At 39.6% G+C, this 52398-nt stretch carries 44 protein-coding genes; 14 read left to right on the forward strand and 30 right to left on the reverse strand.

Annotated features, from left to right (window positions below):
* Positions 1–287 precede the first annotated feature (287 nt).
* Positions 288–1580, reverse strand: a complete 1293-nt coding sequence (locus H5183_RS16315; protein WP_182732197.1) for an NCS2 family permease — start codon at positions 1578–1580, stop codon at positions 288–290.
* 127 nt (positions 1581–1707) lie between these two features.
* Between H5183_RS16315 and H5183_RS16320 the strand changes: the two genes are divergently transcribed.
* The 4 genes from H5183_RS16320 (at position 1708) to H5183_RS16335 (ending at position 6189) form a co-directional block, all read left to right on the forward strand.
* The gene (locus H5183_RS16320) at positions 1708–2163 is read left to right on the forward strand and encodes a sel1 repeat family protein (RefSeq protein ID WP_145241053.1); all 456 of its coding nucleotides are present in this window, start codon (positions 1708–1710) and stop codon (positions 2161–2163) included.
* Positions 2164–2387: 224 nt separating this feature from the next.
* Positions 2388–2822: a SulA-like leucine-rich domain-containing protein gene (locus H5183_RS16325; RefSeq protein WP_145241055.1), complete on the forward strand. Its 435-nt coding sequence runs from the start codon at positions 2388–2390 to the stop codon at positions 2820–2822.
* Positions 2823–2862: 40 nt separating this feature from the next.
* Complete coding sequence (locus H5183_RS16330; RefSeq protein ID WP_182732198.1) at positions 2863–3342, forward strand: YchJ family protein; 480 nt, start codon at positions 2863–2865, stop codon at positions 3340–3342.
* Between the two features lie 876 nt (positions 3343–4218).
* The gene (locus H5183_RS16335; RefSeq protein ID WP_182732199.1) at positions 4219–6189 is read left to right on the forward strand and encodes an RICIN domain-containing protein; all 1971 of its coding nucleotides are present in this window, start codon (positions 4219–4221) and stop codon (positions 6187–6189) included.
* 40 nt (positions 6190–6229) lie between these two features.
* Here H5183_RS16335 and H5183_RS16340 read toward each other — a convergent pair whose 3' ends face one another.
* The 6 genes from H5183_RS16340 to H5183_RS16365 form a co-directional block, all read right to left on the reverse strand.
* The gene (locus H5183_RS16340) at positions 6230–6751 is read right to left on the reverse strand and encodes a YgjV family protein (RefSeq protein WP_182732200.1); all 522 of its coding nucleotides are present in this window, start codon (positions 6749–6751) and stop codon (positions 6230–6232) included.
* Between the two features lie 74 nt (positions 6752–6825).
* Complete coding sequence (locus H5183_RS16345) at positions 6826–7044, reverse strand: DUF6500 family protein (protein ID WP_145241061.1); 219 nt, start codon at positions 7042–7044, stop codon at positions 6826–6828.
* A 7-nt stretch (positions 7045–7051) separates the two neighbouring features.
* Positions 7052–7492 carry a GNAT family N-acetyltransferase gene (locus tag H5183_RS16350; protein ID WP_182732201.1) on the reverse strand — a complete coding sequence of 147 codons (441 nt, stop codon included), beginning with the start codon at positions 7490–7492 and terminating at the stop codon, positions 7052–7054.
* Between the two features lie 37 nt (positions 7493–7529).
* Positions 7530–7946 carry a tetratricopeptide repeat protein gene (locus tag H5183_RS16355; protein ID WP_182732224.1) on the reverse strand — a complete coding sequence of 139 codons (417 nt, stop codon included), beginning with the start codon at positions 7944–7946 and terminating at the stop codon, positions 7530–7532.
* 245 nt (positions 7947–8191) lie between these two features.
* A complete protein-coding gene (locus H5183_RS16360; protein WP_145241067.1) occupies positions 8192–8653 on the reverse strand; it encodes a DMT family transporter in 462 nt (153 codons plus the stop codon).
* A gap of 9 nt (positions 8654–8662) precedes the next feature.
* Positions 8663–9097 (reverse strand): DMT family transporter, encoded by a 435-nt coding sequence (locus tag H5183_RS16365; RefSeq protein ID WP_145241069.1) that lies wholly within the window; start codon positions 9095–9097, stop codon positions 8663–8665.
* 94 nt (positions 9098–9191) lie between these two features.
* Between H5183_RS16365 and H5183_RS16370 the strand changes: the two genes are divergently transcribed.
* Together H5183_RS16370 and H5183_RS16375 are read left to right on the forward strand one after the other, a co-directional pair.
* Positions 9192–10127 carry a LysR family transcriptional regulator gene (locus H5183_RS16370; RefSeq protein WP_182732202.1) on the forward strand — a complete coding sequence of 312 codons (936 nt, stop codon included), beginning with the start codon at positions 9192–9194 and terminating at the stop codon, positions 10125–10127.
* 197 nt (positions 10128–10324) lie between these two features.
* The gene (locus H5183_RS16375; RefSeq protein ID WP_182732203.1) at positions 10325–11161 is read left to right on the forward strand and encodes an AraC family transcriptional regulator; all 837 of its coding nucleotides are present in this window, start codon (positions 10325–10327) and stop codon (positions 11159–11161) included.
* 10 nt (positions 11162–11171) lie between these two features.
* Here H5183_RS16375 and H5183_RS16380 read toward each other — a convergent pair whose 3' ends face one another.
* Positions 11172–11762 (reverse strand): LysE family translocator, encoded by a 591-nt coding sequence (locus tag H5183_RS16380; RefSeq protein WP_182732204.1) that lies wholly within the window; start codon positions 11760–11762, stop codon positions 11172–11174.
* 184 nt (positions 11763–11946) lie between these two features.
* Between H5183_RS16380 and H5183_RS16385 the strand changes: the two genes are divergently transcribed.
* Together H5183_RS16385 and H5183_RS16390 are read left to right on the forward strand one after the other, a co-directional pair.
* On the forward strand, positions 11947–12351 hold the full coding sequence (locus tag H5183_RS16385) for a YkgJ family cysteine cluster protein (protein ID WP_145241077.1): 405 nt from the start codon (positions 11947–11949) through the stop codon (positions 12349–12351).
* 329 nt (positions 12352–12680) lie between these two features.
* The gene (locus H5183_RS16390; protein WP_145241079.1) at positions 12681–14198 is read left to right on the forward strand and encodes a DUF3360 family protein; all 1518 of its coding nucleotides are present in this window, start codon (positions 12681–12683) and stop codon (positions 14196–14198) included.
* A gap of 60 nt (positions 14199–14258) precedes the next feature.
* Here the strand turns inward: H5183_RS16390 and H5183_RS16395 are convergent, their stop codons facing one another.
* Both H5183_RS16395 and H5183_RS16400 read right to left on the reverse strand, forming a co-directional pair.
* Positions 14259–15131 (reverse strand): MYG1 family protein, encoded by an 873-nt coding sequence (locus tag H5183_RS16395; RefSeq protein ID WP_182732205.1) that lies wholly within the window; start codon positions 15129–15131, stop codon positions 14259–14261.
* A 334-nt stretch (positions 15132–15465) separates the two neighbouring features.
* On the reverse strand, positions 15466–16536 hold the full coding sequence (locus H5183_RS16400; protein WP_404936106.1) for a mechanosensitive ion channel family protein: 1071 nt from the start codon (positions 16534–16536) through the stop codon (positions 15466–15468).
* A gap of 154 nt (positions 16537–16690) precedes the next feature.
* Here H5183_RS16400 and H5183_RS16405 point away from each other — a divergent pair, with 154 nt between their 5' ends.
* The 3 genes from H5183_RS16405 to H5183_RS16415 all read left to right on the forward strand — a co-directional run bounded on the left by H5183_RS16405 (position 16691) and on the right by H5183_RS16415 (position 19578).
* A complete protein-coding gene (locus H5183_RS16405) occupies positions 16691–17671 on the forward strand; it encodes a YihY/virulence factor BrkB family protein (RefSeq protein WP_145241085.1) in 981 nt (326 codons plus the stop codon).
* A 71-nt stretch (positions 17672–17742) separates the two neighbouring features.
* Entirely contained in the window at positions 17743–18585 is an 843-nt protein-coding gene (locus H5183_RS16410) for a pirin family protein (RefSeq protein WP_182732207.1), read from the forward strand.
* A 21-nt stretch (positions 18586–18606) separates the two neighbouring features.
* A complete protein-coding gene (locus H5183_RS16415) occupies positions 18607–19578 on the forward strand; it encodes a glutathione S-transferase family protein (protein WP_182732208.1) in 972 nt (323 codons plus the stop codon).
* 90 nt (positions 19579–19668) lie between these two features.
* Here H5183_RS16415 and H5183_RS16420 read toward each other — a convergent pair whose 3' ends face one another.
* From H5183_RS16420 to H5183_RS21640, 10 genes are all read right to left on the reverse strand, one after another.
* Positions 19669–20244, reverse strand: a complete 576-nt coding sequence (locus H5183_RS16420; protein WP_182718958.1) for a hypothetical protein — start codon at positions 20242–20244, stop codon at positions 19669–19671.
* Positions 20245–20349: 105 nt separating this feature from the next.
* Complete coding sequence (locus tag H5183_RS16425; RefSeq protein WP_182732209.1) at positions 20350–21141, reverse strand: LytTR family DNA-binding domain-containing protein; 792 nt, start codon at positions 21139–21141, stop codon at positions 20350–20352.
* Positions 21138–22193: a sensor histidine kinase gene (locus H5183_RS16430; protein WP_246175609.1), complete on the reverse strand. Its 1056-nt coding sequence runs from the start codon at positions 22191–22193 to the stop codon at positions 21138–21140. The genes H5183_RS16425 and H5183_RS16430 overlap by 4 nt, the downstream gene beginning before the upstream one ends.
* A 60-nt stretch (positions 22194–22253) precedes the next feature.
* Positions 22254–24776, reverse strand: a complete 2523-nt coding sequence (locus tag H5183_RS16435) for a glycoside hydrolase family 3 protein (RefSeq protein ID WP_182732210.1) — start codon at positions 24774–24776, stop codon at positions 22254–22256.
* 49 nt (positions 24777–24825) lie between these two features.
* On the reverse strand, positions 24826–25602 hold the full coding sequence (locus H5183_RS16440) for a family 16 glycosylhydrolase (protein ID WP_182732211.1): 777 nt from the start codon (positions 25600–25602) through the stop codon (positions 24826–24828).
* Positions 25603–25678: 76 nt separating this feature from the next.
* Positions 25679–28381: a TonB-dependent receptor gene (locus tag H5183_RS16445; protein WP_182732212.1), complete on the reverse strand. Its 2703-nt coding sequence runs from the start codon at positions 28379–28381 to the stop codon at positions 25679–25681.
* Between the two features lie 697 nt (positions 28382–29078).
* Positions 29079–29366, reverse strand: coding sequence for a putative quinol monooxygenase (locus tag H5183_RS16450; RefSeq protein ID WP_149982864.1), 288 nt, complete (start codon positions 29364–29366; stop codon positions 29079–29081).
* A 55-nt stretch (positions 29367–29421) separates the two neighbouring features.
* The gene (dkgB, locus tag H5183_RS16455; RefSeq protein WP_145241103.1) at positions 29422–30249 is read right to left on the reverse strand and encodes a 2,5-didehydrogluconate reductase DkgB; all 828 of its coding nucleotides are present in this window, start codon (positions 30247–30249) and stop codon (positions 29422–29424) included.
* A 481-nt stretch (positions 30250–30730) separates the two neighbouring features.
* Positions 30731–31156: a hypothetical protein gene (locus tag H5183_RS16460; protein WP_182732213.1), complete on the reverse strand. Its 426-nt coding sequence runs from the start codon at positions 31154–31156 to the stop codon at positions 30731–30733.
* Positions 31153–31674: a BON domain-containing protein gene (locus H5183_RS21640; RefSeq protein ID WP_218939791.1), complete on the reverse strand. Its 522-nt coding sequence runs from the start codon at positions 31672–31674 to the stop codon at positions 31153–31155. The genes H5183_RS16460 and H5183_RS21640 overlap by 4 nt, the downstream gene beginning before the upstream one ends.
* A 169-nt stretch (positions 31675–31843) precedes the next feature.
* On the opposite strand from H5183_RS21640, the gene H5183_RS16470 reads away from it, so the two are divergent.
* On the forward strand, positions 31844–32671 hold the full coding sequence (locus H5183_RS16470) for a PRC-barrel domain-containing protein (protein WP_145242835.1): 828 nt from the start codon (positions 31844–31846) through the stop codon (positions 32669–32671).
* Between the two features lie 80 nt (positions 32672–32751).
* Here H5183_RS16470 and hflC read toward each other — a convergent pair whose 3' ends face one another.
* The 3 genes from hflC to H5183_RS21835 form a co-directional block, all read right to left on the reverse strand.
* Complete coding sequence (hflC, locus tag H5183_RS16475; protein WP_182732214.1) at positions 32752–33735, reverse strand: protease modulator HflC; 984 nt, start codon at positions 33733–33735, stop codon at positions 32752–32754.
* Between the two features lie 2 nt (positions 33736–33737).
* Positions 33738–34802, reverse strand: a complete 1065-nt coding sequence (gene hflK / locus H5183_RS16480) for an FtsH protease activity modulator HflK (protein WP_182732215.1) — start codon at positions 34800–34802, stop codon at positions 33738–33740.
* 191 nt (positions 34803–34993) lie between these two features.
* Positions 34994–35128 carry a hypothetical protein gene (locus H5183_RS21835; RefSeq protein ID WP_257326201.1) on the reverse strand — a complete coding sequence of 45 codons (135 nt, stop codon included), beginning with the start codon at positions 35126–35128 and terminating at the stop codon, positions 34994–34996.
* A 540-nt stretch (positions 35129–35668) separates the two neighbouring features.
* Here H5183_RS21835 and H5183_RS16485 point away from each other — a divergent pair.
* On the forward strand, positions 35669–36664 hold the full coding sequence (locus H5183_RS16485) for a LacI family DNA-binding transcriptional regulator (protein WP_182732216.1): 996 nt from the start codon (positions 35669–35671) through the stop codon (positions 36662–36664).
* Here H5183_RS16485 and H5183_RS16490 read toward each other — a convergent pair.
* The 6 genes from H5183_RS16490 to H5183_RS16515 form a co-directional block, all read right to left on the reverse strand.
* Entirely contained in the window at positions 36636–37850 is a 1215-nt protein-coding gene (locus tag H5183_RS16490) for an oligosaccharide MFS transporter (protein ID WP_145242828.1), read from the reverse strand. The two genes, H5183_RS16485 and H5183_RS16490, sit on opposite strands and share 29 nt — an antisense overlap.
* Before the next feature lie 61 nt (positions 37851–37911).
* Positions 37912–39924, reverse strand: a complete 2013-nt coding sequence (locus H5183_RS16495) for a glycoside hydrolase family 32 protein (RefSeq protein ID WP_182732217.1) — start codon at positions 39922–39924, stop codon at positions 37912–37914.
* On the reverse strand, positions 39911–41248 hold the full coding sequence (locus H5183_RS16500) for a sugar porter family MFS transporter (RefSeq protein WP_182732218.1): 1338 nt from the start codon (positions 41246–41248) through the stop codon (positions 39911–39913). Before H5183_RS16500 ends, H5183_RS16495 begins: the two co-directional genes overlap by 14 nt.
* Before the next feature lie 50 nt (positions 41249–41298).
* On the reverse strand, positions 41299–43008 hold the full coding sequence (locus H5183_RS16505; protein ID WP_182732219.1) for a RagB/SusD family nutrient uptake outer membrane protein: 1710 nt from the start codon (positions 43006–43008) through the stop codon (positions 41299–41301).
* A 33-nt stretch (positions 43009–43041) separates the two neighbouring features.
* Complete coding sequence (locus H5183_RS16510) at positions 43042–45981, reverse strand: SusC/RagA family TonB-linked outer membrane protein (RefSeq protein WP_182732220.1); 2940 nt, start codon at positions 45979–45981, stop codon at positions 43042–43044.
* A gap of 231 nt (positions 45982–46212) precedes the next feature.
* Positions 46213–47130 (reverse strand): carbohydrate kinase, encoded by a 918-nt coding sequence (locus H5183_RS16515; RefSeq protein WP_182732221.1) that lies wholly within the window; start codon positions 47128–47130, stop codon positions 46213–46215.
* 320 nt (positions 47131–47450) lie between these two features.
* Here H5183_RS16515 and H5183_RS16520 point away from each other — a divergent pair, with 320 nt between their 5' ends.
* Positions 47451–50903, forward strand: coding sequence for a hypothetical protein (locus tag H5183_RS16520; protein WP_182732222.1), 3453 nt, complete (start codon positions 47451–47453; stop codon positions 50901–50903).
* A 680-nt stretch (positions 50904–51583) separates the two neighbouring features.
* On the opposite strand, the gene H5183_RS16525 is transcribed toward H5183_RS16520, so the two are convergent.
* Positions 51584–52096 (reverse strand): DUF3859 domain-containing protein, encoded by a 513-nt coding sequence (locus H5183_RS16525; protein ID WP_182732223.1) that lies wholly within the window; start codon positions 52094–52096, stop codon positions 51584–51586.
* Positions 52097–52398: the final 302 nt, after the last annotated feature.

Here is a 52398-nt window from a genome sequence, read left to right on the forward strand (position 1 = left end):
TCATTTGAAGCTCTTTTCTTGATTCTGTGGTTTGTGTGGTAACAACCATTTGATCATGAATTGAGCTTCAACTCAATTTCTTAAGATCTTACCTATGACATCCATGTAAGTAACAAAGAGTTAATTGCCCCTAGGCAGAACCCTTCGGGCAGCGCCTGTTTGGCATTGATGCTGCGTTATCACCTATTTATGGGGAATGACCACATCACATAGGTTCTGCCTTGCCTAAATACCAAACAGACTGCTGAAAATTCAACCTTGAAAAGTCAACAGACCCTAGTAACTCACTAAGATAAAAACGCAAATTTGATCACAAACATCGCAGTCAATATCCACACACTGATGCTTACTTGTTCTCGTTTACCACACAATACTTTAACGACTGTATAAGAAATAAAGCCCAGTGCAATGCCATGAGCAATGGAGAATGTTAGCGGCGTCATCAGTAATACCACACTCACTGGAATGGCATCTGTCATATCATCCCAATTTACAAACTTAAGGTTTTGTAGCATTAGCACCGACACATATAAAATAGCTCCCGCAGTTGCATAAGCTGGCACCATTTTCGCCAAGGGTGCAAAAAACATCATCAATAAAAAGCACATTCCTACAACCACAGCTGTAAGTCCGGTTCTGCCACCCACAGATACTCCTGCAACTGACTCTATATATGAGGTTGTGGTCGAAGTGCCCAATACTGAACCGGCAATGGTTGCGGCGCTATCAGCACTTAATGCTCGTCCTAAACGAGGCATATTACCTTGTTCATCAGCAAGACCTGCTTTTTGAGTTACCGCAACTAAGGTGCCTGATGTATCAAATAAATCAACGAACAACAATGCAAAAATGACGCTAAGCATTGACAACTCAAACGCCGCTGAAAAATCAAGTTGCATAAAAGTAGGCGCAATTGAAGGAGGCATAGATATCACGCCTTGATACTCTACCAAACCCAGACTTAGCGCGATCACAGTTACTAATAAAATGCTGATCAAAACACCACTTTTAAAATCACGATAAAGTAGCGCTGCAATAACAAAAAAGCTAAAAATAGCCAACAATGGACCGGCAGCCGTTATATCACCCAGTTGCACTAATGTTGCAGGGCTGGCCATAATGATCCCGGCATTTTTAAGCGCAATTAACGCTAAGAACGCTCCAATTCCTGTTGCAATGGCTTGCTTTAACACCAATGGAATAGCATTAATTATCCACTCCCTGACTTTGAACAAACTCAGGAACAAGAAAATACAGCCCGACATAAACACAGCCCCTAATGCTGCTTGCCAGGTATAGCCCATGCCTAACACAACACCATAAGTAAAAAAGGCATTAAGCCCCATACCAGGAGCCAAAGCTAACGGATAATTTGCCCAAAAGCCCATGATAAAACAGCCAATAGCCGCAGCAATACAAGTTGCCACAAACGCAGCACCTTGATCCATACCAGCTTCAGCCAACATAGCAGGGTTGACAAACACAATATAAACCATAGTAATAAAGGTAGTGAGGCCGGCAATACATTCGCGGCGCACAGTCGAGTTGTGGTCGCTAATTTTAAATAACGCGTCGAGCATAAGTGAGTTTCATTTTAGATGACAATAATTGCGTGATTTTATCATATATTTCAAGAATAACAGGACAATTAACCTGATATTAGACTAAACTGAGCAGGTAAATGACAACAATAATATGTGTGGCACTATGACAGATACCTCGCCAATTGGCTTAGATTTAGAACAACAGTTAGAAAACGTATTATCGTTTATCACCCAACCGAGCAAAGCCCCACACAGTGCGGTTAAAGCTGATACTCCTGATAACACTGTTAATAAAGCCCTGTATTATTTAAAAAATGATCAACCTCCTCTCGCTGCTAAATGGATGCGCTTAGCTGCAATGTCAGGTAATCAGCGAGCCCAATTTTATCTAGGATTATTTTTTATCAAAGGCCAAGGCGTACCTACTAGTGTTTTTCATGGCGCAGTATGGCTAAGTTTAGCCAGTAGCCAAGGCTATGAGCCTGCAACAACCGCCTTAACTGATTTACGTAAACATCTAGCCACCCGCCGCTTTAAAGATGCCCAGTGTTATGCTGCAACACTGTATGAACAAATACACCAACAGCAGTTTGCTCACCTGATCCCCAACTCACCTTGAAAAGGGACTAATCTACCCTTTTCGTTAAAATCAATTGCCACCTCAATTTAAATAATTAATACATTGTTTTGTATAGTATTATTTAATTTTCTGCACATTTTCAAAGCTGATGGTATCAAATAAATTTAAAAATCGTTCAAAAAGATAGCAAAAAACACTTGCACACAAACACTGTATAAACTACTGTATATGAGTACTGTATAAACAACCAGTGAGTGAAACTTATGTTACAGCCAATTACCATCAGAACAGTTAAAAGCTATCAACAAGATAATTTAAGCGCATCAGTAAATTTGATTCAGATAGAAGATGAGATCTCTGCAACTTTTGAACTTCTAAAGGTGTTACACCATTACAATAATAAAAACGCATGGACGTTACTGATTGCACCGGATCACGTACCAAGTAAAGCTTTACTTGATTCATGTTCTATTGATACCAGTAAACTATTAGTGATTAGGCAAAAGCATCTGGTTAATTTAGAGTATGTACTAAATTCAGCACTACATAACGGTAACTTTGCAGCGGTGATCACCTGGACAGACATTGTGAAAGACAATCAAATAGCTAACCTGTCATTAAAGTTAGACCAAGCGAGTGCAAAACTATACTGTTTTACTAAAACCCAACAAGCTACAGAGATAGCATTAGCACAATAAGCTGTTAAAATGCCGTTTTTTAATAAAGCGTATTTTATTTATGACCTCACTCACTGACAGTCTTTGCTTATGTGGCAGCGAACAAAGCTATAGCGATTGCTGTGAAAAATTGCACTTAGGCAATATACAAGCAACAAGTCCAGAGCAACTAATGCGCTCTCGCTTTGTTGCTTATGCCTTAAAAAATGCTAAGTATATTTACCAAACTTATGCACAAAAAAAACAAGCAGCAAACCCAATCAAAGAAATTGCTGATTTTGCTAATAGTTGCCGCTTTATAAAATTAGCTGTGATCAGTGCAGACCAGCAAGAATACACTGGTTGTGTTGAATTTTGTGTTAGCTATTTTTATCAAAACTTGTTTTGCCAGCTGCATGAAAAATCAAGCTTCATAAAAGAAGATGGGCAGTGGCGTTATCTCGATGGTGAGATCTTCCCTGTTGCAGATATAAAAATTAGCCGCAATGATGAATGCCCGTGTGGTAGCGGTAAAAAATATAAAAAATGCCACAGCGTGTAACACTTTCTTAGAGTGTAGTTTTTACCGTAAGTATTTATAAATAATCATAAATTCAAAAAACTCGCGACCCAACGTGGTCTGTCTAAGTGCGATTAACTCTTTGTTGCTTAACCTAAATTTTGGTTAATGTGTTTTCTAACACATTGATTTAAAGCACTAATATTACTTTTACTCTCCAGCCGAAATTTTCAGGGAAAATAAGGCGAATTTACGCGTCAATAGCATGCCTATTACAAGTAAATTCAACGCAGTTAACATTGAAAAATAGCCGCTGGAGATGGATTTATTATCCGAAGCTCAGATTACTTCCGCCAGTAGAATAACGCGGTAGCAGTTATCGATCCAACTAGGTTACAAACCTCTTGTCATGATTAAATCACTCCTAGATTAAACAAATTTTAATTCTGAAAGGTCAACATGCTCTAGTACTTCACAACAACACCTATAAACAACTAACTCATCCATAAAACATATATATACTGCGTTAGAACCAGCCCCGTAGCATGCTAAGATCTAGTCATATCAAAAACAATAAAGGAACAAATGTTAAATAAATTTCAAGTATCAAAAAAACACTATAATAAAAACTAGAAAATAAATCGTTATTATTTTTATATTTTTTAAAATAATTAAAACAAAGCCTAACCTATTAATTTTAATTAAATATATTTATTTAAAACGCATAAAAACAAAACTAAATAATGAAATTAAAACTAATCAATCAGTAATTAGCATTGCAGAAAGTCATATTTAGCGCAATAATGCCACCGGTAGCACTGCAGTGCAAGCATAGACAGGACTTGATTGTGTTAACATTTTTAACAATTAATTTATTTGATTGTTTTGATCTGAACATACAATAATTAGGAACAACCAATGAATAAACGTACGTTATTTAAATATTCTTTGCATGCTTTGGCCATAACAACTGCTATATATGGAAACAGTGCACTTGCTAATGCGTCAGGCTTTGCCGCAACGAATGGTGGTACAACCGGTGGTGCTGGTGGCGATGTTGTTTATGCAACAACTGGAACCCAAATTCACCAGGCTTTATGTAACCGAGCATCAAGTGACACACCAATTATCATCCACGTTGAAGGCACCATAAATCATGACAACACCAGTAAAGTATCTGGAGATAGTTGCAATACTGGGCCAGATCTAATTGAACTAAAAGAAATTAGTAATGTTTCTATTATCGGTGTTGGTAGCGGTGCTCTTTTTGACCAATTAGGCATCCATATTCGTTCATCTTCAAATATCATTATTCAAAATGTTCACGTTAGAAACGTCAAAAAATCAGGCTCCCCCACCTCCAACGGCGGTGATGCGATTGGCATGGAGTCAAACGTCAGAAATATTTGGGTCGATCACGTTACACTTGAGGCCAGTGGTGGCGAAAGTTCAGGATATGATGCTTTGTTCGATATGAAGAGTAATACCAAATACGTGACATTATCTTACAGTATTTTGCGCAACTCTGGACGCGGTGGTCTCGTTGGCTCAAGTGATAGTGACAATACTAACGGCCCTGTTACTTTTCATCACAATTACTATGAAAATATTAATTCTCGCACGCCTTTACTAAGACACGCGACAGCGCATGCTTACAACAACTACTACTATGGACTCGTGTCATCGGGCATGAATCCACGAATTGGCGGTAAAATGCGCGCCGAAAACAACTACTTTAAAAATTCCAAAGATCCACTCGGTACTTTTTATACAAATGATATGGGTTACTGGCAAGTCAGTGGCAATGTTTGGGATAATATCGATTGGTCTGAACAAGAAAACAAGCTTCACCCAGCAGGCCCTAATCCGACCTCAACCACAACAATCAACATTCCTTATAACTATCAACTTGATAATGCACAGTGTATACCCAACATCATTGCAGCAACGGCTGGCGCGAACAAAGGCTTGCAAACATCGAATGGCCAATGTGGCTCGACTACCCCAACTGATCCAACACCGGATCCAGATCCAATACCTGAGCCAACGCCATCAAGGGAAAATCTTGCTATCAGTGCCGGTGTTGATGGCAGTTCTAAAGCCAGTGGCTCGAGTTATGGCAATGTGAACGACGGCGATATGTCAACTTACTGGTCACCGTCAGCTACCACGGGCACGATCAATATTAAAAACCTTAACACCACCATAAATGCGATTAAAATAATTGAAACCCCAGCCAGTAAAGGAAGCATTACAGCTTGGTCTTTAGTGAACTACGATACAGGTGTAACACTTACTAACGGTGGTGCTGTGCCAAATGTAATCACTTTTTCTAACACTAACTTATCCAAAGTAAGTTTTGTGATTCATTCCGCCAATGGCGTACCGCAAATTGCAGAGTTTGAAGTCTACAATGGTTATACCGACGGCAATAATGGCAACCCAACCAATACACAAGTCAATGGTACTTACCGCATTACCCCAAAACACAGTGGTGCATCATTAGATATTGCTAACTGTCAAAGTGAAGATGGGGCAAATGTTAGGCAGTGGTCTTGGCTTAATAATGATTGCCAAAAATTTAATATTTCAACAGTCGATGGGGTGTGGCATCGTATTTCACCAGTCAATTCTCCTTCTAAAGGGTTAGAGGTCTATACGCATTCAACTACAGCGGGTGAAAATATCAATATCTGGACATACACAGGGAGCTATAACCAGCAGTTTCGTTTGCAAAGTGCCGGCTCTGGTAAGTGGCGTATCATCAACCGAAATAGTGAGTTGTGCTTAGACGTCGCAGGCAGCAAAACTGCCGATGATGCTAATATTCTGCAATGGACATGTACCTCAGGAGCAGAAAATCAAATGTTTGAGTTAACCAGACAATAACTAACATTTACTGTGAAGGGCTTTGTTAAGCTCTTCATTATTAACCGTGTTCAGTCAGCGCCTCACGGGTAAAGCGTTGTTTATGTAGTCTATAGATAGTCGATATATTAATAACAATTACAGTCGCTTCCAATAACACGCCGCCAATAGATCCAACAATTATATTATTTGCCAACCATAGGCACGATCCTGCAAACAGCAAAACACGCATTTTGATGCCCGTTAAGCAAAATAGTGCAAAACAACCCAAACAAGCGGCAACAATCGCAAGGTAATCCGTCCATTGCTGGGCTGTTAGATAACCGATAACCACGGTTAAAATAATAAAAATGGCTGCTATCCACACCGATTTTACCCGCATTGATACGGCTGTACGCCCCGCTGAAAATAAACAGCACAATGATGAAGTGATAGCATTGAGTAAATAAAAGTGCAGTGCATGATTTAGATTCATCACCACCATCATTATTTTTAAACGACGATCATCCTTTTGATAAAAGCACACCAATGCTAAAACAAAGCTGAGTAAACCAAACCCTTGGGCAATCCAACTATCAACCACCAGCACTACACCTCACTAAAATAAATATCTCAACCGCTATTGTGGTTAATATACAATCAAACATCTACACGCTATTACAGATTATTTTCAATCATGGTTTTAATGATCCGCGCTTTAACAAAGTGATCTAATTGGTGGGTTTGTATCCACCATGTCGCAGCTTCCATAAGTAATTCTGGATCATCATTTTTGTTGGCAAAAAAAGCATAAAACGACAGCCCAACATTATCTCCCTTCGCCGCTATTTTTTTGTCGCAAACTTGAATGATCTTAGTCCTTAATTCGTCGCGCATTACGGCGTTACCTCACTTCACTTTTTAAACTGCATTGCATTTCAATAAGTTGGTGTTCGCCAACTATTTCAACATCTTTAATATATTTAAAACCATAACTTTCGTAATAGCCTTGCAAATAGGCATGTGCATGAATTTCAATGATCTCAAGGCCAATTTTACCAGCATGTGATAACAAGGCATTAATAACCAATTTAGCAATGCCGGATCCTCGGTATTGCTTTAACACTGCAATCCTTGCCATAACGCCACACCGTCGATTACGTTTCACTAACCGCGCAGTAGCGACTAAAGCACCGCCATCTGTTACCACCACATGCACAGCTCGTTCGTCGAAACCGTCTAAATCTAACTGCTTAGGAATACTTTGTTCGATCACAAATACCTGGTGGCGAATAGCATGCGCTTGCGCAATCAGTTTAGGGCTAGTGCCTAGCGTAACATCCATTTATTGTGACCTCTTAAACATAATCAACGAGCTAATTTTACTGTAATTGTTGTAGTAGCTGAGCTATTTCAGCCTTCAGCGCTTTATCAGGAATTTTATTTGCGCTAACCTGCGCAGCTTGTAAACTTACGATAGCAGCTTCGGTTTGCCCTAGTTCAACATGCATAGTTGCCATCGCATAACCAATTGACGACATATAATCTTTCGCATTGATGGCGCTGGCTTTAGCTAATGCTTTTTCATAGATCAACAACGCATCGGCAAACTCATCGGTAAAATCAGCGAGCGTTTCCCACTGTACAGGATGATCTTTCTCAGTATTTTCATGCTCAATACACAGTGCTTTTAGCTGCCCATAGAGTGAATCGAACGTAACTTGATCTTGCTGCTGTGCAGCATTCATTAGCTCACCGGCTAAGTTCAATACTGATTTATACAGTTTTGTATTCATTATTCTTTCATTACCTTTTGTTAGAAATTACAGCCAAATTAACTATCTTGCATGGCTAAGAACAACAACTCAAAGCGAAACGAAAGAAAATACAAGGCCGAGAGCGTACTATTCTAATACACTCGAGACTAAAATGATTCATTCTAAAGCGTATCAAGCCTAAGGCGGGGAAAAAATCTCAGCTCAAATCAGGTGTTAACCCCCCTGTTACAAGTTATCACCTCAGCCAAATTTTTATTGTTTCAAGGCTAACTCTCAGTTTTTGCTGTATCTTTACCACTTGCATGAATAAAATACAGCGCAATACCCAAACATATTACAGCGCCAATACGACTTGGCGAAAAAGCAATCACATCGTTACCAAGCCAACCAAAATTATCAATTAACATACTCATAAATAATTGACCGAATATTACCGCAACCGTTGCGACTGCGGTGCCAATTCGCTGCACAGCAAACACCATTATCACGATATAGGGTACTCCACACATTGCCCCTAATAATTGCCACTTTGGCACATCCAACAGGGTTAGCGCATGCCTAGGTTCAAAATAAAAGATAAGTAACCCGGTGATCAACGCACCCACCGAAAAGGTTAAAAATGCGCAGCGAAAAACACCTACTTTACTTCCTAATTGGCCATTAATGGCAGCCTGAATACTCAAGGTTGCACCACCAATCACCGCCAGAATTATCATAATTATAGTCATTAGCGTCCCCTAACCTTGTGCCATCAGAATTAATGCAATGACAATAAAAAATAGTGCCATAAGCCGTTTACGGTCAATCTGGCGATGTTGACTACCAAATAAACCATAATGATCTATCAGCAAACTTTTCGCTATTTGTCCCATCAAGATACTGATCATCGTCATAGCAATACCTATCACAGGTGCTGTGAACGTCAATATAACGACATAAACAGGCCCCAACACGCCACCTAACAATGTCCATGATGGTTGTTTGAAAAAAGATGGGCTATTCCGAGGACTAAAAAATAGCATCAACATAAAGGTAAGAGCAGCACCAACACCAAACACACTAAATGTGGCCCATAATTCTCCAACCTCACCACCTAAAGGGCCCAATAAGCCTGCTTCTACAGACAGCCCCATTCCTCCCATAACGACAATTAAAATCAAAATAAACTGCATGCAAATCTCCTATTAATAAGGAATACATAATAACCTAGAGCTTTAACGCGAAAAATGGGATTATATAAGAAACACTTTTGCAGGATTTGCACAAATGAATGATTTCAGTTCGATCAATATCAGAGCGTTAAAATTTTTTATCGCCGTGTATAAATGTAAAAGCTTTTCTGTTGTTGCTCGACATGAAAATGTATCGCCTTCTATGGTCTCTAGAGTAATTTTGCAACTTGAAGATGCCCTTGGTCAGCAACTTTTTTACCGTAACACAAGAGCAATAATGCCAACCGAAGCGGGCCGAATTTTTCATGATTATGCGCGATCAATGACCGAGCAACTCAACGAAGTACGAAACGAGCTGCAAGATAGAGCAACTCAACCCAAAGGGTTGATAAGAATTAATGCGCCGGTTTTTTTCGGACAAAAACACATAGCGCCTTGGCTTGGTGAGTTTTTAAATCGCTATCCGAAAATTCAAGTAGAGTTGACTCAAACCGATGATTTTATCGATCCGCATATTGATGCCGCTGACGTGATTTTTCGTATCGGATCTCTTGCAGATTCATCGTTACATGCTAAAACATTAGGACTGCAAACTTATCATTTAGCCGCATCCCCTGCTTATCTGAAAAAATATGGCACACCAAAAGTGCCGGCTGATCTTAGTCAGCATCAGGGCTTAATTTATCGCGGTTCATCGGGGCAAAATCGTTGGTTATTCAAAATTAATTCGTCATGGCAGCAGCAAAGTGTAATACCGACTTTAGTATCTAACAACGCTGAAACGCTGTTTATCGGGGCTTTGAACGACATGGGAATTGTATTATTCCCTGATTGGTTAATTGGTGAAAGCTTAAAAACAGGCACACTTGTTTCACTCTTAAGTGAATTTGCGCCAACAATAAAAACAGGACCACAAAACATTACTGCAATTTACCCTAATACACGACAACCACCGTTAAATGTTCGAGTATGTATTGATTACTTTAGTGAAGTTTATGGCAACCCGCCGTACTGGAAATACCAAAATTAAGTATCTGCGTTATGCTCTAACGGGTGCAAACAGACCAATAATGATACCTAAAAACACACCCGCTCAGCACACAATTGCATGCAGCTAAGTGACGCAGTTACTCACTGATTTTTTGGTGAATAATTTACTCTGAGAGTAGATTTATACACTACAACTAGGGGTATACTGGAAATAGGTTTTCAATTGTGGAAAATAGTATGCTCCCAACAACACACCCTATTTTTTGGCGCGACCCCGAGTTACCATTTGTCGAGCTGCGCCAAGTATTAGATGGCCGCAAAGTCACTTATGCTCCCCACTCCCACCTGCAATGGTCAATTGGCGCAATTTTAGCGGGGCAAAGTGAATTCATTTGTGAAGATCGTCTACATCAAGTAACACATGGTAATTTAGTATTAATGAACCCTGATGAAGTCCACGCCTGTAATCCAAAGCAAAACTCAGCGTGGGCTTATTACATGATGCATATAGATAAAAATTGGTTAGCAGCGTTATTGTTCGAGTCTGGCGTCACAAAGCAACAAAACTGGCAAGGAAGTCGCTTGGATACAGTGCTACTACCACAGCTTTATCAGGACTTTGTTATCTTGTGCCAAAACCTAATGACAAATACGTTTACCGCAGCACAAAAGCGCACGTTGCTAAGTAGTTACTTCGTACAATTATTTACGTACCTTGATTGCGTTGAGCCATTACACGAGCAAACGTTGTTACCTGAAAATAAGCTATATCAAGTAGCGAACTACCTGAATGAGCACTGTTTTGAAGACCAATCAATTAACACAATCAGTAAACTTTTTGGCTTTAGCAGCAGTTATTTAGTGCGCGCTTTTAAACGTCATTTTAATATGACTCCGCACGCTTATCGGTTAAATCGTCGTATTCAATTAGGTCAGCAAGCACTAAAACAAGGCCAGCCAATAGCAAGTATCGCTCACAGTGCAGGTTTTAGTGATCAAGCGCATTTTCAGCGGGTCTTTAAACAACGCGTAGCGGCAACTCCCGAGCAATATCGCCGTACTTTATCACTGTAAATTAAAACCACTAAATCAATAATAAAAAGCAGCTGCCAGCCAGTAATAGTGCAAGAATTTTATTCATCACTCGCATTTTAGCTGGGCTTTGAAAATGCTGCCCGAGCCGTATACCTAGCCAAACCCAACAGCCAAGTGATAACCAACAAATAGGTAAATATAAACTTGCAAAAGTAACCAGTTCAAATCCTTGCGCCCCTGGACTATATGCTGCAATGCCTGATAAAGAAGCCAACCACGCTTTAGGGTTAAGCCATTGCATGATCACACCTGTCATAAAGGTAGGGGCATTTTGCTTAGCGTCAGCTGTGAGGCCGCCATCATCGATAAATAATTGATAACTGAGATAAAGTAAAAAAGCGATACCGAGCCACTGTAATACACCAGTGATCCAGGCTAATTGCGCAATGAGATAATGCAAACTAAAACCAATAAACAAAAATAATGCAATGAAACCAAAGGTAGCACCAGTCACAAATATTAAGCCTCTTTTTGCCCCATATCGCGCACTACTACTTAACGAAACAAGGTTAACTGGCCCGGGTGATATAGACGCCGCCAAGGCAAATAGTGCCATTGAGATGATCACTGATAAAGTCATAACGTATACTTAGGTTATTTAAAGTGGCGTTTATTATCTGTTGTTGCAATAAGCCATGTATTGAACAAAATTGACCTTGTTGTAAATAAAATAGCATCTGACAAATTACCCCTGCAAAAACACAGCTGCACTAAAAACAATCGGTGATACACTAGAATTAGTCCATCTTACAAATTAGCGAACCATGAAAGAATGTAATCAATGTGGTAAATGCTGTATTAAATACGGTGGTGGCGATCTGAGCGCCACGCAAGAAGAGATTGATCTATGGGAGATATTTAACCCCGAAATCTTTGAGTTCGTTAAAAATAACCAAATATGGCACGACCCACAATCGGGAGTAAAACTAAGCCAATGCCCTTTTCTTGAAATAGCACCAAAAATAAATCCCCTCGCCGCAAATAAATATACCTGCAGTATTTATTTAGACCGCCCTGAAGATTGCCGCCACTATCCTAGCCTTATCACCGAAATGGTAAGAGACGAATGCGAAATGATTGAAGTAATCGATTTAGATAACTATAAAAAAGCACAAAGAAAACTTGATCTATTAATGCAAGACAGTCGCCCTGGCGGCTATACAGAATAAAACAGAGCTTAGCTTTGAGTGAGCTCCTAGCCATTAGACTAAAGACTTAGCACCCAGTAATTCATTAATGCGTGCCGTATAACTGGCTTTTTTAAAGCAATAAACAACAAATATGAAAATAAGGTATTGATTATTAACAATAGAAATTAACTTTTGAATATTTTCTTCTCTGCTGGCTATACCTGCGCCAAGCTACTTTAATCCGTCATGCTCGACCTTTGCCTAATCGTAATTGATAAACCTCTACTTTATTCTATCGATTCAATATTCATTGCTTTATACAAGCTGTTTTTTTATTTTGAGTTAGCAACAATGTTGCAGGAGAATTCATGACAACCACGCCAAAAGATGACACGTCATCCCAAGCTGAGCAGGTAAGCGATACTCAAACCGTTTCCGATAGCTATAAAAATCTTCATAAACCAAGCTCTGAGTTTGCCAGTCGAGACGATTATCTCGAGCATGAACTGCAAATTATGCAGCCAAAGCGCTGGCGTCCTAACTTGCCTTTTCGGGATTACCGCTTCGAATTTGAAGACACAATTCCCGCGATGGCAGGGACAATTGGTAAAGTTGTTATGGTAGGCGCTATTGCCGCCACCTTTGCCGCACCGCTTGGTTTAAGTGACGCCTTTGTGTTAGAAAACGTACGCTATGAGTTACTCATAGTGGCTATTTTTATCATCTTGTTTTCAGGTTTTATTTTACCCACTGCTAACTTAGCGGGAACCCACGGACCACTCATTCCATTAATTCCCATTGTTGTTGCAGCAGGCGGACACCCAATGGCATTCGGGCTACTCATTGGCGCCTTAGGGTTACTGCTTGCCATCAGTAAAGGCGGCAGTTTGTTGGCACGACTAACCAGTAAAGGGGTGTGCGGCGGATTATTACTTTACTTAGGATTCATAGGCACTATATCGCAAGTAAAGAAACTGTTTGCATGGGCTGAACAAATTCAAATGACCCACATTGCCTTCATCGTTATTTTGGCCACTATTTTACTGTACGCGCTACTCGAACATTTTAAAAAACGTTGGTTAGCTGTGCCGCTCAGCTGCCTTATTGGTGGTTTAACGGCCTTTGCCTTAGGTGCGCCGTTTGAATTTAAAACCGCCCCCGGGTTACCAAATATGAACCCTATGTATTGGTGGGGTGAAAACACCGGTTGGATGTTAGGTTTGCCGACTCTTGAAAGCTTTGTAGTCGTATTGCCCTTTGCCATACTGGCAGTGGCCATGTGGTCGCCAGACTTTTTAGGCCATCAAGTATTCCAAAAGATCAGCTACCCAAAACGTACTGAAAAAGTGCAAATGAACATTGACGATACTATGCTCAGTGCATCAGTTAGGCAAACCTTTGGCTCTATTTTAGGTGGGTCTAACTTCACCTCATCATGGGGCACGTATATTGTGCCTGCCGCGATTGCTAAGCGCCCTATTCCAGCGGGTGCAATTTTAACCGCACTTTTTTGTGTAATTGCAGGTATATGGGGTTATCCAATGGATCTCGCCATTTGGCAACCGGTACTGTGTGTGGCGTTAATAGTGGGTGTATTTATCCCACTGCTTGAGGCGGGTATGGAAATGACTCGCGAAGGTAAAACCACGCAATCAGCAGCTATTGTGGTATTTGCTTCAACGTTAGTAAACCCAGCGTTTGGCTGGTCACTGACCATGCTGCTCGATAACTTAGGCTTAATTGGCTGTAAAGAGCGCAGCTCTGAGCTGACCCATATGAGTCGCTGGATCATTCCGCTGTTTATGTTTGTATTATTGACCAGTGTTATGGCCATGGTGGGCATGCTGCCAGGTATTCCAGCGTTGCTAGAAAACTTTAGGCACTAATACAAAAAGGGGGGAAGCCAGTACAGCGCTTCCCCCCTTTTTAATAACCGTGACTTCGTTTTATCCGTCTTGCAACGCCATAGCAGCAAGTTTCATGGTACTTGCAAATGATTCTGCGCCTGCGATAAACAAGCCATTGTGGCAAAACATTGCGTCATCAATGCCCGTTTGCGCTTGAAATGCAGCATCTGATAAACCAGCCCATGCTTTTGGTAGTGACTTTCTGTCTTCAAATGAACCCGGTTCAACAGGCACCGTTTGCAAAATCCATTTGCCTGAATGCGATGGATAAACCATGTATAACGCTTCTTGCGATAAAGCATGCACAGTTTTTTTCCACGGCGTGTATTGCTCTAATACAATCACTCTTGCATCATCTGCGTTATCAATCGCTTTAGCGACGATTGCTTTAGCATTAATGCCGCCACTGGCTGCTGCAATAAAACGTGTTAAAACACGCGATGCAAATTCAACCGCCTCATCAAAACAACGATCAAAGTCACTTTCCTCTTGCCATGTTGGGTTAAACATTGAAATTGTTTGGCTAAGACTGATCCCTTTCGATACACCTTCAACATGACCGCAATCAATCGCATCAATGGTCGATACCAAACCGGCATCAACTGCATGCGCAACATCTTGGTCACCCTGACACAGCTCTAAACCATATTTTTGCCAAATTAAACCAAATGATGAGTATGGGATGCCATTTTCACGCTCACCGGCACCGCCACGTTGGTGATGATCAAAACGTCCAGCAGCTGGGTCATATACGCCGCCAACATCAATCACTATGTCAGCTTGCGCGATTAATTCTAAATCACGGGTACGTATAAGTTTAAAAGTAGGAAGAATATGCCTAAGTGCGGCGATACTAAACACATCATCCGCATGAAAATTACCGTTATGAGTTGCTACTGTTATATCATTCATTTATTTAATATCATTTTAGAAAGGAGTAAGAAGACGGCGAAATTTAAACTGATCCGTTAGCACAAAATAGATAAGTCAAAATTACAAGCACAACAGTATACGCTATCGGCGAGCAGCCCACAAAAACAGTGAACCACTTTGTGGTAATTAATCGTCTAGAGGAAGATAAGCTACAGTAATAACAAAGCAACAGTAGATTGATGGTAAAAACATAACCAATCCATACATGAACTGTCTTCAGTAAAACTTTCTCCTCGAGCGATACCTCAGTCTTTGCTAAATAAAATTGCCGAACCCACGGCCATTAAACTAAGTATATTATTTAAAGAGCAAGTTAAATAATATTGTTGCCTTGCTCAGGATCGCGAGAGCGCTCAGCTTGTTCACGAATTTCATCAGCATCACTGCTCACATCATCAATACCAGCATCCAGATGCGCAATCGGTTTGACTTTTTGATCTTGCGTAGTGGGTTGTTCCGGAGTCTTTTGTGCTTGCTCACTTGGTGCATTTAAAATAATCCGTTCACGAGCATCATCAGGCATACTAATACCATGCGCGTTAAAGCTATTAACCATTTCACGCATCAATTGCGACGCTACCTTAACCGGGCTGTTTTGCTCACTATTAACCCAAAAGTAAATACTGAGATTGATAGTGGCTGAGCCTAATTCATCAAGTAACACCTGTGGGGCCGGATCTTTTAGCACAGCAGCTTGTTTATCCATTAAACTCAGCGCTAACTGCTGAGTGTTACGTATATCGTTATCGTAACCTATGCCTATTTTATAGTGACCGCGCATTTTCGGATTAGCAGTAAGGTTTTTAATCACATTTTTATAAACAGTCGCATTAGGTATTTGAATATGATTACCATCAAAATCAACTAATGTGGTCGCCCGCGCAGTGACCTTTTTTACTACCCCTAAGCAGCCATCGACTTCAATAACATCATCAATACGAAAAGGACGTTGCACACTTAATAGCATGCTCGATATAAAGTTCTCTGCAATATCACGAAATGCAAAACCTAAGATTAGCCCGACTAATCCAGTACCGCTCATTATCGCCACGGCAAATTCACTTAAGCCTGCTAAGCGTAAAAATAAATAAACTCCAAACAAAATGATCACAGTACTAATAAAGCGACGAGCAACAACATGCAATAACCGCCTTTCACTTACATAGCCAATAGGTTTCACTAATAAATAAGACACAGGCTTTGCTAAAAAATAGCACACGATTATTGCTGCTATACCTAAAGTGAGAGCGGGTAACATTTGCCAAGCACTTTGTAAAAAATGCGCAATTTGTGAGTTTATACCTTGCCAAGATACTGGCGCTAAAGGATCCGCGTTGGTACTCGTTGTTTGTATTTTTAATGCGCTAATAATTTGATTATTAATACTATTCATTATTTCCATATGTAACTCATGCGCTCTTTATTGATGAAACCATTAATTCTGTAGAAGCAAATTAAACGCCAACTTAAGCTGGCAAGCACCTTGCACCCTAACTTCTAATAAATAGTGACTAATAACCATCAGCAAGGAATAAAATATGGCACATAAACCACGTGGCTACACAGCAGATAAACCAACCGAGATCCCCTTGCTGGGCTGGTGGGATATCAGCAAGCGGGTATACCAAAGTATGTCGCAAGATAACTTATCCTTTGTTGCCGCTGGTGTCGCCTTTTACGCATTACTCGCTATTTTTCCAGCACTGGCAGCCTGTGTTTCGCTGTATGCTTATTTCGCCTCTACGGCGGATGTTAGTGAACAGATTAGTAAGTTTATTACTTTATTGCCACCAAGCAGCCGAGAAATCGTTCTACAACAGGTATCTGAAGTTACCCAACAATCACAAAAAGTGTTAAGTGTTAGTGCAATAAGCACGTTGTTATTAACCACATGGAGTAGCAGTAAGGGCTGCCAAGCACTGATCACAGCCTGCAATATTACCTACCATGAGCAAACCAAAAGGCAGTTTTTCAAAGCGCTTTTAGTGCGCTTTCTATTCTCTATTGGCGCTATATTGGTCGCAGTAATCGCATTATTAATCATTGGTATATTGCCTATCGCACTCAATATTGTTGGTCTAGAAAACAGTATCGATACGGTGATCAAATTACTCACTTGGCTATTACTAGCAGCGACTTTTCATTTTGCTTTAGCTTTTGTATATCGTTATGCACCCCATAGAAAAGCGGCAAAGTGGCGTTGGGTTACAACTGGTTCAGTAATGGCTACTGGGCTTTGGATCATCGCATCATTAGGGTTTTCATATTATGTGTCACAGTTTGCTTCATACAATGAGACCTATGGTTCGTTAGGCGGGGTCGTGATCATGTTGATGTGGTTGTATATCAGCGCCTATATTATTATTTTTGGCGCTGCGATTAATGCCAGCACCGAACAACAAACCATGGTTGATAGCACCGTAGGACCTGCACATCAGTCTGGCAATCGCGGGGCTTTTGTAGCGGATAACCTAACGAAAAAACAAAAATCAGAACGTTCTGTTAAAACGAATGAATAGTGCTATTTTTACCCATGGTTGTTTAATTTTATTGTGTTTAAATAATACCATACAAGATTAGGAGCAAAGCAATGAAAGTAATAAAGCAACTCAATAGCCATGCAACCCAAGATGGTGATGGCGTAAATATTAGCCGGATACCAGGCTTTGATGGTAAGCATTTAGATCCTTTTTTAATGATCGACGAATTAAAATCCGACGATCACAGTGACTTTATGGGTGGGTTTCCTGCCCACCCGCATCGTGGTATCGAAACCTTTACCTACATTATTAAAGGCGGCTTTGAACACCAAGATCAAATGGGCAATAAAAAAGCTATTCGCGCAGGTGATGTGCAATGGATGAGTACCGGCTTTGGCGTTATCCATAGCGAAATGCCACTTGCCGATGCGATTGAGGGGATGCATGGCTTTCAAATTTGGCTCAATATGCCAAGCACTGAAAAGCTCAGAGCACCGAAATATCAAGATACTACTGAGCACCCTGCACCTGAACATAAAAATAGTCAAGGTGTTGAACTAAAAGCACTGGCTGGCAGTTGGCAATTTGACCAGCAAACTCAGGTTTCAAGCCTACAAGAACTAGCAGCCAATGGCATGCTAGCAGATGTAACATTACCTGTAGGCACTGAGTTTGCTCATCCACCACTGACACAAAGCAAGGTGATGATTTATATTCATACCGGCTCAATCAACACCGAACAAGGTGGTCCAGTAATGGCTGGCAGCCTACTTATTTTAGAGCCCGGGAGTGATATTAAATTTAGCTCGCAAAGCGGCGCTGGGGTACTTATTTTAGCCGGTGATCCGCTTAATGAACCTATTGCTCACATGGGCCCGTTTGTGATGAATACGCAAGATCAATTACGAGAAGCAATTAGTGATTACCAAAGCGGTAAATTTGGTAGCTTTTAAAACACGATATAGGAGTCAATTATGGGATTACTAGTCAACGGTAAATGGCAAGATAAATGGTACGACACCGATAAAAGCGATGGTGAGTTTAAACGCGAGTCTGCACAATTACGTAACTGGGTAACCAAAGATGGCAGCGCAGGCCCAACTGGTGAGGCGGGCTTTAAGGCACAGAAAGGCCGTTATCATTTATATGTTTCATTAGCCTGCCCATGGGCGCACCGCACCTTGATTTTTAGAAAATTAAAAGGCCTTGAAGACTATATTGATGTCTCTGTGGTTAGCCCAGATATGTTAGATAATGGTTGGACGTTTGATAAAAACAACCACAGCACTGGAGATGCACTTTTTGATAAGCAATTTATGCATCAAATATACACCGAAAATAAAGCAGATTATTCCGGAAGAGTAACTGTGCCTGTGCTTTGGGATAAACAGCAAAATAAAATAGTCAGTAATGAATCTGCTGAAATCATTCGCATGTTTAACAGCGCCTTCAATGATTTAACTGGCAATAAACTAGACTTTTACCCAAATAACTTGCACGCTGAAATCGATGCAATTAATGAGCTGGTGTACAACAACATTAATAATGGCGTGTATCGTACTGGGTTTGCGACCACTCAAAAAGCCTATGAAGAAGCATTTAATGACTTATTCACTGCATTAGACAAAGTCGAAAGTATTTTACTCAAGCAGCGCTATTTAGTGGGCAACACCCTAACCGAAGCAGATTGGCGATTATTCACCACTCTAATACGCTTTGACAGTGTGTATGTTGGGCATTTTAAATGTAATCTGCGTACTATCGAAAATTACCCGGCACTGAGTGAATACTTACGTGAGCTTTATCAAGTTGCTGGCGTTAAAGAAACCGTTGATTTTTATCATATCAAACGACATTATTATTTTAGTCATACCATGATCAACCCAACGCAAATCGTCCCTAAAGGGCCCAATATTGATTACGCTCGCGAGCATAATCGCGGTTAACCAATTTATACTACCCCTGCAAAATGGCAGGGGTAGTATAGGCCTTTTTATAACCACCACAAATCACAATAATGCCTTTTAAAGCTTTGATCACCACTGTATTGTATTGATAATATAACCAAAATAACTTTTTTCACCGACCAGATTTACTCTTTTATTCTTGAGCGTTAATAATTCAGCTTTATCTAAATACCATCTTATTGAATGTGTTTCTTCACTTGCTAAATCGGAAAACTTTAATTCTACGCAGTGCGGCTCATAGTCACTACTACATGTTGTTGCCTCAACTAATAAATATTCTTGCGACCAATACTCAGCCAATTGATAATTTGCCCATAACTGTATTGGGATATTAATGAATGTCCAAAAGTAAAAGTAAATAAACACTGGACTAAAAAGCAGCGTAAAATACTTAACTAAACGTCCCTCAGCAATAAAATGCTCATCTAAGCTTTCCTTCACTTGAGCAAAATTCTTATACTGACTAAAAAGGTAACCAATCGTCAGCACTGTCAGCGAGGGTAAAACCCATTGTAAAATAAAATTGTAATTAGCATTAGGGATAAATGCGGGATCCACACTTTCATACCAGATGAAAAAACCGCAAGGCATAAAACAGGTAATCAATAATATTAAAATAATCCAAAAAAGCTGAGGTTTTGCCATAGAAATTTAAAATCCTTATAAATTATGACCTGAGATAGCGTAACAAATGCCTATTATACAAACTGTTAAAGTTATAGTTTAATACTCTCAATATTAATATATTTATTATTTGAACAAACTCTTTAAATTTTTACTATAGGTACGACTGACTTTAAGTGTTTTACCACTTTGTAATACAGCCGTGTATTCAGAGTTTCTAAGTGGGTTAAGTTGCTTTATATGGCTTAAATTCACAATCGTTGATTTATGTATTCGCAGGAAATCTTCAGGCAAGGTGTTTTTTTCAAGCTCTTTTAAACGCGCACGCATTACGTGTGTTTCAGCAGGTGTGTGTACACACATATAATCCCCCGCCGCATCAATCCATAAAATATCTTTAAACGGAATAATTTGAATTGGGTTTTTAGCATCTTGAATAACTAAATTCTCAGCTTCAAACTCATAGTCAGAATTACCCGCCACTTCAAGTGGTTGCGATTCATTGATCACCAGCGATTGGTGCACTTCAATAAGTTCGGTTTTTCTGTTTAGCTTTTCTGTTTTAATAACTCTTTCAATGGCTTCTGCAAGGCGAGCTAACTTAACGGGCTTAAGTAAATAATCCAGCGCCCTCACTTCAAAAGCTTTAACAGCATGTTGATGAAATGCCGTAACAAAGATAACCGCAGGGCAGCTCTCTGGTTGAAAATGTTTAATTAATTCAAAACCTGACTTTGTTGGCATTTCTATATCTAGAAACACTAAATCTACATCATATTCGTTAAGTACTTTAATTGCTTCATCAACACTTTGTGCACTGCCAATCACTTCAATTTCAGCAAAGGCTTCTAAGCGAATACGCAAACCTTCAATAGCACTGTATTCGTCATCAACGAGTAACGTTTTTAATTGAATCATGATTGCAAACCATTAATTGGAAGAGAGATACAAAACCACGCACCACCGGTAGTCGCATTGCCTTTTTCAATTCGGTGACTATTACCATATATTAATTTTAAGCGTTGCTCACAATTAGCCAAGCCGATGCCTCTTTTGGTTTTTTTATTATCATCAAAGCCTTTACCAGTATCAGCAACTTTAATGAGCAATGCGGATTTTGTTTTTTCAACATTAATTGTGATCACCATTTTTTGATCTGCTCGCATACCATGTTTTAACGCGTTTTCTACCAATGGTTGAATTAATAAAGAAGGTATTAATAAATCGTTGCATGGTTCATCAACGCTAATATTAACCTCTAGCTTGTCAGCAAATCGGCATTGCTCTATATCTAAGTAGGTTCTTAACATTGCGATTTCTTCTTTGATAGCTACTTTTTCAAGTGGGTCGGTATATAAACTATGGCGCAATAAGTCACATAGTTTTTCAAGCATGTTAACTGCCTGCAAGCTTTCTTTTTTCAATATTAACGTGCAAATGGCGTTAATACTATTGAACATAAAATGCGGGTTAAGCTGATATCGAAGCATTTTTAGCTGTGACTCTTTCGCTAAATGGGTAGCTTCTGCGGCCTTTTGAGTTTGCTCAAGATTATCTAAATAAATTTTGATCCCGTAATAAAAGGCAGTCCATGTTGAAAGCATGGTTAACGAGGCTGACGTCCATGTACCAAAGTCAAACCATGACATTGAAAGCCACCAGTTACCATATAACCACTGCAAGGAAATCCATTTAATTTGCGTCCAGAGTAATGTTGCAATTAGAAGCAGCATAATACGTAACGCGACTTTAACTTTGAGCTCTTGTTGACTAAAACAGTTGTAAAATCGTCTTAACGTTAAAGTGATCAAAAAGCCACACGCTACATCAATAATTAAATGCGGTATATGTATTGTCCATGGCTCTTCGCTTGGTATTTTTATCATTAATTCGGTCAGCATTGCATAGACAATCCAACCACAACTTTGGAATAACCAGAACAACTGACTTCTAGGGTTATTACTATTCACATTATTAAATCCAATGTTATAGGCTGTTGATTAATAAACGTTAATCAACAGCCATGGGTATTACTTTGCACACGTTAATGATAATGAGTCATTACTCGGTTTTATAGTCAACGCCACATCAGCAATTGCTAAACTTAAATTTTGACTAGTAATGCGCAGCGCGTCTGTTATTTTTTGCTCAGCAAGTCCGCTATCACCACAGTGCAAAGGGATTGCTAGAGTATGCCAACTTTTGTCTGTCATTAATTGTGAAAACGATGAAAAATCAATATTCCTTAAGCAATGATTTTCGCTACACATGACTTGCAAGTTTGCTCCTTGTTCAGGAGCTTTATCTATGCGCATTTTTAATTCAAGGTAACCTGCACTAAATTTACTATCTAGCTGTTTAGGCTCTAGGTGACTCAAGCTAACAGCGGCTTGTGCGCGCCAATTAAAGCCACGGCCATCTTCTTGATAAGATAAATTGACTGATTGCATAAGTAAACTTTGTTTATCGCCACTGGTTGCTGATGCACCGCTGGCTAACACCTTTTCTGTGCTTGTATCTGCCAGTTGCCAAGTCATATTTTTGGCTAAGTTTCTTACAAACAGGGGATGTGAGTCACTATTAACCATTTTTTTAGGGCTGGTCTTCTCACTCAAAACAGACACATTTATTTTGTCCTGATAAGTTAAGCCATAGCCATAAGCAAATAATGGATCATAGTCAGCATCGTTTAAGTTTAACGTAAATTGGTCATCATATTTAGGCCATGAAAAACTCAACTTACCGCTGAAATCAAACTGGGCTTTACCTTGGCTATTAGTTAATAGTACATCTGCAACGCCCTCACCTTCAGAGCCTGGTAGCCAAGCAGCAACAAAAGCATCCGATGCATTGAGCTCTTTATTAACCCACAACGGGCGGCCGCTTAAAAATACCGTTACTACAGGAATATTATCAGCTTTAAGCTGCTTTAATAACGCAAGTGCATGTTTAGTTTCATGCTGAAACTCAAGCATCTCGATGTCACCAAACCATTCTGCATAAGGTTCTTCACCAATAACAACAATGGCTACATCTGGCTTGGTTTTATACTCACCAGACTCGCTCAAAGTGATCTCACCACCCGCTTTTGTTACTTGCGACTGTAAACCCGCATAAATAGAGGTTGCATTTGGAAAGTCACTATTGGTATTGTCTGTGCCCTGCCAAGAAACACTCCAGCCTCCTGCTTGCATATTGATTGCATTTGCACCTTTGCCGGCAACTAAGATGCGGCTACTCGCTTTGATTGGCAGCACGTTTTCGTTGTTTTTTAATAGAACGAGTGACTTACGAACCGCTTCTCTTGCCAAAGTGCGATGCTCATTAGCACCTAACCACTGCGGGTGTTGTGATTCAGGTCGCGCTGATGGTTTGCTCTTCGAAAACACACCCCAGCGGATTTTAGCCCTTAAAAAGCGCCTAACGGCATCGTTAATTCTTGATTCTGCGATTACACCGTCTTTCACTTGCTTAACAGTATTATGATAAAACGCTTCAAAATGCTCTGGCACCATGATCACATCAACGCCCGCGTTAATTGCTTGCGCACATTGCTCTAAATCGCAGCCTTCTACAAACTTGTGAGCATTCCAATCACTGACTACAAACCCATCAAAACCAAGTTGGTTTTTAAGTACATCCGTTAATAAATGTTTATCGCCATGTACACGTTTGCCATTCCAACTATTAAATGATGCCATCACTGATTGCACACCTTCATTAATAGCCGAAAAATAACCTGCGCTGTGAATATCTCTTAATCCTTTTTCATCGATAAGCGTATTTCCGCGATCAACGCCTCGCTCTGTACCACCATCGCCCACAAAATGTTTTGCGGTTGCAATACGGTTACTGCCTTTTAAAAAGTCAGCGCCTATATCACCTTGAATACCTGTCACCATACTACCTGCATACAGCCTAACTAATTCAGGGTCTTCTGAGTAACTTTCATAGGTTCTGCCCCAGCGATCATCTCTGACTACAGCGACAGTAGGAGCAAAACTCCATTCAATCCCAGTGGCTGAGACTTCTTTCGCTGTTGCTTGGCCTATGCGCTTAATTAAGTCGGCATCGTGCGCAGCTCCTAAGCCAATATTGTGCGGAAATAACGTAGCGCCATACACATTGCTATGTCCATGCATGGCATCAGTACCCCAAATAGTCGGTATTGCAATACCGTCTTTCGTTGAGTCCATTGATGCTAGGTACATTTCATCGGCATATTTTAACCATGTGGCCTGATCAGCGCGTTTGTCGCCATAGGGCGCTGTATTACCGCCATTTAGGTATGAACCAAACCCATATTTGCGCATTTGTTCAACACTTAAATAACCAATTTCGGGCTGAATCATTTGCGCCACTTTTTGCTCTATGGTCATCTTTGCCAGTAGTTGTTCAATTTGCGCTTCTACAGCGGGATCGCGTTTAAGTTTAGTGTTTACATAAGGCCAGTTGACTTGCTCACGCTCTGCACTGAATGAATATTGACAAGTAAGCGCCCCAACTACGGGCAATAAGCAAAATAATAATTTAGAATATTTGATTTGATACATTAAAAACCTTCGAGATTAAATTCTATTTATAGATACAAACTTCTTAATTTTATTGGGGAATGTACTCAATAAAATCATAGTACGCCCACGAAGGACTGCCGTAGTATTGACCTGGGAAGTAATAGCCTTCGGTTGAGTTATCACCATTCCATTGGTTAATCATTATTTTTGTATTATCCATCGGCCATGCATACGCGGGAATTTCATTTTCAGCTAAATGACCATCGCCATTGTCTTTGTAGAGCACTCTTAATGTTTGCTCATTTCCTTGAGCGTCGTATAGGTACCAACGAATCGAGTTGCTAGACCAATCAAAGCCAATAGTTAATAAGTTTTCTCTGTAATCAAGTCCGTATTGACTTAAGTCGATGTCCTTTTCCCAGCTTTGATAAGTGCCACCTTGCGGCTGATAAATCACATTGGTATGAACAACGTTCCCAAGGGAGGGTAAAAGCTCAATATCTATCTCTTGCCATGCTCTGCCGGGGGAGTCCCACCACGATGTGTAAGTAAAAATAGAAGACACAGTGCCTTGCGTATTCCCTGACTTAACACTGCCTTGCACCTTGCCAAAGCCATAGAAATTATTACTTTGCAGCTCAGCACATGCGCCTTGTGATAATGAAAGCGTGATCCCCTGTTGGCTTGGGTTAATCATTGCAGGGGAAAATTCACAGCCAAAAGGCGAGCCATTGTCGCCACTTCGCGCATTCCAAATGGCATTATCGTAACCCCATGAAAAATTATCTTTAAAATAATTGGCATATGTAAAAGGTGAGATAAACACACAACCTGCAACTAACGAGCTAATAAGCTTAGTTTTCATTATTGATCCTTATTTAAATTGTACACCTCCCACAGTGGTATATTGACTGTGGGAAGTTTAATTGTGGTTAGGTTATCTAGAATGAAAAACCAGCTCTTACACCGTAATACCTTGGCATGCCAAAGCTGCCTTTTGGAATTCCTTTGCTAGTATTATTCCAATATTGAATAGTTTCATCAGAGGCATTATTAACGAATACTTCTGCGTACCAGCTTTGTCCTTGCGGCTCATATTTAATTGACGCGTTATAGACTGCAAATGCATCTCGGCTATCGTCAATGTATTTTGTCGCCTCGTCCGACACGCTAAAATCCATATCATCTAAGTGTTTATCAACATTCCATACTGTTGAGTACGATTCATCTTTCCAGCTCGCATTAAGCCAACTATGGATAAAACCATATTCACCTAAATCAAATGTATGTGTGTAGCTGATATTTGCCGTGAACTTAGGCGTCATCGCTAGGTTATTGCCTTTAAGGTTGGTTGATAGCAGTGTATTTTCAGGATTTTTTGATTCCTCATAAGAAATATCAAAAAGATACTCAGCATCATAATCCCACTTAGTATTCCAATCGTCAGTCACTTTGGCATCGGTCCAGGTTACATAACCGGTGATACGCCCGCTTGGGTATGGCTTCCAATCAAACTCAAGCTCAATACCTTTGATTGTTGAACTAGGAACATTTTGTGTGTAATAAGCAATCACAGGCTTGTTTTGAAAATCAAGTACAGGCTCGCCATTACTATCTAAAACGGGAGAGCCATCTTCATCTTCTACCACAGATAAGCGTTCTACGTTACCGATTGAGCCCACTGATGCGTATTGCATGTCGGTGTAATCTGTGTAGAAAAACGCGGCTTTTAAGTTTAATGAATTATCAAAAAAGCTCGATTTAGCGCCAAGCTCCCATGTAAGTACTTCTTCTGGGTCGAACTTAGTTTCAAAGCGTGTTACGTCGCCGGTTCTATCATTTACGACTTCATATACATCACCAATTCCGCCGGCTTTAAAACCACTGGCAAGATAGGTATAAACCATCGTTTCAGGTGAAATGTCGTAGTCTAAACCAACACGAAAGTCATGATGCTGCCAACTTCCTTTATTATCGTTTGCAAAGTATGACGCATAAATTGAAGGATCTTCGTAGTAATCAACTGGTAAGTTATTTAGATCTGTTCTATTTAACCAACCAACAGCGCAACCATCGGCATTAGAGCAGCGGTATGTTTTGCCTCCTTTATCTTCTTTCGTTTCATCACTAAAACGATAACCAAGTGTTAGATGTAATTTTTCAGTTAAATTGTATGTACCTTGGCCAAACAAAGCGAATGCGTCTGTAGAGCGATCAGGTTGATCCCAAAAGGCTTTATCGTCCATTGGGTTATCGTAATAACCTAAGGTCGTGGTTTTTTCGTGGAAATAGTTAGCACCAACAATCCAAATAAAATCGCCGTATTCGTCAGATTGTAATTGCACTTCTGTAGAAAAAGATTCAGCACCAGTGCCATCTAAAAAGTACGTTGCCCCATCCCAAGGATCGAGGCCGACTTCGCTATCTTGTGCTGAAGAGCGTTCCATATCCTCATAGCCAAGTAGCCACACAAGCGAATATTCATCACTGATATCGTAGTTAAGGGTATTTCTAAGATAGGTGATATCTAAATTAAGCTTACCAGGCACATTCACAACAGCTTGATATGTATTATCACTGGGTAAAAAGTTTGTGCAATCGCCGCCCAGCTCTTCACTTCTACCGCGAATTTTATCGCAGTTAACTAAATCGAGATTGTTATTGCTGTTATTAACGTACTTTTGAAAAACGGTATGATTTGAAAAGCCACCATCTAACGGCTCCCAAAGCGTACTAATTCTAAAAGAGTATTCATCAGCGTTGTTATAAAAGTCGTCTTTTTCTGCGGGGGTTAATTGGCGAACTTTTTGCGCCTCTGGATCAGTGCCTGCACCATCTATCCACCAGTTTTCTCGCTGCGTAACTGTTTGACCAATACCTTGATAAGAATCCTCTGAGATAACAGGAGCATTGAGAATATCGTCGCTTAATCGTCTTGAGTCGTATTGGTTAGGATCGTAGTAACCCTCAAGGTAAGAATCTCGTTTTAATCCTTTGCCAGAAAACCGTACTGCAAATTCGTCATTAATTGGAATATTAATTACGCCATCAATATTTTTGCTGTTGTATTTTCCTGCTTCAACGTTCACATTACCGTATAAATGAGTGAATTCAGGCTTTGCTGAGATAACATTAATGCTACCAACTGTAGAGTTTCGACCAAATAGCGTGCCTTGTGGCCCCCTTAATGCCTCAACTCGTTCAATGTCATACATCAGAGCTAGCGCTCCTTGCATTCTTGGCGAATAAATACCGTCAAGGTGAACGCCAACAGCAGGGTCGCCAAGCTCGGTAATATTAGTAGAGCGTACGCCACGCATCGAGATAACAGGTGCTGATTGATCCGTCGCTGTGGAGATATCTAACCCTGGTACTAGATTAGCTATATCTTTAACACTATTTACGCCATTTTGCCTGAGCTCAGCCTCCGTTAATGCTGTAATAGCAACAGGGGTTTCCATTAACTTTGTTTTACGTTTGGTTGCTGTTACAGAGATAATCTCTAAGGAGGTACTTTGTTCTTGCGCAGTGTTGCTTTCATTCGTATTTGTTGGATTATTCGTAGCAGCTTGTTGGGCATGTAACGGGAATGAGCAAGCTAATGCTACCGCAATTGATAATGCTTTTTTATTTATTGTGTGCATATTCGACCTTTTGATGTGTGTGTAAAACGTTAAGCTTTGTTACTTTTATTTAACAGTCTCACAGTATCCATAGGGTCTTTTTTGATTACTAGTCAAATACGCTAAGGCGAGTTAGATATAATACAAGCCGAAATTAAATCTTGGACAATAAATAAACTGACTCCTTGATTTAGTATCAACAGTCAAAAAACTTAAAAATTTATTGCATGAAAGTAAAACTGACCACCGATGCCATAAACACAAATAAAGCGGATATAATCAGTGAGCGATGAAAAATACCATGGCATAACTTTATATACCCAAAAACGCAGGTCAATACATTAGGTAAGTTATCAAGGCTCACTCATTGTCACATGCTAAGGCGTGATTAAAGCCATGCTTAACATGCTAAGCTCGATATAAAATACGTGGCTTTAAACACTGCCCCTATATACCCAAACCACCTCAAGATGCGAGTTTCAGTTGGAATTAAAAGCGATTTAGGCAAGGCATTGATTGCAAATAATAGTGGTTCTATTGTTAAAATCAATAACGCAGTATAAATCGCTTTTAAACCAACCCTTTGGGCGTTTCACAGGCACTTACTCTCAGCGTTGTTACTTCTTAAAAGGGACGGCCATTCTTGCAAAGTAACGCCTTGATATTAAGCACCTGTGAAACGCTGAATTCTGCATCTTGAGGTGGTTTGGGTATATTATTAACCAATCGTTTTATACACATCAATATTACTGTGAGTAAGTAGAGCACCGGCCTGTTCACCAAACGTTTTAAAATGTGGCGCTAACTTATGCTCTTCAAAGTGCTCATTTGTAGCCCATTGTTCAGTTACAATGTAATCGGTTTGCGTGTCATTATTTTTCACAGCCAGCTCGTAGCGTAAACACCCTACTTCTTTGCGCGATAACTTTTGTAAGTTATCAAGTGCACTAAGTAACGTAGCTGCATCAGCGTTTTTACATGACAGCATTGCTATAACGGTTAACATAGTTATTCCTTTGCATTAAAAAGTGCAGACTCACTGCACTTTATATTGAACACGCTTAAAACGTGTCTTGATCCCACTGCGGTGCAAAACTTGGGGTTGCTTGACGGTCGCCGCAATCGAGAGCATCAATACGCGCAATGTCTTCTTCATCAAGTTTTACGGCTTTATCATTAAAGTTATCTTCAAGATTTTTACGCTTAGTTGATGACGGAATGGTCGTCATACCCTTGGCGTTTACCCATGCAATAACCACTTGTGCAGGGCTTGCATCATGCTTCTTAGCAATATCAATAATGGTATGATCGTTTAACACTTTACCTACCACAAATGGCATATAGGCGGTGACATGAATGTCATGCTGCTGACAAAAAGCACGTAACTTGGTATTGGTTAAATAAGGGTGTACTTCTATTTGGTTGGTGAATATTTCACGTGAGTCCAGTGTTTGCATGGCTTCTTTTAAATTCGCAATAGTGAAGTTCGATACACCAATATGCTTAGTTAATCCAAGCTGCTTTGCCGTTAATAACTCAGTTAAATACTCGCTCATTGGTTCATCGTTTGATGGCGCAGGCCAATGGATCAACAATAAATCGACAGAATCGAGTTGCAGCTTGTTAAGAGACTCTTTCACACTGGCGATAAAATCGCTTTTATTCAGTTTGTTATTCCACACTTTGGTGGTAATAAATAGCTCGTCTCTAGGGATATTGCTGTCTTTTATCGCTTGGCCAACTTGCTCTTCATTGCCATAAATCTGTGCGGTATCAATATGGCGAAAGCCAACTTCTAATGCCATTTTTACAGATTCATAAGCTGTTTTTCCTTCTAAGCGGAATGTCCCCATGCCTAAGTCTGGCATTTCAATTACACGTTGTGTCATAACTTTATCCTTATAAAAATAATCGGTTTAAATACAAACTTATTAGATTTCTAACCTAAGTTTTTCGAAATACACCTGTTACTTTGTTCATTTAAAATTTTTGACCTCGTAAAAGGTATGAGGCCATTAACCTTAGTTTCAAGGGCTAGAGCCTGTTTATCTTTCACAGTTACTTTTACATCCGTATGTTTGGTTTTTAGATAAGGCAGTATTAATGTAAGTAGATAGCCAGAATAAAGTGCGGAAGTTTTACTTAATTTTTTACTTAACCCATCAGATTACAAACCTAGCATGGTGATTAAATAGCTTATAAATTAAACAACCTTCAACCAGAGAGGTTAACCGGCCCTAGAACCTAATAATTATATTTATAAATGGCTGCTTTAAAAAAATTGAAAGTGCATCTCTCAAGGCCGCTATTTTCAACACTGTTAGCGCTGAAAGTAGTGGCTCAAAGTCGATTTATTCTACTGCGCTCTAGTTACTTATCTCTATGTTTTTGTAACATTTTCATTTCACTGTAGCTGCTGTGTTCCATCATTTGATCCATCATCACTTGCATCATTCTCAGCTGACCTTCCATTTTATTGATACGTTCATCGCCCTCAGTTTCTGACTCTGAATCATCACCATTTTCATTTAGGTCGTTTATCATCCGCATATTTGCACGCATTGAGTTCATATGTTGTTCCATTAGCTGCTCACGCTTTTGTGGATTATTTTCGTTTTCGATCTGTTGCATTAGCGAAAACATTTGCCGCATTTTTGGTTCCATATGCGATGTTTCTTTATCATGCATCATCTTGCCCATCATCATATGGTGTTCGCCTTCGCGTTCATCTTCTTGGGCAACTGCTGTAACAGCAAAAACAGCGGTTATAACCCCCACGATTAGATATCCTTTCATAACGAACTCCTTTTCACAGTCAGTTCATCATGAATAGCATGCGTACCTTCAGCACCTTTGGCAATTAACATTGCTGAGTCAATTTGGCTTTGGCTATCAACAATACCAATTAAACGCACATCGCCTTTATTCGTAATGACTTCGATATTAAATGCTCTGAGAATAGGATCATTCATTAAAGCCATTTTAACGTTTGTAGTTACATCGATATCTAAAACATTGTTAGCCACCGTACTTTTTGGCGGCTTTTCCGCAGCAATTTCTGGGGATTTATAGCAACCAGTTAATTGTGAAACCATCAGTATTGCAACAACACATAGTATTTTTGAAAAGTATTTATCCATTAGGATATCCTCAGTATTAAGTGGAGCGATCACCATCGGCGGTAAAGTGTATTCTTCACTACCTACCATCACTTTATTATGTAAGAGGCTAACGTTCTGTTCGTTATCGAACTCAAAACAACTGTGTGTCAATAATAAAAAGCAGCGATTCATACTGGTCATTACTGCATTCATGTAATTAACTCGCTAATTTGGCTGTGTACTGCAGCGCACAGACAACCGCGGCAAATAAGCTAAAACTAAAGCGGTTCATTCAAATCATCGCCTAGTTGGCAACCTCAATATCAGCTCTAAAACACGCCAACACTTTATACTGTCGACCCCATTAAAAAGGATAACTACTATGTTACGTAGCATGAAAGATCTTGAAAATTGCGCTATCGCTGCTACCGATGGTGTGATCGGTAAAGAAAAAGATTTTCTATTCGATGATTTAGCATGGGTGATCCGCTATTTTGTTGTTGAAACAGGTTCTTGGCTATCCAGCCGTCAGGTTTTGATCTCACCAATTGCGGTTCAAAAACCAAACTGGATAGAAAAAATTCTGCCTGTGTTGATCAGTAAAGAACAAGTTAAAAACAGCCCAACTATCGATAACGATAAACCCGTGTCACGGCAAAATGAGGCCAGCTTACTCGATTATTATGGCTACCCTTATTATTGGGTAGGCGAAGGATTTTGGGGAGGCGGTATTTACCCTTATTTATTGTACCGTGACCACCAACACCTCCCACATACAGAAGCAGGTGCACGCAGCGCACAACTAACTCACCATAATGTTAAAAGTGAAGATAATAAAAAAGCAGATCCAAATTTACGCAGTTGCAAAGAGGTTATTGGCTATCATATTAATGCAAATGATGGTGATATTGGTCATGTCTCTGGATTATTAGTAGAAGAAACAACGTGGGCGGTGCGTTATCTGATCATCGATACCAGTAATTGGTGGGGTGGACATAAAGTGCTCGTGCCACCAGAGTGGATCAGCGAAGTATGCTGGCTCGACAATACCATCAGCGTTGATCTCAACCGCCAAGTAATAAAAGATGCGCCAGAGTATGATTATAACCTGCAAATAACTCCCGAGTTTGAAACAGCTATATATCAACATTACGAACTAGCGGGTTACTGGGCAAAAGTAGCCAAAGCTAAAAAGCTGGCAACCAATTAAACAAAACATCCCCCAAAACGCCAGCTTGCTGGCGTTTACTGTCATCTCACTAACCTTCCTATTTACACTGTGACCTGCGACTAATTATTGCCTGGTATTGGTTGTGTATCGGTGTTTTTTAAATACTTAAATAGCTCACTATCGGTTGATAATACCAGTGTCGTATTGTCATTGAGTACCAACTCATATGCTTGTAATGAGCGAATAAACGCATAAAATGCAACCGCTTGTGCATTTTGATTATAAGCGTCGGCATAAATCGCCGCAGCTTTTGCATCAGCTAAACCACGGATCTCTTCTACTGCGCGGTATGCTTCTGACTGAATTTTATTTAAATCTCGCTCACGATTACCTAAAATTCTAGCCGCTTCACCTTTACCTTCTGATAAAAAGCGTTCAGCTATTTGCCGACGCTCGCTGATCATTCGCTCATAAATTTTCGGGCGGACACTCTCATTATAATTAATACGCTTAAAACGAATATCGAGTAACTCAATACCAAACACTTTGACTTTTTCTGCCGCTGCATTAAATATATCTTGCTCCACCAGCAAACGACCAATATGTATTGGTACTAAACTTCCGATATCTTGCGCCTTTTCGGCCTCAGTCAATAGCTTATCGCGAAGAGGCTGGCGGTCTTTAGAGGTACGAATAATTTCAATCAGCTCATGTTTAGCAACTGCATTACGTGTTTCACTGCCAAAAATATCATCGAGCCTTGATTGTGCACTGCGTTCATCACCTAACCGTAAAAAGTATTGTAATGCATCTGTCACTCGCCAACGGGCAAACAAACTGACTGAAATATAAAGCTTATCTTTAGTTGGCATATCAGAAGGAGTGCCTTCCCATTCCAGCACACGTTTATCAATTGAGTTTACTTGTTGAATAAATGGCATTTTAATTTTGATACCCGCATCAGTGATAGGGTTGCCAACAGGACGGCCAAACTGAGTAATAATAACTTGCTCTACTTCGTTAACTGTATACAAAGCGTTATTTAATGCCGCTAAAATAAATGCTAATAAAATACCAAGAAAAAACAATAGATAATGTCTCATGCTCACTGGCCTTTAAGTGGTGTTAGATTAAGCAAAGGCAGTACATCTAGCGCACTGCTATCAATGATGATTTTTTCGCTAACTGTGGGCATTACTTTTTGCATTGTTTCTAAATAAATACGCTTTCGAGTCACCTCAGGCGCTTTTTCAAACTGAGCAAATAAGGCGTTAAAGCGCAGCGCATCACCCTGCGCTTCATTTACACGTTTTAGTCGGTAGCCATCAGCCGCACGGATACGTTGGTCACGCTCACCTTCAGCCAATGGAATAATGCGATTGTAATCACGTCGCGCTTCGTTGATCAGCTTTTCTTTTTCTTGTTGCGCTTGGTTTACTTCATTAAAAGATGCTTGTACGGCTTTTGGTGGATTAATATTTTTTAGCTGCACTTGGTCAATGCTGATCCCCATCACATATTTACTCGCTAATGCTTGCATCTTACGCAGTGCTTCAACTTCAATCTCTTGACGACCAATGGTAATAACTTCATCAACGGTACGATCGCCGACTACTTCTCGCATCACCGATTCTGATACATAGCGCAAGGTACCGGCAGGATCACGCACTTCAAACAAATAATTTTTAGGATTTGCAATACGATATTGGATCACCCACTCAACAAGGGCTGTATTTAAATCGCCAGTCACCATTTGCGTTTCGCCCAATTGATTACGTAACTGCACGTCACGGCGCTTGCCAGTAAAGAATATATTATTATTAATAGTCACATTTTGATTAGGATCGGTTGCGCCGGGAGTAGAAAAGCCAAACTCTTGTTTTAGTTGGCGTTTGATTGGCACAATATGAACTCTATCGATACCAAGAGGCAGTTTAAAGTGTAAACCCGATGGTAAAATAGTGCTAAATTTGCCAAATCTTAATACTACCGCCACCGAATCACTGGGTACAGTAAACAAAGCGGTGTATAAAGCACTAAAGCAAAACAGCACTGCTAAAATAACAAAGCTGGTTTTATACTTGCCATTGGGAAGCCACAACTGATATTTACCTAGCCGTTTAATTAGACCATTACTTTCATTATTTTTGTCTTCTGTTATTAATGACATAGCGCTCTCAGTAGCCTTAAACAACAAGAATATGATCCCTCACCAACGAGTGAAGAACCACAAATAGTAGAGAACATCTATTATCTAGCTCCTTGTATATTTATCGAATCTACCTGTCGATAATGCCACTCAATCCTTAATTAAGCTCAAATAATGCTTTGCGAAAACTGGTTAGATAATTAACGACTCTATTATTTTTGCTGGGGTTTTCTGTATGATTTTTTCGTGTCAGGTTCTAAAGCTGCGCGCTTGCTTGCCGCTTCTTTTTTTAGTGTTTCAGCAGACTTTTTATCATCTACTTTTTTATCATGAGTTGGATTTTGCATAGTTGCCTCAGAGTTCTCGCCTCTCACGTTAATGTAAAAGGCCGAGATTTAAAGCCTAGTTTATAAAGCTCCCCAACTCTGTGCGCTACAACACTTAAATACTATATTTGGTTTTATTTTCGCTGGGTGCTCAATAGACGCTGATTTATCACTACTATGCTCGCGACCTGTATGAACGATGGTGTGATAACTGGAGGTTAGAAACCTCAGGCTAGCCGATTATGTTTCGTGAAACCTATGTTAGTTTTATTTTAAATTCTTCTGATGTTTACGAAACTCTTTTACTTTCATATCACCTAACTCCTAAATAGGTGTCTAGTTTATAGCTACTGTAAATTTTGAAAAAATTTGTATCAGCCCTTTTTATATCTGACCCATGTTGTTACATCATGAGTATAATTCGCCTCAATAACTTAAAAGTAAGCCTCTGAATAAGTTTATCTTTAGATAACAACGACAACTCAAACCTTAACAAAAACATATAAATAAAGTGCAATCTGCTGTTATACTGTTTTTATTCACAGAGGGTCTTATTCTAGTATGGTTACAATTAAGCAAGTCGCTGTCCACGCAGGTGTTTCATTTAAAACTGTATCGCGAGTGGTCAATAATGATCCAACAGTCAAAGATATTAACCGCGAGAAGGTTCTTAAAGCGATAAAAGAATTAGGTTATCGTCCTAATCGTGCGGCAAGTTTAACGCGACGTAAAAACTCAAACATTTACGCAATTATTGCTGATGAACTGCTTAGTGTTCCTTATACTTTTGATATTATTCGTGGTGCCCAAGAAATTGCGTGGCAGAAAAATAAAGAACTGTTGATCCTCAATGTTAACGAAACCCAAGCGAGTATAGACAGAGCTATAGAAAGCCTTTTAGAGTATCGCGTAGAGGGCGTTATATATTCAGCAATGTATCATCGCCAAGTTGTGGTAGCTGATGAACTAAAAAAAATACCAACAATTTTAGCTAACTGTTTTCCTGCTTTGAATAATTTCCCTTGTGTAGTCCCTGATGAACAGCAAGCAGGTGAAGATATTACCGATGCATTAATACGCAAAGGCTATCGCCGCATTGCTTTTTTAAACTTAAATGAGCATATAATTGCAGCCAAAGGTCGCAAACAAGGCGTTATAAATTCATTTAAAAAGCACGGCTTACCACTCGATGATTTACTCATTGAATCGGTGATTATTGGTCAAGCCAATGGTACTGAGATTTCTACTTCGAGAGAGTCTGCAGCGAGAGTAATAGACGAGTTTAAACCTGATGCTATTATTTGTGGTCAAGATCCCATGGCGCTAGAAATTTACTTTGTTGTGCATGATAAAGGAATGATCGTTGGTAAGGATATTGGTATAGCAAGTTTTGATGATTGGGGCAGTATTCCACAATTATTACAACCGAATTTAACTACCATGGCATTACCCCATCATGCAATGGGACGTTGGGCAATGGAATACCTCATAGACCAGCGTACTGATATTGTTCATCACAGCCTACCGTTTAAATTGATTGCTCGTGATTCGTTTTAATAACATCTTTTTTTAATGTAAAAAGCGATAATACAATAAACACACAGATAACCAAACCCAAATACTGGTAGGCTAACGCAAAGCCTACATGATCATATACAACACCTACCGCGACGGCTAACATTGACGCCACCAATTGCGTAGTAAATTGAAAGCCAATGATATAGATCATCGCTGAATAGCGCGCATCAAAATGCATATTGATATATTTAAATAACGCAATCAGCATCAGCGGTAATTCAATGGCGTGTAATAATTTCAATAAACTAATGCTGATAGAGTCACTAACAATCCCCGAGCAATATATTCGTATCGCCATCAATACACCACTTAACAGCAACGAATTTTTAATGCCCACATAATTCACCCATTTAACAGCTAAATACAAAATAGCCGCTTCAAGAATAACTTGCGCTGAAGTTAAATAGCCAAAAAACTCTCGACCTTGCTCTGGGGTGTCAAAAAAAGAGGTGTAATAAATAGCAAATTGCTGATCAAATACCGCATAAATACAACTAACACCGATCACAAATACACTTAAACGCCAAAGCCCTGCGATTTTAAAAAATGCTGTAAGCTGTTTTACAGGAGAAAAAGTTCGAGAAGGCGCTATTTCACGCTGATTTTGTGCGACCTTAACAAAGGCTAAAAAACCCATTAAGCAAACCGCCGCAATGCTTGATAACCAATAATTTAAACTAGGAGATAAATTAAAGGATAAACCGGCAAAGTAGCTTGCCATAGCCCAACCCAGTGACCCCCACATTCGAGCTTTACCAAATTCAAAGTTGGTCGAGCGACTTTGTTTATCAATATAACTTTCAAGCGTTCCTACTCCAGCTAAAAATGCACATGAAAAAACGGCACCGCCTAAAATAGCAGCCAGATAAAACTGCGTTTGTAGTAGTGGCGCGTATACAAAACTTACAAACGGGCCAATCAACATGATGAAAAATGCAATGAAGTAAAGCAGTGTTTTTTGTAAACCGAGTTTATCTTGCAAAATGCCGTAACAAGGCATCACGAGTAAAGCCATGATGGAATTAATGCTAAAGATAATCCCGACTTTAGCACTATTGAGGCCGACTTCTTGACTAAGCCAAATAGGAAATAATGAAAATGAAAAAGACCATGCCATAAAATAAACAAACAAAATGACACTTAATAGTCGATAATTGCTACTCATATATCGCATAGCCTTAGAGAATGATTAATGACTCTATAATAATATAGAGTCATTTTGGAAGTTATTTTTCTATTGCTATATTATTTAACTTAACGTCACTAAGCGACAAAGGCTGCTCAGCACTCACTTGTATTTTATTGTAAGGAGAGGTTGGAAAAACAATCGACGTCATAGAGCTAACCCCTTTATTTACAAACACTTCTACCGACGCTTTATCTACCCATATCTCAACATCGTAATACTCAAGGCCTTTTTGTAATGGCGCTGTTTGTAAAGAAGCAAACCCATCTTCAAAGTCTTTTAAACCCGATTGTCTACGGTCAAGTACAAGTTGTCCTTGAGCTGGGTTTAACTGCAGCTTAGTGTATTCACCTTTATCAGAGCTAAGCACAATATCAGTAACTTGCTCAGCGTTTGATAAACTAAAGCTCACCTTAAATTGCCCAGGTTCGACAGTAAAAAGCTCATCTAACTGGTAGCTATTTGTGCCAGTTAGGGTTGCCTTTTGCTGTGTGTTACTCAGTAAACTATCGAGTTCTTTGATAGGTTGAGATGCCAAACGCACGCCTGCTGGCGTTTGTAATAACTTTAATTCTCTGGGAATCGTCATTGCACTGCGCCATACCTCAGTCGGTACTTGGTTTGCGTATTGCCAGTTACTCATCCATCCCATAAATAAGTGTCTACCGTCTTGAGCATCAGAAAAAGTCACGCCAGCATAATTATCTGTTCCGTAGTCTAGCCATATTGACGGTTCATACTTTTCTTTTGCTGCTTTATCAGAAAATACGATATCAGCAATTTTTATATGCCCCCAATCACCTCGTTCATTGTCTACCACTTTAATATAAGCTTGCTGGCCTTTTAATTGACTCACGTTCCAAGAACGCTCGGTCATTGTACCTGTATTGTTTCCGCTTGCGGTTTTAACTATTTCACCATTAACTAACAACTGTATTGCGGTACTGTTATGATGCTTTCCGCCTGCAATTTTAAAGTTAATGAAATCATGATCAATCGCAAATGATTTTGAGGTTAAGGTACCAATTGCCTCATCCGAGCCTTTAAAAGAACTGGCAATGGTATTTGCTGGTTGATCATTTACTATATGAAATGCTTCACCCGATACTTGCCAATTTTTTAAGCCATTTTTGAAGTTAGAAAAATCAAGCCCTTGAGGGAAAACGGCAGGTGTTGTTGTAAGCATTTTTTGATAATCGCTATCCAACACAAATTTTTCACCGTCGAAATCGCCAACAAAATATTGTGTACCAGAGCCGCCATTTGGCGCGCCAGGGTTAATACTCACTAATAAAACATATTTATATTCATCGGTGCCTTCAATACGCACGCGAATAAGATCTGGACACTCCCATACACCTGCGTGACTTCCCCAATCAGCGCCAAAGTTACTTTCAAATTGCCATGTTTTTAAATCTTTTGAGCTGTAAAAGCCGATATGATCATCTTGCGCTAATACCATGACCCATTGCTGAGTATCTTCATGCCAACTTACTTTAGGATCACGGAAATCGCGGATCCCAGGGTTTTTTAATACCGGATTATTAGCGTATTTTATCCATGTACGGCCTTTATCGGTGCTATATGCTATACCTTGCGTTTGAAAATCAATCGCCCCTTGTGCCGCCTTTTTATCATCGTGATAGGTAAATATAGCCACTAATGGTGGGTTTTCTTTACTGCCAAAGCCGCTGCTATTTTGCCAATCAACCACCGCACTGCCAGAGAAGATAGTACCGTGCTCATCAGGAAACAACTTAATTTCTTGATGCTGCCAATTAACCATATCTTTACTAATTGCATGTCCCCAATGCATTGGCCCCCATACCGATGAGTCAGGATTATGCTGGTAAAACAGATGATATTCGCCTTGGTAGTAAACCATACCATTAGGATCGTTCATCCAATGCTTTTCAGGAGTAAAATGAAAAGCAGGTCTAAACGCCTCTTTGCTCGGTTTATCTGCACCCTTAAGGGCTGTTTGTTCAGTTGGGTTTGTCATGCTACATGCTGCCAAAAATGATGAAATTAAAACTAAATTAACGGTTCGCATCTAATGCTCCATGCTTATTATTGGTATCTAATGAAATTGCTTCTAAAGAACGTCCTTTTGTTTCTGGCATAAACCACGCAACAAAAATCAATTGCCCTAACATCATTAAAGTAAAGAAAGTGAATACTTCAGTGGCACTAAAACGTTCTAAGAAAAATGGCATAAGTAAAGTGATTGCTGCGGCAAAAAACCAATGCGTACCGGAGCCTAAAGACTGCCCTTTTGAACGTACTTTGTTCGGGAATATTTCTGCAATGAAGACCCAAATAACGGTACCTTGGCCAATGGCATGAGCGGCAATAAACACAAATACAAACGCTACAACCGTTAAGCCTCCAGAGTCAGTACTAAATGCCCACGCCACAACAGAGAGGGAAATAACGTAGCCAATTGAGCCGATATACATCAGCGAACGTCGGCCAAATTTATCAATCAACGATAAACCAAGCATGGTAAAACATAAGTTAACCACGCCAATTCCAGCGCCTGAAAGTAAGGATTGATTTACATCCAATCCTGCAAGTTCAAATACGCGCGGTGCATAATAAATAATAAAGTTGATGCCAGATAATTGATTAAATGCGGCAAATAAAAATGCAAATAAAGCCGCCTTATTGTAACTACCACCAAATAGCTTTGATTGACTGTTTTGTAACTTGTCGCGTTCAATGTCATTTAATACTTGGTCTGGGTTTTGTTCACCTAAAGTCACTAAGATTGAACGCGCTTTAGCTTTTTCGTTTTTCTTTTGCACTAACCAACGTGGGCTTTCAGGTGCCTTAATGATCATTAATAAATAAGCTAAGGCCGGTATTGCCTCCACGCCTAACATTAAACGCCAGTCAATTGCTGATGTTCCTGCAATTAAAAAATTAGAAACAAACGCAACTAAAATACCAAATACAATTTGAAACTGATAAAGCGCGACCAAACGCCCACGGTACTTAGCAGGTGCAATCTCAGAGATATAAGCAGGTACAACAATTGAAGAAATACCCACTCCCACGCCACCAATAAACCGTAATAAAGCGAAGCTATAGGCTTCAGGAGCCATGGCGGAGCCAAGTGCCGAAATTAAAAACAACACCCCAACTAAAACCAATGTGGGTTTTCTACCCCACTTATCGCATGGGTAATTACCAGTTAAGGCACCAAGTAGTGTTCCCCATAAAGCTGAAGACATAATAAATAAGCCATGAAATAACGAGCTCGTATTCCATAATGCTTGAATAGGTTTATCCGCACCGGATATAACAGCAGTATCAAAGCCGAATAAAAAACCAGCAACTGCAACAGTGACTGACCAGTAAATAATTTTTTTCATAATCACTCTTAAAACTTAAAGCTTAAAAGGTGGGCCGAAACCCACCACTATTAATAACCTGGGTTTTGTGTGTACGACCCACCACTTAAAATAATTTGCTGGTTTGGAATAGGTAAATACTCATGCTTACCTTTAGTGAAAATAGCATCGACTAAATAAGGTTTACGTACAGCTTCAATTGCCAAGTAACTATCAATAGTTTCTTTTGCTATTCCCCAACGCACTAAGTCAAAAAAGCGATGTCCTTCAAGCCCTAACTCTAAACGTCGCTCAAAGCGCAGTGCTGCTCTTGCTTGTTCTTTAGAACCAAAACTTGTATATAAGCCAATGTTATAAATACTCGCGTTATGCAATTTATCGGTGCTTTGTTTAGCGCGTTCACGAATACGGTTAATGATTGGCAATGCTTCGTCATATCTGTCTAACTCAATTAATGCTTCTGCTTTCCAAAGCAATACTTCAGCGTAACGAATGAGTGGTGTATTTAATGAAAAGATAGGAAAAGGGCCATTCTCACCACGACAACTACAGTCAGGGTGTTCAAGATCTTTCATTGCCGTAAAGTTGCCATATATACCAGGGGCACGTGCCCAGCTATCACCGCCATGGATCAAATTTTCGTCATACTTAAATGGTTTACCTTCCATTGCCACAGTGTGATCTAGGCGAGGGTCAACTGAGTCAGTCGTCATGTCATAATTAAAGTCGTTAAAAGAGCCAAAGAACGGCAAGCCTTGTTGGTCTGTTTTAAACGCATTAACAAAATTTTCTGTTGGTACATGAAAACCACAACAGCCAAAACCACCAGCCATTGGCGCATTTAATGCACTAGGCCAGCTACCACGTCCATCTGGAGAGCCGTCATTTAGAGAGCGCTGAATAGCAAAAACTGACTCTTTACCATTCTCACTTTCAAACAAGAAGTTATTCGCGTAATCATCAAATAAGCCATAGACGCCAGCCTCTTCAATTTCATCAACTAGGGCCACTACTTTTACAAGTTTATCTTTATTAATATTGATAACTTCATGTAGCTCATTCTGCTCATACGCTTGGTAGAGCAATGTTTTAGCTAGATATGCCTTAGCTGATAACGCTGAAGCGCGCCCTACATCTTCTTGGGTTTGTGGTAAATTGTTTGCAGCAAACTCAAAATCTGCGGCAATTTTATCCCATAGCTCCTGATCGCTCAGCTCACGATTAGTAGCGCTAAGAATTTGATCTTGAGTCATTGTTTCATCAATCCACGGGATATGCTTATGATGTATTTTTAAATCAAAGTAGAAAATACTGCGAATGAACCGCAGTTCGGATTGTTTTGCAGCACTGTTTTCAATAGCATCTGGCGCATTTGCGATTACCGCTAATGCTGAGTTTGCTCTTGAAATACCGGTGTAATTACGTACCCATTTCTTATTATTCAAATCAATCAAATCTGGCGGGAAAGACTCCATATCAGGCACTATTGGTTGATATAGAGACAAAGCATGATAAGCAAAGATATCACCAGGTCCATTACCGCCTTTGTGAGCGTCTCCGGCACGTAAGTTTCCTGTCGGCCATAAAAAGTTAGGGGCAGTATAATGATCATTGCCTAGATATGAGTAGGCAGCAATGACCAAAGCATCTATATTTTCACTGTTAGAAACTTGCTCTTCGGTTAATACCCCAGAAGGTGCAACATCAAGATCAGAACCACCACACGATGCTAAAGAAAGCGCGAGTGTAGCTGCTGTAAATAGAGTTTTAATTTTATTCATAATATGTGCTCGTATCGTTGTCGTTTTAATAAATCAAAAAGAAAGGTTCACGCCTAACGTGATACGTTTTGGAATTGGGAAGTTGCCGTTTGGAGTTTCTGGATCTTGGCTTAGCGTCCCCGATGGCGTAATGGTCAATAAGTTACTGCCCTGCAAATAAATTCGTGCAGAACTAATACCGTATTGATTTAACCACTGTTCATCAGGTGTATAACCGATAGATAAGTTGCGAAGCTTGAGGTAGCTACCATCTTCCCAAAACAAACTTGATTGACGGCCTTCACCATTGTTATCGATTAAAGTTAATGCCGGTACATTACTGTCAGTATTATTAACTGACCATGCATCAAGAACGCGATCACCGTAGTTAGAACCTATATTTAATGATGTAAAGTCAGTAAACCCACGCCAGCTATTACGTATCTCACCTCCCTGAACACCTTGCCAGAACATATTGAAATCCCAATTTTTGTATTTGAAATTCATGTTCAATCCATACATAAAGTCAGGATCAGTATCGGTGAAAAAGCTTTGATCGTTTTCATCAATCACGCCATTACCGTCTAAATCTTTCCAGCGAACTCGACCTAAACCGGCCCCAGATTGCGCTGCGTGAGCATCTATTTCATCTTGATTTTGGAATAACCCATCAGCGACATAACCATAAACAGAGTTAATAGAATGACCAACAATCGTTTTATCAACACCATTGCCACCAAATGAATTCACAACGTCTCCAGGTAACGAAACAACCTTATTTTTAGCCGAAGAAATGTTAAAGCTAATATCGACATCGATATCACCATCTAAGCTATCAAAAGTAAGATAGTCGGCGTATCCAATAAGAAACTCAAAACCAGAGTTTTCAATTGTGCCACCATTAACCCATTGCTGAGCACCTTCGCCCAATGTTGCAAGCGGATTGGTTAACGTTAAAATATCTTCTGTGGTTTTTTCAAACCAATCGATACTGCCGTATATGGTTTCGTAACGCATACCAAAGTCAAGACCAATGTTTGTTTGCGTTGATGTTTCCCACTTTAGGTCATCATTCCCTGTTTGTGCTTTTACAAACCCAGATGGAAGCGTGCCGCCATTAGCACCGCCTATATCATAAGCGGTCCCTTCATCTTGCCGATCAGTGAATAATGACTGTGTTGCATAACGACTTAAATACGTTGTGTATGTTGCATCGGTAGGTATCTCTTGATTACCCGTTTTGCCCCAACTAGCACGAAGCTTTAAGGTAGATAAAAATTCAATATCATAGAATGATTCATTGCTGATCACCCAACCTGCAGAGATAGCTGGGAAATTTCCATAACTATTATTACTACCAAAACGAGATGAGCCATCACGACGTATTGTTAAGCCTGCTAAATAGCGGTCATCAAAGTTATAGTCCATACGCGCAAAATAAGAATTAAGAGACCATTTATCACCATCCCCTTCTACACGAACATCACCTGTTGCTTGTGATAAATGTGCGTAATCACGATCATCAGACGCAAAACCTGAACCAAAACCAACAGACCCTTCATACTCATAATCTATTTGTTCTGTACCGAGCAAAAACGTAAAATGATTTTCGTTTAAATCAAGCTTATATTCGGCGGTATTAGTCCAGCTAAAACTACTATTCCAATTTTCTGTCACTGACAGCTGATCACCATAATTTAGTGAGCCTGCTTGAAAAGCACGGGTATAGTTTCTGAAGTAATATTGCCCGTAGTCTAAACCGATAGAGCTTTTTAACGTTAAGTCCTCTATTGCTTCATATTCAACAAAAATATTTCCCATTAATTTATTGAACCTACTAACATTATCACGGTTCATTTCGATAATTCTGACAGGGTTATCTCGGTCAGTTACGCCAGGAACCGGTCCTCCCCAGCCACCTACCTCGTTGTACACAGGAACGATAGATTGTTGCTCTATAGCCAAACCCAATATTTCACCAGCTCTAGCATTGATTAGGTTTGACTCTTGATTGGTTACAGTGAAATTTTCACCTATTTTTAATTTATCTGTTAGTTGGTAATCAGAATTGACCCTAAAACTAATGCGTTCAAATTCAGAACCATCAACAACACCTTCTGAATTAAAGTAACCTAATGAACTATAAATAGAGGCGTTCTCAGAACCACCTGAAACTGAAAAGTTAAGATCAGTGACCTTAGCTGTACGAGTGACCTCATCAAACCAGTTAGTGTCAGCAGGACGCTGAACTTGTTGAGGATCGGTATACGTGGGCAATATTACTGAGTTTAGCTGTGGGTTATTGTAGTCACCATTCCAATCATAGCTATATAATGGGCTCGCTGCATTTGGATCTGAACCATCGTTAACAGCAGCCTGCCATACAACCTGCCCACGTTGTTTGGTATTTAGCGGATTTAGGTCATAACTATAGGCATCTTGAGATTGATTAACTGAAAAATTGAAATCCAGCCCTTCATTCCCTTTTTTGGTTGTGATAATTATGACTCCATTACCAGAGCGAGCACCAAAAATACTTGCAGCTGCTGCATCTCTTAGCACCTGTATATCAGCAATATCATGGCTATTAAGTTCATGCATTCCAGATTTAGTTGGTACGCCATCAATAACATATAATGGATCGTTATTTCCAAGTGGCCCTAAGCCTTGACCACGTATTCGTACCGTCGCAGTAGAGTCTGGTGAACCATTCGTTGTAATTTGTAGACCTGGCACCCTCCCTTGCAAGTTTTGCATTATATTGCCTGAAGGCTGGTCTACTAAATCTTCAAGGTCAACCGTACTCACTGCGCCTGTTAAATCTTGTTTTTTAACACTTCCATAACCATATGAAACTTCAATAACTTCAATACCAATCTTGGCCGACTCTTCTTCTTGCAGTTGTTCAGCAGCGAAGCTGTTGGATGGCAGCCAACAGCCTAACAATAATGTACTAACACTCGCAGCAAGCTGGTTTTTCCTAAATCTGAGCATTGTGTGTGTCCTCATTTTAATTTTATTTTTTAATGTTGATTTCATCAGTCAAATTAACAACGTTGTCTTTTTAGTGCAAAAAAAATATCTTTTTACATTTTGTTGTTTAGCTTGGCAGGCCCAATAAGAATAAACAACGTTGTCTTTTTAACATTAAAAAAACATCTATTCAATATAAATAACAAAATATTTTGTTAAAAATATGTATAACTTGAAATACAACACTATACGCTAACATGGTTCAATAAATTCTAGGATTTGCTGATACGTTATATCTGGTGTTGCCCCTGGCTGCTGAGCAACCATAGCTCCGGCAGCACAAGCAAAATCAATTGCCTGTTGCGGATCGTTTTGAATGCACAGTTGATAAATTAAAGCCCCCAAAAACGAATCCCCTGCACCAACAGTATCCACAACATCGATCAGGTAGCCTGAGTTATAGTAGTTTTTACCTTTAATCGATAATAAAGCACCATGGTTTCCTTTCGTCACGCACAAAAACTCTGTGTTGGTTTGCTTTGCTATAAATGCTAAGTTTTGCTCTAATGAATGGTATTTACACCCCATTCCTTTTGCTATTTCATATAGCTCTTCATCATTGAGCTTGATAAAGTCAGCTTTATTCATCAACTTAATTAAGCTTTCTAACTGATAGTGAGGTGCACGTAAATTTACATCAAACACTTTAAATTTTGCCAAATCTAAAAGTTGCTCTAATGAACTCATAGAGCTTTCTGTTCGAGCAATTAAACTACCAAATACAAACACATCTGCACTTTGCACCTTATCTATAACTCGTTGCGATAAACTTATATTGTCCCATGCAGTATCAAGCACAATCTGATAATTGGCCGATCCGCTCTGATCAAGCTTCACTTCAACCACACTCGTTGGCTTAGACTCATGAACATAAATAAACTCTTTAGAGAGCCCTTTTTGCTCAATCTCAGATAGTAGTGCTTCACCTAATTTGTCATTACCAACAGCACTTATCATATGTGCCTTCAGGCCTAGTGAATTAAAACGAAAGCACATGTTTAAAGGAGCACCACCTAAACGCATACCGGACTCAAAGCAATCCCACAGTACCTCTCCAAAACATGTTAAATTAATTTCTTCAGCCTTTTTGCTGCTTATTACAATACTCACCGAGTTGCTCCCTTTATTATTTAGACCATTTCCAAATAAATTTTCACACTATAAATTCGTAACAATATCCTCTAGATAAATCAGGGAGAAATAGCCACGAATAGTAAAAGTTGTATTTAAATACACAATTACAGCCATTGTGTAAAATACATGTTGCAAAAAATAAAGATAACATCTACCTTAAAAAAAGACAACGTTGTTTATTTTAAAAGTATTACTCTGTAACAATAAGAAAAGTTAAGGAAATGAAGTTTTTAATCAATATATTCAATAACTTAAACACACACAAACACAACAATAATAGTTGTGGAGGAATAAGCATGAAAACAAAGCAAGACATAGCACTTTGCTGGAAAAAAACGGGGCTCGCGTTACTTATATCTTTAACGACAGCCTGCTCTGGTGATCACAAAAACCAACAAGAAGATGATTACAAACTGATCATTCTAGAAGAAGGACAAACCGCTGCTGACGTTATTAATAAAGATGAAAGCGACAGTGATGATGAACCAAATACAGATGACATTCCAATAACTTCCAACCCTGAAAGCGAAGGTCAGCCATTATTTTACAACCCTGAAAATACAGAGCAAGTACTATCTGGCTTTGAGTTTTGTTGTGGTGGTAATAACACCTTTCAAGCTCATGGGTTTGATAAATTAACAGGTGATTTTTCTAAATTTGATGGTGGTTTTTGGGCTGCAGATATTTCAGGTCATTTAGGTGAGCGCGTATTTTCGAGCTTTGCGGATGGCTTTGATTTAGAAGGTGAAGCACTTGGGCAACTAGGCTTTTCCGCTACAGGTTCGATGATAAGTCCTAAATTTACAATACAATCAAACTATATCAATTTTTTAATTGGTGGTGGCAATAATGGCATAACAGACACAAATACAACCGCAATTGCACTTGTTGTTGATAATAAGATAGTTCGTCAAGCAAGTGGAAGCAATACTGCAATGCAAGTTGACTGGCAAACATGGGATGTCAGCGAGTTTAGCTCTCAAGAAGGGCAAATTAAATTTATTGACCATCATGCTGATGATAATTCAGATACTGACTTACCATATTTATTAGTCGACGAAATTCGCCAAGCCGACAGTGCAGCCAAAGTTCCTAGTCAAAATAGTAAGTTGATAAAGAAAATAAAAAAAACCACCGCACCTGCTAGTACTGGCCAAGCCGCATTCACTCGTGTATCAAATGCTGAGCAAAATATTGCGGGTTTTGAATTTTGTTGCGGTAAGTTTAATACCTACGCAAACCATGACTTTAGAGCAACTGGCGATATGGCCAAATTAGATGGTGGTTGGTGGGCTGTAGACATCACAAACCATGTTGGTGAGAGAGTTTTTTCTAGCCGCGCCGATGGTTTTTTAGCAGATGGGAGCCAATTAGGCTGGATTGGTAACGAAGCTACCGGCACACTTTCTTCGCCCCCATTCACGATTACACATGACTATGTAAACTTTCTAATTGGTGGTGGTACAAACCCATTTGATACTGAAAAAGCGACAGCAATTGTCCTGCGAATAAATGGCAAAATTGTCAGGCATGCCACAGGTAACGGGCAATCAGATAAGCTCGATTGGTTTACTTGGGATGTTAATAGCTTAATCGGTGAAACAGCTGTTATTGAAATCATTGATCAGGATGACACTGCAGACGAAACTGCACTTGCATTTATTATGGCTGATGAATTTAAATTATCAGAGTATGCAGCCGTTGACCCGTCGAGTGAAAGTATTGTCACCCAACTGGATCAACACACGATACCTTTACCATTAACGATGGCTGACCCTAACCCTGTATTTTTAAACGGTGAGTTTTATATTTATTATTTAATTGATACCGCATTTCATGATTGGTATCTAACCCGAACCACAGATCTAATTAATGGTACATTCCCACAACGTGTTCTAGAAGCGACGGGAGATGCACAAACACAAGACCAATGGACCGGATCTGGTAGTGTTATTAAAGATAAAGACAATGTAGCTCATTTATTTTACTCAGGACACAATCTCGATTTTTCTCCTGTCGAAGCTGTTATGCATGCAAAAGCAACAGATAACACGCTGACTAAATGGGAAAAACAAGTTAATAGCACATTCAGTGGTACAGGATCATATAGCGACTTTGACTTTCGTGATCCTGACGTTTTTTATAACGAACAAAGCAACAACTATTGGATGTTATTAACTAGTCGATATAACGCAGATGCAGCTATTGCTCTTTATACTTCGAGCGATCTCAAAACTTGGGAAGCGCAAGAGCCGATTTATACTGCAAACAAACCACTTAACTTTGAGGTTCCTGATTGGGTGAGCTTCAATAACGGACAAGCAATAATTTACTCTGATCAAAATAATAATGAGCGCGATGTAAAATATTTAGTAAAGAATGAAGACACATGGGTACCTGGTCGATACCCTTCACTAGATGGAGAATTTTACTACGCAGGAAGAACTGCAAGCTCCCCTACTCAAACCCTGATGTTTGGTTGGGTCGCCCATAAAAATACCCGCTCAAATATAGGCAGTGCTGATTTTGGTGGTGACTTAGCAATTCATCAAGTATCAATGACAGAATCGGGAGAACTAGCGGTATCAATTCCTGAGCAATACTTAAGCGCATTAGCAACACCAATAGATGAAAATGCACAAACCCAATCAGCACAAACCAATAATGATAATTCACTATTAGTCTCACCAGGTGATCAAGTATTACTAGGTAGTAACAATAAAATCAACCGTCTTCACTTTAGTATTTCGAGTGAAGATACCGACAACCGATTTGGTCTGATATTTCCCGCTTATGAAGAGACTACGCAAACGGCTAGTATAGAAATAAACACAGCCACAGAAACAGCTACTTTTTACTTCGGCGATTCACTTACTCAATCAAACTCTAACATCACCCTCACACCTGAACTAGAAGGCAAACCTCTATTCAATCGAGAGGAAGACCTGACTCAGCATATAGCTGGTTTTGAATTTTGCTGCGGCGGTTATAACACCCTCCAAGCCCACGGTTTTAATAATCTAACTGGAGACTTCTCTAAACTAGATGGAGGTTGGTGGGGGGCCGATGTAAACAACAACGTTGGCGAACGAGTTTTTTCCAGCTTTGCAGATGGCTATGATGAAGATGGAACTGCATTAGGGTGGATAGGTTACTCCGCAACAGGAAAAATGGATAGCCCGTCATTTGTAATCTCACAGCAATATATTAATTTCAAGATAGGTGGGGGTTCAAATCAGTTTGACCACCCTAAAGCAACTGCAGTTGTGCTTATAGTGGACGGTAAAGTTGTGCGTAGCCAATCTGGTAAAAATACACAACCCGATGAGAATAATAAACTAACAATGCAATGGGCAACCTGGGATGTTGAAGAATTCATAGGGAAAACAGCCTTTATACAGTTTATTGATCTTCATAATGACGATGGCTCAGACAACAGCTTAGCTTACCTTCTAGCTGATGAATTCAGGGCAGCAGCATTACCTGCGGTACTGGGTGAGCAATCTGCACCTACTTCAGAAAGTCGAATCGACTCACAAGTTACTGTTCCTATCAATTTACAACAAGGGGTAACCGTGGATCTTCTTTTACAACCAGAAAGTGGCTTTGGTACCGCATATATCAATGATTTTAGAGCACTAACCTTTAGGCTTTATGACTTAGATAAACGCCAAGTAGGCATCTATAGTAAACAAGGTACACTCAACGTAAGTGAAATGTCACGCTTCTCTGAGGCAGTAAACCCTTAATAAACTACCTCAGAGGTTTGCAACTAGAGCCTCTGAGGTTTAATTCCTATATTGTAATGCCATGAAAAATTTTGCTTTGCTGATTTGCGGCCCATATCAGTAAGGCACTAACCATGTAACGATCGACTAGTTTTGGCCAACATTGAAATACATTGACACCCACCATAATTATTTTTTGAAAACAATAAACACATTTTGTATGGGAGATGAACCGCCCATTGCACTTCCTACTAATAAAAAGTGCATGTTAGATGCTGTGGTGCTCCCCCTGTGTCAGGATAATTGTGCATTTACTTTCGTTTGTCCGCGCAAGGTCAACTGCTCATGCTTTTACCAATAATGAAACCAGCGCCTTGAATAGTGCCATGATGAGGTTAACCGATGAATGTCTCGGCTCTGGCATCCTGCTTCGCTCTACCTTCTAAATCCATTTAGTCGTAGTGCCCCAGCGACCCCAAAAGGATATGGGAAAAACCTGGCTGCGATGAGCTCGCAATAATCGATTACTGCGTAACGCGCCTATATGTGTTTGCCGTAAGCTACTTGCTTAACTGCCCCATCAACAGACGAAGTAAACGAATTTGTTTATTGAATTAGAATTGACCGTCACTGTATAAAAACGGTCAAAGAAAATACTGGTAACTATTGATAGAGTTAGGCTCATATATGTTATAGCTACTTTATTCACTATCTATTACCGTGAAATCGGATGAATGAATTAAGTTACCTTCAGAAAAAACTCTTATATCCCATTTTCCCGGCACAACTTCGTAGTCTAGATCAAAATAGTAATCAAAAGGCCAAACAAAAGTTCCATCGTGTCCACTAACATCAATTTGCCTATAAATAGATGACTTCTTTTCACCTGATGGTAAGGTAATTTCTGGGTAGTTTATTTGAAGATCAAAGTGTTGAACGCTAGAAGGAATATAACCAAAGCCAACAACTATATAAAAACCAGTGCCTAATTTTGCAGGAATGACCCACGTTTTTTCTTTTAAGACCTTAATTTCGTAATCTTCATTTACAAAGTTAGAAACCCTAGTATTATCTTGAACCAGCTTTCCTCCTATTTTGGCTACGTAAGCATAATCTAAAACTTGGGATTTGATAGGGCTTTGATCTACTGTTACTCCACAAGTAAACATACTGATTAAAAGAAAAAAAAGTCCAACAACTACATTAAATTTCAAATTACACTCCTTCTTGAAGCAATAACGAGCTTGTAGAATTACTCGTTTTTAATTTATTTTTATTGATGCATTAACCATAGCCGAGTTCCTATTTTGATTCAATCGGTTACTTCGATTTTACGTAAAATATAAAAAGAGGATTTGCTGTTGCTTTAATGGGCGTTTTGGAAGGTATGACAGGTGTTTAAGTGGCTTATTTGGAGAGGTAGCAGCTTACCTTTATTAATGCGTCCTGTTTTGCAGCTTTTCTATATTATGAACTAAGCAATACAGTTGCCATTGGGCATTCACTTTCGTTTGAC

It is taken from the genome of Pseudoalteromonas sp. SR44-8, assembly GCF_014163635.1.
Lineage (GTDB): Bacteria > Pseudomonadota > Gammaproteobacteria > Enterobacterales > Alteromonadaceae > Pseudoalteromonas > Pseudoalteromonas rhizosphaerae.

What these genes read in the sequence shown, in the direction of transcription:
- H5183_RS16370 (WP_182732202.1), top strand. Translation starts at nt 9,192, where the DNA reads ATGAATGATTTCAGTTCGATCAATATCAGAGCGTTAAAATTTTTTATC.
- H5183_RS21835 (WP_257326201.1), bottom strand. Translation starts at nt 35,128, where the DNA reads ATGCAAAATCCAACTCATGATAAAAAAGTAGATGATAAAAAGTCTGCT.
- H5183_RS16405 (WP_145241085.1), top strand. Translation starts at nt 16,691, where the DNA reads ATGGCACATAAACCACGTGGCTACACAGCAGATAAACCAACCGAGATC.
- H5183_RS16500 (WP_182732218.1), bottom strand. Translation starts at nt 41,248, where the DNA reads ATGAAAAAAATTATTTACTGGTCAGTCACTGTTGCAGTTGCTGGTTTT.
- H5183_RS16335 (WP_182732199.1), top strand. Translation starts at nt 4,219, where the DNA reads ATGAATAAACGTACGTTATTTAAATATTCTTTGCATGCTTTGGCCATA.
- H5183_RS16510 (WP_182732220.1), bottom strand. Translation starts at nt 45,981, where the DNA reads ATGCTCAGATTTAGGAAAAACCAGCTTGCTGCGAGTGTTAGTACATTA.
- H5183_RS16365 (WP_145241069.1), bottom strand. Translation starts at nt 9,097, where the DNA reads ATGCAGTTTATTTTGATTTTAATTGTCGTTATGGGAGGAATGGGGCTG.
- H5183_RS16460 (WP_182732213.1), bottom strand. Translation starts at nt 31,156, where the DNA reads ATGAAAGGATATCTAATCGTGGGGGTTATAACCGCTGTTTTTGCTGTT.
- H5183_RS16445 (WP_182732212.1), bottom strand. Translation starts at nt 28,381, where the DNA reads ATGCACACAATAAATAAAAAAGCATTATCAATTGCGGTAGCATTAGCT.
- H5183_RS16440 (WP_182732211.1), bottom strand. Translation starts at nt 25,602, where the DNA reads ATGAAAACTAAGCTTATTAGCTCGTTAGTTGCAGGTTGTGTGTTTATC.
- H5183_RS16495 (WP_182732217.1), bottom strand. Translation starts at nt 39,924, where the DNA reads ATGCGAACCGTTAATTTAGTTTTAATTTCATCATTTTTGGCAGCATGT.
- H5183_RS16375 (WP_182732203.1), top strand. Translation starts at nt 10,325, where the DNA reads ATGCTCCCAACAACACACCCTATTTTTTGGCGCGACCCCGAGTTACCA.
- H5183_RS16385 (WP_145241077.1), top strand. Translation starts at nt 11,947, where the DNA reads ATGAAAGAATGTAATCAATGTGGTAAATGCTGTATTAAATACGGTGGT.
- H5183_RS16450 (WP_149982864.1), bottom strand. Translation starts at nt 29,366, where the DNA reads ATGTTAACCGTTATAGCAATGCTGTCATGTAAAAACGCTGATGCAGCT.
- H5183_RS16435 (WP_182732210.1), bottom strand. Translation starts at nt 24,776, where the DNA reads ATGTATCAAATCAAATATTCTAAATTATTATTTTGCTTATTGCCCGTA.
- H5183_RS16505 (WP_182732219.1), bottom strand. Translation starts at nt 43,008, where the DNA reads ATGAATAAAATTAAAACTCTATTTACAGCAGCTACACTCGCGCTTTCT.
- H5183_RS16345 (WP_145241061.1), bottom strand. Translation starts at nt 7,044, where the DNA reads ATGCGCGACGAATTAAGGACTAAGATCATTCAAGTTTGCGACAAAAAA.
- H5183_RS16350 (WP_182732201.1), bottom strand. Translation starts at nt 7,492, where the DNA reads ATGGATGTTACGCTAGGCACTAGCCCTAAACTGATTGCGCAAGCGCAT.
- H5183_RS16315 (WP_182732197.1), bottom strand. Translation starts at nt 1,580, where the DNA reads ATGCTCGACGCGTTATTTAAAATTAGCGACCACAACTCGACTGTGCGC.
- H5183_RS16485 (WP_182732216.1), top strand. Translation starts at nt 35,669, where the DNA reads ATGGTTACAATTAAGCAAGTCGCTGTCCACGCAGGTGTTTCATTTAAA.
- H5183_RS16395 (WP_182732205.1), bottom strand. Translation starts at nt 15,131, where the DNA reads ATGAATGATATAACAGTAGCAACTCATAACGGTAATTTTCATGCGGAT.
- H5183_RS16490 (WP_145242828.1), bottom strand. Translation starts at nt 37,850, where the DNA reads ATGAGTAGCAATTATCGACTATTAAGTGTCATTTTGTTTGTTTATTTT.
- H5183_RS16390 (WP_145241079.1), top strand. Translation starts at nt 12,681, where the DNA reads ATGACAACCACGCCAAAAGATGACACGTCATCCCAAGCTGAGCAGGTA.
- H5183_RS16320 (WP_145241053.1), top strand. Translation starts at nt 1,708, where the DNA reads ATGACAGATACCTCGCCAATTGGCTTAGATTTAGAACAACAGTTAGAA.
- H5183_RS16425 (WP_182732209.1), bottom strand. Translation starts at nt 21,141, where the DNA reads ATGATTCAATTAAAAACGTTACTCGTTGATGACGAATACAGTGCTATT.
- H5183_RS16410 (WP_182732207.1), top strand. Translation starts at nt 17,743, where the DNA reads ATGAAAGTAATAAAGCAACTCAATAGCCATGCAACCCAAGATGGTGAT.
- H5183_RS16420 (WP_182718958.1), bottom strand. Translation starts at nt 20,244, where the DNA reads ATGGCAAAACCTCAGCTTTTTTGGATTATTTTAATATTATTGATTACC.
- hflC (WP_182732214.1), bottom strand. Translation starts at nt 33,735, where the DNA reads ATGAGACATTATCTATTGTTTTTTCTTGGTATTTTATTAGCATTTATT.
- H5183_RS16470 (WP_145242835.1), top strand. Translation starts at nt 31,844, where the DNA reads ATGTTACGTAGCATGAAAGATCTTGAAAATTGCGCTATCGCTGCTACC.
- H5183_RS16325 (WP_145241055.1), top strand. Translation starts at nt 2,388, where the DNA reads ATGTTACAGCCAATTACCATCAGAACAGTTAAAAGCTATCAACAAGAT.
- H5183_RS16330 (WP_182732198.1), top strand. Translation starts at nt 2,863, where the DNA reads ATGACCTCACTCACTGACAGTCTTTGCTTATGTGGCAGCGAACAAAGC.
- hflK (WP_182732215.1), bottom strand. Translation starts at nt 34,802, where the DNA reads ATGTCATTAATAACAGAAGACAAAAATAATGAAAGTAATGGTCTAATT.
- H5183_RS16360 (WP_145241067.1), bottom strand. Translation starts at nt 8,653, where the DNA reads ATGACTATAATTATGATAATTCTGGCGGTGATTGGTGGTGCAACCTTG.
- H5183_RS21640 (WP_218939791.1), bottom strand. Translation starts at nt 31,674, where the DNA reads ATGAATGCAGTAATGACCAGTATGAATCGCTGCTTTTTATTATTGACA.
- H5183_RS16380 (WP_182732204.1), bottom strand. Translation starts at nt 11,762, where the DNA reads ATGACTTTATCAGTGATCATCTCAATGGCACTATTTGCCTTGGCGGCG.
- dkgB (WP_145241103.1), bottom strand. Translation starts at nt 30,249, where the DNA reads ATGACACAACGTGTAATTGAAATGCCAGACTTAGGCATGGGGACATTC.
- H5183_RS16520 (WP_182732222.1), top strand. Translation starts at nt 47,451, where the DNA reads ATGAAAACAAAGCAAGACATAGCACTTTGCTGGAAAAAAACGGGGCTC.
- H5183_RS16415 (WP_182732208.1), top strand. Translation starts at nt 18,607, where the DNA reads ATGGGATTACTAGTCAACGGTAAATGGCAAGATAAATGGTACGACACC.